This is a genomic window from Allobaculum fili (genome assembly GCF_020969955.1).
GTDB lineage: Bacteria > Bacillota_I > Bacilli_A > Erysipelotrichales > Erysipelotrichaceae > Allobaculum > Allobaculum fili.
This window is the reverse complement of sequence record NZ_JAHDSX010000019.1, coordinates 1-43,739: the sequence shown is the minus strand read 5'-3', so window position 1 is coordinate 43,739 and position 43,739 is coordinate 1. Positions and strand designations below refer to the sequence as shown.

Genomic DNA, 43,739 nt, shown 5'->3' with positions numbered 1-43,739 from the left:
CTTTGGAGAAATCGATACCGAGATCGATTGCAGGGATGATTGATTCCATGAAAAAGCCTCCTTGAATAAAGGAATTATCCCAAGGAGGCGGTCGAGAAAATACCCGTCTTTTATTTGACGCTTACCGGCTTTTTGGCCAAAACAAAAAGCAGTCCTCGCTTTGGCAGAAACCGAGACAAAGACTACTTTCTTTTGAATGGATACGGATTCGTATGCGCGTTACTTTTTCGAGACGATATGATCCTTGTCCTTGAAAATCGAATTGGCAGGGATCACATGACGGACACTCGAGAGCGGATAAATGTTCGTATGGCGGCCGATTACCGTTCCCGGATTGAGAACGGAATTGCAGCCGACTTCTACATCGTCGCCCAGCATGGCGCCAAATTTTTTCAGACCGGTTTCGATTTTTTCCTTGCCGTCGCTGACGACAACCAGCGACTTGTCGCTTTTTACATTGGACGTAATCGAGCCTGCGCCCATATGCGAGCGATAGCCGAGAATGGAATCGCCGACGTAGTTGTAATGCGGAACCTGAACGTGATCAAAAAGGATCACGTTTTTTAATTCGGTGGAGTTGCCGACCACGCAGTGCGCACCGACGAGCGCGTTGCCGCGAATGAAGGCTCCTGGACGCACTTCGGTATCCGGACCGATAATGCAGGGTGCTTTTAAAACCGCGGTCGGTGCGATCTCTGCACTTTTATGAACGAAAATACCTGGTTCCTTTTCTTCATACTCCGCCGGCAGATCGTGACACAGCGTCAGAATCAGTTCATTGATTTTTCCTAAAGCCTGCCAGGGGTATTCAAACTGATCCAGCCAGTTTTTGGCCAGGGAATGTTCATGGGTATACAGATCTTTGGTTTTATACATAAAGCGCCTCACACTTCTTTTTTAATGCTGATTACTGTCCGGCCGGTACCAGTTCCGGCTGAACTTCATTTCCCGCATCCTGTACGATGCCGTTTTCTGCCGCTTCGGGCTACGTTTCCGGCTGGGCTGCTGGATCCGATTCTGCATTGGGTTCGGAAGCCGGTGCCGGTTCATCGCTTCGTTCGATGCGGGACGTCTGCGGTTCGTGGCCGCTGAGAATGGACTGAATCGCCGTCTTCGCCTGATCCAGCGATTCCGGATCGGGAATTAACATGTACGCCGAATCGCGAAGAACGGCGGAATACTGGGTCTGGTATTCCCCGGAAACGGTCGAATACCAGCACGTGAACGGTTCCGGTTCAAGAACGTACTGCCATATGAGCGTGCAGAGCTGTTCGTAGTTGAACGATGTGATCATCGATCCGTCGAGAATACGAAGCAGGGACGGAATGTTCGTAAACGAAATCTGCTTTCTGGCCTGGGCAAGATCGCAGAACATGACAAACTGGTTCAGTTCCTGGTCGAAATCGTTTCCGGAGTAGTTGGACAGGGAGCCGAGAATCTGACGGATTTTCGGTCCGGATACGCCTTTATCCGGATTGACCGTAATCGCTGAAGCGATTTCGTATTCCCGTCCGCCCGACTGATACAGGCCGTCCATTTCATCAAACAGCGAAACGACCGCGGCCAGATCGACCTGAACGGTAAAATCAATCGACGTGCCGAATTCTTCTTCGAGCGCCTGCCGCTGCGCTTCGAGCGTGTAATTGGAAAGCAGACCGGCACGGTCGGCAGCGCCATCGGCCGGACAGCCCAGCGTGCCGTCGCATTTGGCCGGCAGAGCCAGCGCGCGCGGAATAACGGTGACGAGCACCTGATGCGCCGTCGGGTTGACGGTCAGCAGCATCGTCATTGTCGACGTGTACATCTGGGTATTCAGCCGCGTATCCGAAGCGGAAACCAGAACGGTATACGGCTGCGTGTTGAGATCGAGCGGCTGGTTTTCTTCGACCAGACCGGTCGACCAGCTGACGTTCAGCGCGCTTGTCAGATCGCCGTTGGACGTCTGTCCATTGGAAAATTCATGAATCAGCTTAATTTCCGTCGGCGTCAGAATGGCGGCACGTACTTTCTGGCCGCGAACGGCTTTGTTGAGCTGCTGGAGCGTGCTGTACGATTCGGTACGCACCGTCACGCCTTCTTCTTTCAGACGGTCCAGAACTTTTTCATTCGTTTCGTTGCCGCGACTGTCAAGAACGCCGACAATCTGGCCTTCCAGAGCGTCAATCGTCTGGAGCGGTACCGCGTTCGGTACGTATAATCCGGCGCTCAGCGTGTATTCCTGACCATAGTCGCTCAGCTGATCGATTTCTCTGGAAATCGAATGCACATAGCGCTGACCAAAAAAGCACGTTACGACAATGGCCACGCAAAGAAAGACGGCTGGAATGGACCACAGACGGTTTCGGGTTTCGAAAAACCAGAACCCCGCAACGGTCATAGCCGCCGCGGCCAGTCCGACAATCCAGGCGGCGGCCGAAAGACGCAGCAGACCGAGTTCCAGCATCGAATAGAGCAGCCAGAACACGGCAAGCAGGCAGATCAGCAGACACCAGAACCCCGGCTTTCGTACCAGTCTGGCAAAGCGGGAAGGCCCTTTTGGCGCTTTTGGCGTTTTTGCTTCTTTGGATACTTCGCTCTCTTTTTCCTCTTGCGCACTCGAATCGGAATTTGAATCCGCACTGGCGGCGGGTTCCGAACCGAACGGTGCAGTTTCTGTCTTCGGGCTTTCGCCGGCCTCTTCCTGGCGTTCGGCTTCTTCCATCAGACGTGTCAGCGGCTTTTCCCGTTCCAGACGATCAATCGCACCATCACTATGCGCCTCGGTTTCATTTTTATTTGTACTGGCATTCGCCGTTTTCGGTTTTACGATTTTTGGCGTGTTGGAGGCGCTGATTTTTGCTCGCCGTAAAGGCGGACTTCCAGCGGCCCGATCCCCTGTTGCGGCCGCCGAAGTCTCCGGCTGGCTGTTTTCAGGCGCCGCGGGCTTCTTTTCTGTATCCATTTCCTTTTCAGTCCCCTTTTCCATACAGCCGCTGGCTGTATTTTCACGAAAGCCGATATGGCTTTCTATCCCCATACGCATCCAGAAGATGCGGTTTTATTTTTTTCTTTTTGAGTATACGTCCTGCACCCTCCGGGAGATCTTTCATCTGCCTTTTCGAAGAGAAAGCGCAGGCTTAATGCAAAATGGCTTCCGGATCGCCTCCGATTTTTTTCAGGCGGGCGTGCAGGGAAAGCGTACGCGTCGTGCTCAGTTTATCAAACTGAATCACGATTTTTTGTGCCTGTCGATCCAGATCGAGAATGATGCCTTCTCCAAAGACAGGATGCGCGATGCGATCGCCGCTTTGCAGCTCGTTTTCGTTTTCCGACTCCCCTTTTAAAGAACGGGAGCGCAGCGAGATGAAGCGGGTCGCGGCCTGAATGAGATCTTCTGGAATCGGCGGCTGCCAGACGGCGTTTTCCAGCCCGATATCAAAGAGAAAGCGCGAAGGCATGCGATTCGATCCCGAATGCAGGATGCCCTGTGCATCGCTGAGATACAGCTCCTTTTTGGCGCGGGTCAGGGCGACAAACATCAGGCGCCGCTCTTCTTCCATCTGCGGGCGGGTTTTCGTCTGCCTCGACGGGAAAATGCCTTCATCGAGCGCCGGCAGAAAGACGGTGTCAAATTCCAGTCCCTTCGCCGTATGAATGGTCATCAGGCGTACCTGATCGCTGGTCGTCTGTCCATCAGCAGCGGAAAAGAGCGCGTTCTGGTTCAGCCACGATTCGAGCGTCGTATCTTCTCCCCACGACACTTCAAATTCGGCAGCCGCCTGCTTCAGTTCGGCAAGATTGTCGAGGCGATCCTGGGCGCCGCGCAGGCGCTGTTCCTTTTCGTAGCCGGAGCGGTCAAGCACTTCATCGAGCACCTGGCTGATCAGCCGGTCCTGCCATACCGTTTCTTCCACGACCGCGATATACTCAGCCGCTTTGGTCGACGCGAAATAGTCGCTTTCGCTGTTTTCGACGAGCGCCTGATAGAGCGAGATTTCCCTCTGTTCGGCATAGTCCTTTAAAAAGGCGATGCGGCCTTTTCCAATGTTGCGCGGCGGATCGTTGATCGTGCGCAAAAAGTCGAGATCGTCCCGGTACAGCAGCATGCGGCAGTACGAGAGCGTCGTCTTGATTTCCGCACGCGAGAAAAACGGCACGCCCGAATACACGGCGTACGGAATGTGCGCCGCAATGAGCGCGTCTTCAATCGGACGCGTTAAATAATGAGCGCGGTACAAAATGGCCATGTCACGATACGCCACGCCTTCCTCATGACGGGAAGCGATGCGCGAGGCGATCCATTTTGCTTCTTTTTCCGGCGTTTCAAAATGACCGGCTTCCACCGGTTTTCCATCCGGCAGAAAGGGTATCAGATCCTTGTCGATCCGGTTCGCGTTTTTGGAAATGAGCGAGTTGGCCGTCTTCAGAATCTGAGGCGTGGAGCGGTAGTTTTCGTTGAGCAGCACCGTCTGGCACGGATGAAAATGTTCATCAAAATCGAGCAGACGGCGTACGTTGGCGCCGCGCCACGTATAAATGGTCTGGTCGGGATCGCCGACCACAAACAGATTGTGATGAACTTTGGCCAGCGCATCGATCAGGCGGTACTGCAGACCGTCGATGTCCTGGAACTCGTCCACCATGATGTATTCAAACCGCTGCTGCCACTTGCGGGCGACATCGGGATTTTCGTCAAAGATTTTCAGCGTCAGCAAAATCAGATCGTTATAGTCGAGGCCGAAGTTTTTCTTCTGCGCGCTCAGATACCCGTAAAAAATCTGATCCTGCGGATCGATCGCGTTTTCGTATTTTTTCTGAATGGCTGCGGGCGAGAGCGCCACGAGATCTTCCCGGTAGTTCGGCTCGTCCTTGATCTTGCGGATTTCAATCATGTCCCGCGCCTTGGAAAACGTCATGTCGTGAAGCGTCAGTCCCTTTTCGTCGTACACCTGCCGCAGAAGCTGATCGATATCCGCGTTGTCGAGCACCACAAACGATTTCGGATAGCTGATGATGTGGCTTTCCTCGCGCAGGATCATCGAACAGAGCGAATGGAACGTACAGATCGTCCCGCACTGATCGTCTCCGGTGAGTGAGCGGATGCGCGATTTCATTTCGGCTGCCGCTTTGTTCGTGAACGTAATTGCCAGAATGCTTTCCGGAATCATGCCGATCTCGATCAGAAAGGCATACCGGGCGGCGAGTGTTCGCGTCTTTCCGGAACCGGCGCCCGCAACAACCCGGACGTAGCCTTCAATGGCTTCGACCGCTTCGGTCTGCGACGGATTTAAAATGAGATCATTTTCCATGCGGACCGTCCCCTTGGGCGTTTTCCTTACTCGCGGGATTTTCGGGCAGCGCCAGCGGAACATCCGGGTGGAGTGCGGCGAGCCAGTCGGCCGCTTCCTGCACGTGCGATTTGGGCAGAGCGAGATTGAGAGCCGAAGAAACGGCGCGGGCCTCGACGATATCGTGCACGCCGCCGTATTCGCCATCGAGCGTCCACGGGATGTTTTCCCCTTTCAACCGGAACCAGGGCGACTGCACCTGCATCATGAGCGGATTGTCAAAAGAAGAGCGCATGAGGCAGGAAATGATCTGGTTGAGCTCGCTGATATTCATCGGGCGCTTAATAAAGACACCCTCGAGCAGTCCGTCGTGCCAGTTATAAATGTTTCGGGTAAACAGATCCGATCCGGCGATATAGCGGGAATTGGAAACCATGCCATACAGAAAGTCGCCCTGCAGCGAACCGCCTTCCCATTCGATTTCCAGCGTTTCACAGTTGTTTTCCCAATGGGCAAAATCCACGCGGCCAAGGGCTTCCAGAACGTAGGCGATCGAACCGAGGCGGTTTTTGCGCTCCTGCGCCGTCAGATAGGAAACCGAGGTGCCCAGACCGAAGGCGGCCACATAGGAAAAATATTCCTCGTTAAACTGACCGACATCGATGGGCGCCCACCAGTCGCCGCCCGCAATTTCAGCGGCTTCGCTCAGCTTGAGCGGAATTTCATGCGAGTTGGCAAAGTCATTGACGGTGCCGGAAGGAATATAGCCCAGCAATGGCATGTTTTTTCCAGCCATCCAGCCGTTGAGCGCTTCGTGCAGCATCCCGTCGCCGCCGCAGATGACCAGACGGTCGCAGCCGCTCAGATCCAGATTTTTCAGCTTTTCGCTGGCATCTCCCGGTTTCTGTGTCGGATACACCGTAACCAGATAGCCCATTCCCGTCATCTGATTGACGAGATCGGAGAGGCTGTTCTGAATTCTTCGGTCTCCGGCCACAGGATTGTAAAGAAGGAGCATCTTTTTCATAGTCCAATCCCCCAGTTCTGTACATTGAAACAGACGTATCGCCTTATCCTGATACAGAACAGTATAACCAAATCCGCTGGCCCCGTCCGGCTTTTCCCGGAAACGCTCTGCGAGTGTCGTCTTTGTGCAGACCCGTATACAGACACAGTCGCAAACTCGGGCGAACGGATGAAATACCAAAAAATGAATTTCTTTGTCATAATGGCATAAGGGCTCTCACTGTCCTGGAAAGGAGGAAGTCCGTGACTGCTGTCATGGCGTTCATTACGCCTTTTCTGATTTCAGCCGCACTCATTCCCCTGATCAAGCGGCTGTCGTATCCATCAGATGCCTGGGCGAAAATCAATAACCGTACCATTCATCACGGCCGTATTTCCCGGATCGGCGGCATAGCCATTTATCTGGCTTTCTCCTGTGCGCTGCTGCTCAACGGGCAGGCGGACCGTTCCATACTCGGCATTTATCTCGCCAGCTCGATGATGTTTTTCATCGGTCTTGCTGACGATTTTGTGGATCTTCCGGCCAAGGTCAAATTCATTTTGCAGGTGCTGGCGTCGCTGATTCTGCTTCACTACGGCATACGCGTCGATACCCTGCGCATCTTTGGCTGGGCCATCCGCTCGGATCTGATCTGTTCGATCTTCACCATCCTCTGGGTGGTCGGCATCACGAATGCGATCAATCTGCTCGACGGTCTCGACGGACTTTGCGGCGGCATGATTCTCATTGTGCTGGCCGTCATCTGTTCGATTTCGTTTGTCGACAAGCGCAGCGATATGGTCATCCTCTCCTTGATGCTTTCCGGCGCGGTACTTGGCTTTCTGCTCTACAACGCGCATCCCGCTTCGATTTTCATGGGTGACTGCGGATCTCTGTTTCTGGGTTCCATCGTTTCTTCCTTTTCCCTTCTCGGATTCAAATCGTCGACAACCATTACCCTTGGCCTGCCGATTCTGCTTCTCGTTTTGCCGATTATCGATACGCTCTCCGCGATCCTGCGCCGCAAGATTCATAACATTCCGGTCGATCAGGCGGACCGATCCCATCTGCACCATCAGCTGCTCAAGCGGTTTGGCCAGACCAATTCGGTCATCATCATGTGCGGCATTACGTTCCTGTTTGGCATGAGCGCGTTCATTTACATTTACAGCCGAAAAGCCGGTGTCGTTCTGATCCTGCTTCTTCTGCTCGTCATTGAACTGTTCATCGAGCGCACCGGCATGATTTCCGAATCGTTCCATCCGCTCCATTCCCTGGGACGGTGGATCTGGAAACATTGCCGTTCCCTGTTCAAGTGCAAGCCAAAGCCAGAGCCAAACGCATAAGCGCAAAAACAGATCTATGTCTTCCTTCTGTTATCTGGATTTGCGTGCCCGCTTTATCTTTGATTTGTTTCGGATGCCTTCGGGCATCCGTTTTCTTTTGCCGGTTTTTAAACGCGAAGACCGGCCTTTTCCAATCGTCCAAAAGAAAAACGCCCTGCCGGATGACAGAGCGTAAATTTCGTAAATTCGAACAGGCAGGCTTTAGCCAGATTAAGCCAGATCCATAGTTTTCAGATAGCGGGCGAGCGCATCCTGCCATGCAGGGAGTGGTTCAAAGCCTTCTGCAGCGATGCGGGAAAGGTCCATGCGGGAGTTGGACGGACGTTTCGCCTTAGCCGGATACTGATCGGAGCCGACTGGAATGACTTTTACGTGACGTCCGGTCTGGGCGAAAATTTCCTTGGCAAAATCGTACCAGGAAATGTAGTCGCCGCTGTTGGCCACATGGTACGTGCCGTATTTGTCGGTCTGAATCATATCCAGGCTCAGACGGGCGAGATCCCATGTGTACGTCGGCAGACCGACCTGATCGTCAACGACGGTAAGGGTGTCGTGGGTTTCGGACAGCTGCATCATTTTCTTGATGAAGTTGATGCCGTTGGCGCCAAATACCCAGGAAATGCGCAGAACGAAGTTTTTCGGGTTCTGGAACACGTAGTCCTCGCCTTCCGATTTGGTCAGGCCATAAACGTTCAGCGGATTTTTTTCATCATCCACTTTCCACGGTTCCGCACCCTGGCCGTCAAAGACGTAGTCCGTCGAGAAATACATCAGCGGGATGTCGAGTTCGCGGCACACTTTGGCGATATAGCCGGTTCCGGTCGCGTTGATGGCTTCTACGGTTTCAAACAGTTCGGGTTCTTCGCCCTTGTCCACCTGGGTCCAGGCGGCGCAGTGAATGACGGCGTCGTAATCGCCGCGGGAAATGACTTCTTCAACCTGATTCTGCCTGGTGATGTCCATTTCCGCTACATCGACGCCGACGGCGTCAATGCCGCGCTCCTTGGCCTGCACCATGATGTCGTGTCCGAGCTGGCCTTTTGCGCCGGTAACAAGAATTTTCATTTTCAATCCTCCTCTGTGCTCAAAACGAAAAGAAGCCGGACGGACGAAGCTGTTTCGCCCCTCCGGCTGCGGGTTCATAAGCGTGTATGCCTCAATAGCGAGACGGTTTTACTGGTCGACTCTTCCTTTGTCGACGTACATTTTCTGGAAGTAGTTTTTGTATTCTCCGTTGAGAATGTTTTTCCACCAGTCCTGGTTGTCCAGATACCACTGGAACGTTTTCTGGATGCCGGTATCGAAGTTTTCTTCCGGTACCCAGCCCAGTTCTTTTTCGATTTTTGCAGGATCGATCGCATAGCGGCGGTCGTGACCTTTACGGTCCGCTACGTATGTGATCAGGGATTCCGGCTTGTCGAGTGCCTTGAGGATCGCCTTAACGACTTCGAGGTTGCTCTTTTCGTTGTGGCCGCCGATGTTGTAGACTTCGCCTTCCTTGCCTTTGCGCAGGATCAGGTCGATGGCCTTGCAGTGGTCGAGAACGTACAGCCAGTCGCGCACGTTGGCGCCGTCGCCGTAAACCGGCAGGCTTTCGTTATCGAGCGCGCGGGCGATCATCAGAGGGATGAGCTTTTCCGGGAACTGGTACGGTCCGTAGTTGTTCGAGCAGCGGGAAATCGTTGTCGGCAGGCCGTACGTGCGGTGGTACGCCTGAACGAACAGGTCCGCAGCGGCTTTGGACGAAGAATACGGCGAGCTCGTATGGAGCGGCGTGGATTCCGTGAAGAACAGATCCGGACGATCGAGCGGCAGGTCGCCGTACACTTCATCGGTCGATACCTGATGGAAACGTTTAACGCCGTATTCTTTTGCGGCATCGAGCAGAGTCGTTGTGCCAAGAACGTTGGATTTTACGAAGATTTCCGGATCTTCGATCGAGCGGTCGACGTGGCTTTCGGCGGCGAAGTTCACGACGATATCGGGACGTTCCTTTTCAAACAGATCGAAAATGAAGTCACGATCAGCGATGTCGCCTTTGACAAACTTGTAGTTCGGCTTGTTTTCTACGCTCTTGAGACTTTCCAGATTTCCGGCGTAAGTCAGCGCGTCCAGGTTGATGATTTCATCTTCCGGATACGTATTGACCATGTATTCAACAAAGTTGGAACCGATGAATCCGGCTCCTCCAGTAACGAGAATTTTCATGTATGGCTAGTTTCCTTTCATCATGTCATCGTAAACGAACAGGTTGTTGGCGTCTTCGAGAACCGGCGAAATGCGGTCCTTGTCGCTGAGCACGGGTTCGCGTCCATTAAGAAGCATGCCCCAGTCGACGGCGACGGTCGGGTCGTCATAGCGGATGCTGCCCTCCGATGCCTTGTCGTAGACATTGTCGACTTTATAGCGGAATTCCACATCCGGCGTCAGGGTCAGAAAGCCGTGCGCAAAGCCCTGCGGGATAAAGAACTGGCGATGGTTGTCCGCCGACAGTTCGCAGGAAACCCATTTGCCGAAGGTTGGAGAACCTTTGCGGATATCGACCGCAACGTCGATGACTTTCCCCTTCGTGCAGCTGACGAGCTTAGACTGCGCATACGGCGGGTTCTGCCAGTGCAGACCGCGCAGCGTGCCTTCGGCTGCGGAAAAGGACATGTTGTCCTGAACGAAGTCGACCGTAATGCCGAGCTTTTCGTATTTGGGTTTGGAATAGGTTTCCGTAAAGTAGCCGCGATGATCGCCGAAAACGTCGGTTTCCACGATCAGCACGCCTGGAATTTCCGTTTCAATCACTTTCATGCTTATTTCCTCTTGAATGTCGGCCGGCCTTTTGTCCGGCTTTGGATCTGTTTTTCTTCCGAGCAGACCGCTATTTCTGGTTTTTATCAATGTATTTGCGATCGAGCAGCTTTTTGAGATAGGCGCCGTACTGATTTTTCTTGTAAATCTCGTACGTTTTCTCGAGCTGTTCGCGATCGATCCAGCCCTGCCGGTAGGCGATTTCCTCCAGGCAGGCAATTTTGCGGTGCTGGTGTTCTTCAACGGTTTTCACGAAGTTGGTGGCATCCACCAGAGATTCATGCGTACCGGTGTCGAGCCAGGTGAAGCCGTCGCCAAGCAGGGTGACGTTCAGTTCGCCCTGATCGAGATAAATCTTGTTCAGATCGGTAATTTCCAGCTCGCCGCGGGCGGAAGGCTGAAGATGGGCGGCGTAATCCACGACTTTGTTGTCATAAAAATACAGACCGGTAACCGCATAGTTGGATTTCGGTTCGGCCGGTTTTTCTTCCAGGCTGACGGCTTTGCCGTTTTCGTCAAACTCGACAACGCCAAAGCGTTCCGGATCTTCTACATAATAGCCAAATACCGTAGCGCCTCTGTCTCTGCCGGCAGCTTCCACAAGCCGTTTGGTCAGACCGTGACCATGGAAAATATTATCGCCAAGAATCATGGCGACGGAATCGTTTTCGATAAAATCTTTGCCTAAAATAAATGCCTGCGCCAGTCCATCGGGCGAGGGCTGTACTTTGTACGTCAGCTCCAGACCGAACTGGCTGCCGTCGCCGAGCAGTTCCTCAAAGCGAGGCGTGTCTTCCGGGGTAGAAATAATCATGATCTCCCGGATGCCAGCTTCCATCAGAATGGACATTGGATAATAAATCATCGGCTTGTCAAAAACAGGAAGAAGCTGTTTGCTGGTTACTTTGGTTAATGGATAGAGTCTTGTTCCGGATCCGCCGGCAAGAATGATGCCTTTCATCTCTTCAGTTCTCCTTTTCCGTTCAGCTCCATCTTAGCCAAAAAAAGAAAAGATGGGAAATGATACGGCGCACGTCCCACAACATACGAAATGTAAGAGCATTCACGGATTTTTAATGGTTTTTTCTGGCGATTTTTCTCCCACATTTTTCCCAAATTCTGCTCATTCCGAATCTGTTCAGCTTTAGGCACGGCGCTTTTTTCTCGGAGGATACGCACTTCCGTAAAAAAGCCCGGATTGCCGGACCTCCGTGTTCTTCCTTATCTTGATTTTGCCTTTTGCTTAGGAACGGGATGGCGAAGCAGCGCGCCGATCAGCTGGAGGCGCCACTGAATCTGATTTTGCAGAGAACTCGATTTGAGCGAAGACGCGTTGTTTCCATGCCGTCGATAGTCCAGACAGTTTTTCGGGCTGAAAACCACCTTGCCCATGCGATAGGCCTGCAGGCCCAGAAACTGATCGTGCATGGGAATCTTTCCAAAGGGAAGGCTTGCGTCCACGACTTCCTTTCGCACTGCCATGCAGCAGCCGATCATCGAATTGCGAAGCAGATTGTTCCAGAATCCTTCCTTCGAGCCGTGGCTTTGATAAAAGGAAGGTTCAATCACGTGAAGATCAGCATCGCATATCGAGGCATCGTGAAGCATCGCCATGACGTTCTCTTCGCGAAAGCCGTGACGGTATAAGTCGAGCTTGCCCGGTTTCCAGACATCATCCTGATCGCAGAACACGATAATTTCCCGTCTTGCCTGACTGAGCGCAAATTCAAAGTTGCGCACGACGCCAAGACCCGGGCCGCTTAAAATACGGATCCGCAAATCCGGATGGGCTTTGGCAAAGCGTTCCGCGATTTCAAGATCTTCGCTTAAACCGCCATCGCAGCTGATGATCAGCTCATCGCCGACCCATAGCTGATCGGCAATGGAATCGAGCTGCGCGTTCAGCCAGGGTGCGCCTTTATAGGTAGCCAGAACGACCGAAATGGACAGTCTCGAACTCATGCGTCCGCCTTTCCGTCCGCTTTTCGGGCTGCCTTTTTCCGATCCGTTTCATTTTGCGGGCGGTTTCCTTTCGGATCGGTTTCTGCTTCTTTTTCTTCTTTTCTGGAGGATGGATCGATCGGATTGAACGCTCTGGCTTCCTGCTGCGCAGTAGCGGAAGAAGAGGAAGAAGAAAGAATGGATTTGATGTCCATGCCAAGCGTCAGGCGGAATCCGCTGCCCTGATGGGAAAGCAGAAGCGAGCTGAGTTCAAACAGGGAGCGGTGGCTGAGCGCCTGGGCTCTCTGCGCGTAAAACGAGCGGACTTCTTCCATCTTTTCGATCATCTGCAGCTCGGCCTGAAACTGAAGCGTCAGCGAGAGGAGCGCTTCTTTCTGGAGATAGTCCTGCCACGAAGCATGCAGACGGCTTTCGTAGTCGCTGCGGCGAGTGAGACCGAGCGTGTTGCCGGGGTACTGGCGATAGCCCATCAGTTCCTCGTCGAGATAGCCCAGACCGTTCTGAATGGCTGCGATCGCGCAGATCGCCCAGTCATGGGGCAGATTCATATCGACCGGCGTAGACAGGTACTCATCCTTCAGCCGCCTGGTCAGCGCGAGCGTACATCCTGGCGAGACGTTGTAGCCCATCAGATCTTCAAAGGTCAGCCACGAAAACTGGCCGCGCGGCAGCGGACGGCGAATGAGATTATGGTTGCTTCGCCGGCTGCTCGACTTGCCTTCGATTGGACGGTCCTGGGCATCAATCAGCGAAAAGGAAGAAGCGAGCGCCAGCAGTTCCACATGCTTATCAAACATCTTCATCATGTGTTCGACTTTTTCTGGTTTCCAGATGTCATCGTGATCGCTCAGAAAAATATATTCGCCCCGCGTGCGGCTCAGCGCATCACGAAAGGCGCGGACAAAGCCGGTGTTCTCGGTATGGACGTGCAGAAACCAGCGGCCGGCGAGATGGTATGTGGCGATATATTCGCGGATTTTTTCGACGGTGTGATCTCTGGAAGCATCATCAACGATGACGACTTCATCAAAAGGCATCGTCTGCAGACGGATCGACTCGAGCTGTTCGATCAGATACACTTCTGCGTTATATGTGGTCATCGCCAGAGACAGGCGAATGGGATTCGATGGGTTCATGAAGCCTCCTTGTACCAGACTGCAGCGCCAGTCTGCGCCGCAAAGGATAAAACAAAATGAAAAGAAGATCGACTGCGGATTTTCCTTTGAAAAATTCGATGCATAGCCGCGGGCCACACTTTGAATTTTTCTGGGGGGGGGATGGAAAATCCATTTCTGCCTGCTACAGAAACCGTCTGCGTATGTCTCATGCAGTCACGCCGCGATTTTATCCCGCAAGTACAGCCTGCCGAAAGGTTTATACATCCAGACGGGCAGAATGATCCATATTCCGTATTGTGATCTTTTGCGCGACAGATCGCAAAAAAAGCCGCCCGCCTGCGCGCATACTCCGCTTACAAACGCCCGGCTTTATTCCAATGGGCCATTCTGAATTCATTTCCTGCTGTGTTTTGTGAGATTCTGCTCGCTTTGCCACAGGATTTCAAAGCTTTTTTCAAACGCCGACAGAGACAGATCCGTTTCAAAAACCTGACGGGCCGCCTTTCGCATGGCCTCTAACTGATTTTGAGCGGCCTCCGCAATTTCCTTTGCGGTCTGTTCGAGACGGCTGCGGTCGATGTTGATCCCGCATCTGTACTCTTCGATCCAGTCGTGCACATCGCCTTCCAGACTGTTAATGACCGGAAGCCCGCCCTGTAAATAATCGAGCGTCTTCATGGAAAGGCCGGCCTGTACGTCCGGTTTCATAATGTTGATGCCAAACGCGCAGGCATCAAAAATCGACTGTTTCTGCTCTGGATCATAGACGGCTCCGTAATCGATGATTTCACAGTACGGGGAAAGCCGCTCGACCATTTCGTCGCGGCGCTGTCCCTGCGCAATCAGATGCAGGCGAACCGCCGTACGTGCATGAAGCGCCTGAAACAGAGTTTCCATCGTATCGAGGTCAATGATGTTGTTGACAAACCCCAGATAGCAGAGATTCAGATGCTCCGTATCTTCAAAAGCAGAATGCGCTGTAAAAGTTTCTTCCGTTCCGGCCGACCAGTACATCACCTGCGCGGGCAGACCGGTCTGCTCCTGAATTTTTTTCTGAAACAGAGCGCATTCGCTGGCCAGAAGATCCGCGTCTTTTAAATAGCCGTTTCGCATATGCTTCCAGATCCAGGCCGGCGGCGTTTTGCCAAACCAGGAGCCGACCGGCAGCGATTCAGGCCACAGATCGTTGATATCAAAAATCAGGCAGACGTCCGGATGCTTTCGCTTGTAGCGTCCAATTTCCATCGCCAGCGAATTGGCCGGAATCAGACAATGGATGCGATCCGGCTTCCAGTCTTCCAGCCACGTTTTGGCACGTCTGGCAAATTCCATATGTCCCAGCAGTCTTTGCCACGACAGGTTTTTCTGGTAGGGCCGATGGCGAAGCCTGACGATGCCTTCTTCATCTGACGAGAAGGGCGCCTTGGTTTTGTGCGAAAAATCCGGCGTAAGAATAACGGTCTCTTCGCCATGCTTCTGATACTGTCTGGCGAGAAGTCTGGCTCTTGGCAGGTACGTGTCGCTGATGCAGATCAGCGCGGTCTTGTTTGTCTTCATGAAACCTCCCGCTATCTGGATTTGAACATGAAGATCCCGACCAGCAGACTCAGCAGAAAGAACAGCAGGATCCAGCAGAAATATTTGAGCTTCGCAGCAGCTGTGCGCGATGTAATATCCAATTTCATAACATCCTCATTATATCGGGTTCAGTCCTTCCCTGCTCATTTCCTCTTTTTTCCCCTGTTTCCAGTCCTGCGGAAACAGAGCGGCAGGAGCGCGGAAAGGCAGAAGGGCCTCACGTCCAGGCGAACCGTTTTGCCGGTTCAGACAAAAGGCGAAAAGCTTCGATTTGCTTTTCGCCTGAACAAAATTCAAAGGAAAGGTTTGGCTATCCGCCGTAGATCGGATTGCCCCATTCGTCATAGCCGATGAACGGACTCGCCGAAGGATCGATGGGATTGCCCCAGGCATCGTACTGCACATTCGGATCGGTATAGCCGTAATCCTGCGCCGGCTGCTGATACGGATCGTAGCCAGGATCGACATAATCCTGACCATAGCCGTACGGATCGGTAACGAGCGGTTCGTTGTAGGCATTATCCTGTTCCGTCTGGGTCTGATCCTGTGTGAGATCGACCGACGGGGTAATGGCTTCGGGAGAAATTTCGATCGTTTCGCCTGCACGCACATCCGCGATAAGCGATTTCGCGTATTCCACCATGGACGGAACGGCGATGGAAGCGCTCGCCGTCGTATTGAGCGTCGCGCAGTATTCAAAAGACGATTCGCCCGCAATGGCATAGTTCTGAATGTTCCAGTCCGGACGTCTGGCAATTTCCAGCGTCACGAGGGATTTCAACTCCCGGGCGCTCATGTTCGTATCGATCGCCGTCGATACTGCTTTGGCCACCTTCGGGTAGTTGATGAACATCGATGGAGACATGCATTTGCGAATCAGCGCCTTCATGACCATCGCCTGATTTTTGACACGCTGGTTGTCGCCGTCGACATACGCATGACGTTCCCGGGCAAAGGCAAGCGCACGGTCGCCGTCGAGATGATTGACGCCCGCATGCACGCCTTCTTCTCCGTTGGCGTAAAAGCGTTCCACTTCCTGTCCTTCCGGTACATCAATATCCACGCCGCCGACCGCATCGATCAGATTGATCAGCGACGAGAAGTTCACACGTACATAGTAATTGATCGGCACGCCCAGGAAATCTTCAATCGTGCTTTCCGTCGTGCCCACGCCGTAAATGCCGGTATGGGTCAGCTTATCGGTCGAGCCGTCCACCGCTTCGCAGGCACGGGAATTCTTTTCGCAGGATACCGTCACATACGTGTCACGCGGAATGGAGATCATCAAAATCTGTGCGGTTCGCGGATTCACCGTCACTAACATGTTTACATCCGAACGGGAAACCGTATCGATCGTTCCGTAACTGTCGTTTCCGGAAATCAGGACCGTAAAGGGATCACTCATGATGTTGGCAACCGGATCGGACGGCGTGATAGACGACGCGTCGCGATCGGTATAGTAAATGTATTCGTCCGTGATGTTGGCAAACGTATTCAGCGCGCTGTACTGGTTTTCGTCATTAGCGGCCTCGTACAGCTCTTCATGATTGTTTTCCGGGAAGGCGATCGTGGTCACTTCATGATCGAAGAGCGCGTCGACCAGCGAGTAGATCGAATCGTACTGCACGGGGGTAAAGGAAGCGCCCTGTTTGCGCAGGCTTTCTAACGCGTCCTGCGTATGGGAATCGAGACCGTCTACATAGCCTACCGTACCGTCCTTAAGCTGATCGGGTTCCGTAATATGGTTGCCTTTGAGCGTATAAAAGGAAATGACGTTGGCTTTGCGATCCGTCAGCGAGGAAATTTCCGTAAACATATCTTCGGTCGCCCGCGCATAGACGCCACCCACGCCGCAGCCGACGCCAAGTACGATCACAAGAATAGCCATGATCGTCCTGGATACCGGCCGCCGTGTCTTGCCCAGCCAGATCCACACAAAAAGCAGAAGAAGCAGACTGAGAACGGCCACGAAAATGAAGAGATACATCAGCGGCAAAATGTCGAGACGGAAGAGCTCAAAAATGAAATAGCCGCCGGCACATAAGGCAGCCAGGCTGATCAGCCAGGCCAGAATGCCGGGACGGCGATTGCGTTTTTTCTTTTTCCGGACGGAACTGGGAACAGTCGGTGCCTTGCGGCGGCTGGCTTTCGAAGAGACGTTTACGTACTCGTAATCGTCATCGTACCAGTCTTCTGCTCCAGAAGAACGCCGGCCCTGGGGGTTCGATCTTCTGGTGCTTTTCGGTGCGGAATTACGGTAAGTACGCCGATTCTCCGGCCTTGATTGTCGTGGTGAAGACATAGTAAACCTCCAGAATTTTCGAACTCATCATAAAGAGAGGCGGCACCAAATGCAACAAAGGCAAGAATCCGCCCTTTTTCTGTCCATTTTCCGATCCATTGTCAGAAAGTGGAACAGATAGCTCGTCTATACTCTTTATTAAAACACTTTGTTGTTAATTTATCTGCTTTTTCGTTCAAAGCTCTCTTTCTGGACCGAGATTGAGGGGTTTGGATTTCACAAAATTGAACATAATTTTTTCGTCCGGCTGTCTGGCTGCATGCCCATTTTCCATCAAAAAAGCGAAAGGATTGTTCGGTCCTTTCGCTCTGTAATTTTCAAAATTAAATCGTTTCCAAATCTTTTATGGAATTAGCGATTCTGGAAGAAGAAATCCGGGATGTTTTCATCCTCGGACGCTTTGACTTCCGCGCTTACCGAAGCACGGCCAGCCGTTACCTGCGGCTGTGTGTACAGGGAAGAAACCTTAGCGGCAGGTTCTGCCTTTTTGGTTCCGCCCTTTACTGCGGCCTTGCGCGCTGCCGGTGCGTCGTCGTCTTCAAAGCCCGTTGCAATAACGGTAACGATGATCGCGTCGCCGAGCTGTTCGTTAATAGCGATACCGAAAATGGTGTCGATGTCGCCGCCGGCTGCATCCTGAATCACCGCAACCGCGTTCTGTGCATCATACAGGGAAACCTTGTCGCCGCCGGTGATGTTGATGATCGCCGATTTTGCGCCGGTAATATCCGATTCGAGCAGCGGGGACTGGATGGCTTTTTCTGCAGCGTTGAGCGCTTTGTCTTCGCCGTCTGCCATACCAATACCGATCAGAGCACGACCCTGGTTGGCCATTACGGAACGAACGTCCGCAAAGTCAAGGTTCACGAGGGCAGGTACCGCAATCAGATCCGAAATGGTCTGAACGCCCTGACGAAGTACGTTGTCTGCAGCCTGGAAGGCTTCTTCGATCGGCTTGCGGCCGATGACTTCAAGCAGATTGTCGTTGGAAACAACGATCAGGGAATCGACATATTTTTTCAGTTCCTCAATGCCCTGTTCCGCATTGTTGGAACGGCGTTTGCCTTCAAATGTAAACGGACGGGTAACGACCGCGATCGTCAGCGCGCCTTCTTCTTTCGCCAGCTTGGCTACGAGCGGTGCAGCACCGGTTCCGGTTCCGCCGCCCATTCCAGCGGTAATGAAAACCATGTCCGCGCCCTTAATGGCTTCGCGGATTTCGGATTCAGTTTCTTCTGCAGCTTTACGGCCGACTTCCGGGTTGCCTCCGGCACCAAGTCCCTTGGTCGAATCGTTGCCCAGTACGATTTTCTTTTCTACCGGGGAACTTTTCATAACCTGAACGTCCGTGTTGGCGATGTAGAAATCTACGCCCTGCAGTCCGTCCATAACCATGCGATTGACCGCATTGCTTCCGCCGCCGCCAACGCCAATGACTTTAATATTCGCTCTCTGATTCAGTTCTGGCATGTGAATACTCTCCTTTATTCCTTGTTTCGATGGTTCGATAATCCTATGTCCATAAAGACTTCAGACAAGCGCGATATGCGCCTGTATGGCCGCATTTTACGCTCATTTGTCCTGATATCCTATCGTACAGGTTTTCTGTCGGATATTTCCGTTTTTGGTTTTCTGTTTTCCAATCTTGCGTCAAATCCGAATCGTATGATTCGTTTTTCCGGCAAGGGTGAAGCCGCTAGTTTTTCGACGTAAGTATTACGCGCTTGAGCTTACGGGTAAATCCGCCTTCTTCATCTTTGACATAGCGGGTAATGGACTCGATGCTTTCTTCCAGTTCGTTGTTATTGACGGAAATTTTGTCGCGGCCCTGAATTTCATTGCCGTCTTCCCAGACGTACGCCATGCCCAGCGGCACGACAAAGCATCCGCTGCGGGCACCGATGCTCGAAACGGAATAAACGTCCGCAGACGCATTGAAATCCTTGAGCAGATCGCGCAGAACCGGAATGTTCGAGCCCTGACCGGTAATCAGATAGCGGGCTTTGGTCTGGCTTACAATCGCCTGACAGGCGGCATTGATTTCCGCGATCCAGCTGCGCATGCGGGGCAGAACGGCATCGGCCAGTTCTTTTCGAGTGATTTCCACACGGCGATTTTCCTGCTGTTCAATGTAGATCACACGGTCCTCATCGTCTTCCTTCGGAACGCTGAAGAGGTTTTCGAGCAGACGCCATGCGGCGCTGTCGGAAAGCTGATAGCGATCCTGAAGCTTTTCAATGAAGGACTGGTATCCCTGATCAATCACAGCACAGAAGGCGATTTTGTTCTGATTGAGCAGGGCCAGCGCGGTATGATCGGCCTCCAGGCTGATCAGAATGACCGGCGCGTCCGCGGACTGCAGAAGCGATCCGGTTTCCTTTGCGGCTGCGTACAGATCGACCGCAATGTCCATGACCTGAATGCCGGCATCTTCCACTGCCTTGACATAGGAGAACACCAGTTCCCGGTTTCCATACAGCAGATCGACGTCCATATCGAATTCCGCCGCATCGCAGCCAAACGGCATCTCATCAAGATGGGTGGCCCCGATGAAATACTGAATCCGGTTGACGTTGATCAGCACTTCGTCGTCAAAGCTTGCGGCATGCATCGCCGTCTTCAGCCCCTGCTGAAGATGGAAGCGGCGAACGGTATGCGTACCGTCGTCGATATCGATGTGCACTTTGGTATTGACGTTTTTGACGCCGCGGCTGGGAACCGCGAGCAGAACGCGTTCGATGCGGTAGCCAAGCGCATTTTCTGCCTGACTGAGGGCCTGTTTCACGGCGTTGGTTACTTCTTTTTCATCGGTAATCTTTCCGTTGGAGATACCGGAGTGTGCGCAGCGCTCCACGCGTAAAACATTGCTTCGGTTATTAAAGATTTCCACGACTGCAAGCCGTACTTCCCGGTCGGCAATTTCGATGGAAGCGTAGACACTTTTTTTCGCCATAAGATCTCCTTCACTCTGTTTTATATTATATGCTCAAGCATTTGGAAATTCATTTGTATTCCCTGCCCGCAAACCAGAAATCGCTTTATTTCAGACAGGACGCTCTTCTTTGGGAAGACGCGACCTTCAGTATAACATTTTGCCCGAATGTCTTTGAATTTTTCCTTTTTCACCGGCATTTTCTTTTTCCGCACGCCGGTGCTTTTTGGCGGTGCGCCAGGTTCAGTCCGATGGAAACGGCACCGATTTCAGACGGGCTGCCGGTTCCTTTTTCATTCTGTTTCTTTTCTGGCGAGGCAGTGACTCGTTTGCCCGCCCGGCTGTTCTCATTTCAGATCCCTCTTTGATCCGGAAAAGATGGAAAACGCGAACGGTTTTGCAGGGATTTTATCTTTTCCGGACAGGTGGGTCTTTCTGCTAATTTTCGGATTATCTTTTCATTTTCCAGAACTTCAAAAGGCAGAAGGAAAGCGGAACCCCCTTTTCTTCTGCCTTTTGTTTCCAATTCCTGTACTGCTCAATTCTTCAGACGCGTCTGGAAGTACGCATTTCCTGTCGAACTCAGTTTTGTGCGCTCTGTGCCATTTCCTTATAAATGAGGACGGCGTTTTCCGTGTCGGTAATGACCCCGTCAGCACCCCATGAGAGATAGCGGTGAATGGCATCGGGATCATCGACGGTCCAGAGCCAGACTTCCTTGCCTGCCGCATGGATCTGCTCGATCCGCTTTTGCGAAATGAGCTTTTCATCGAGCGCAAGCGAATCCAGCCAGTCGCAGCCTAGCGCCGGATCGATTTCCGTATATTTATTGACGAGCAGCTGAACAAACATGTTCGGCAGCTTTTCGTGGATGGCTTCGAGAATGCCGGTATAAAAGGACTGCACCTGCATCGTGTAAGCGTACTGGGGATACGCTTCGACGACATCCAGAAACGGCTGAGGATCGTTTCGATCGTCCTTGAATTCAATCAGGTAAATGAGCTGATCGCGATAGCGGCCGATTACTTCCGACAGGCGGTGCAGCTTTTCTCCGTTATGCAAAATGATCTGGTCGAGTTCTTCGCTCGTATGTTCGGTAATGTTCCAGTCCAGACCCGCCGGTCCTTTCAGCGAATCGTCGTGGCAGACATACAGCACACCGTCCGAACTGGTGCGTACATCCAGCTCGACCTGGGGGCAGCCGGAAAGCAGCGCCAGATCGAACGAAGCGAACGTATTGTCCAGATTGTCTTCGACAAAGCCGCGGTGCGCGAAGACGGGAATGCGCTGCAGATTGCGGCTCGTCTGGTTCATCAGACGGCTGCGGACCATTTCATCGATCTGCTCGGAAGAAAGCGAGGCGGAGCCGATCTGCGGTCCGGCCACGAGCGGATAAATTTTATACGCCCCAAAGGAGGCCGCCGCAAACGCCAGCAGGCCGATCAGCGTACGTCGCATAAAATGGTGCTTCTTCACAGGTTTTCCTGCGGACGTTCGCGCCGCCTGCTTCCCGGCTTTTCGCGCACTCGTCCGATTTGACGCTGAAGAAGCGGCAGAGTGAGCGCTCTGATCGGCGCGACTGGCCGGCTCTTTTTTCAAAGCCGTTTTCTTCATCGTCTGTTCTGTGTTTTTTCGGGTCCGTCGGCCGGTTTTGTCCGGTGTTCTGGAAAGAGAGGCCAGCGAATCGGCAGCGCTTGAGGAAAACAGCCTGTCGTTTCGTTCTTTTTCTTCCGGACTTTCCCATTGCCAGTCCTTCTCTTCGAGTCGGGAAGAAGCAGACGGATTTGGGTTTGTATCGTTATGGTTTGTATTCATGTCTCTCCTGTTTCCAGTTCTGGCCTTTTCATTTATAGCGGATGCTAAGAGCGTTCCGACCGTTGAAACCAGAAGCCGCATTGGGCAATCGGATCCTGTGCGCTTTCAAAAACGCCGCGAAATGGGCGGCACACAATACGGTATTGTAAAAGAAATCTTTCAGCTTTCAATTTTCTAAGCGGCGCAGCTTTTCCAAATTGCGCCGTATTTTTTCTTTGGGCTCGTCCTGTAAAAAAGGAAAAGGTTTTCATATCGTGCCGCGTCTAGTGCGTCAGCGTTGACAAAGCGCTGGCGTGCCCATCAATTTGGCTGAATTTAGTATGGCGTATTCGACCGGGAACAGCCGTATGTTAAAATATCGTCATGAAAAATAACACAGAAAAACCAAAAAGCCGCAAGGCGAATCGGGAGGCTGCCACTCGCGAAGCGTCCAGGCGCCCTTCCCCAAAGGAAGAGCGTCAGTTATTTGATGAAGATCTCGCGGATGAAGAGCTCTGGGATGACGAAAACTATGACGAAGAAGACGACTATGAAGTCGATCTTCCATCCCGGTCTTCCCGCTCGCGCAAAGCGCAGCCGGCACCGGCAAAGCCAAAGAAACGAAAGGGATCGCTTGTTCTTCCCGTTCTGATTCTGGTTCTGGCCGTGACGCTGACGTCTCTGCTTGCGGTCGTCTATCTCCATCACAAATCAGGCATGCCTTCTTCTTCGGCATACCAGACCGCCGAAACCGAGGCGATGAAGCAGTACGATGACTTTACCGCCCTGGTCAACAATGCCGTTAAGCCGGACGACTGGGACGAAGGCGCATTTAACACAATGAAGCAGGCCGCTCTCGACGCGTACGATCAATCCTTTCTGACAACGATCGAAGCCGCCAAAAACGGCGATGCAGCTGCACGGGATCAGCTGAATGCGACCAGTGAAATTACGGTTCCGGAGCAGCCGGAAAAAGTCCGTCTGTTCGAGCAGTTCTTTACCGATTCTTCGGCATGGCCTGGAGCCATCGTCAATCTGGCCGCCTCGGATCCATCCATGGTGGATTTCATTCTCGCTTATCCGAGTGCCAACAAGGACGGCAACCGGGACGCGCAGATTGCAACCGACGCGCTGCAGGATCTGAAAACTGCCAATCCGGACTGGGGCTATATGCAGTATGGAAACGGCCTGTTCGTACAGACCGGAGGCGCCCCGACCGCCATTTCCGAAGTGTTCTCCTGGCTTCTTCAGGATCCGACGTTCAACCCCGTTACGGTTGCGGATTTTGCCCGTCAATATGAATACGATCTAACGCCCGCTCGCGACGGCGATTCCATTTTCGCGGGAGCCGCTTTAAACTGGGGCATTCCGATGAATCCGCTGCCCGCTTACCAGACGCAGATCGGAGACGCGCTTGCCGCCGGCGATATTGTCATTCTCCAGCAGGGCGACAACGAAAATCCGCATTTCCTCGTAGCGACTGGCGTAGATGAAAACGGCATGTGGATCATTCAGGATCCGACATCTTCCGCCCCGGCATCGGCTGTCGATCCAGCATCCATCATCGATTCCATTACTGCTGCCTTTGCCTTCTGGCTCTAAACTCCATTGAAATGAAAATCTGTACCTTGAATTCTGCTCCGGCAGATCGGGTACAGATTTTTTTGTGCTTCGTCCGGGACTTTGGGTTTCCAGTTTTCACCGGACATGCAGAAAACGGACAGGGACGAACACCGCGAAAGGCCATGTTCGTCCCTGTATTCCTTTTTATGTTTATGAATTTCTTTTCAGCCGTTCTTTTTCCCGCTCTGTTTCAGATGTTTCTTTTTCAGCGGCTTGTCTGTGCCGGATCTTTCTTATCGATCCATGCCGCAGGGGAAGGCCGATTCCACCAGCTGCCGTTCGTGCGTAACTTCATCGTAAAAGCGATATCCGCCGGCAAAGTTGTAGCAGTCAAACCCGTTGGCTTCCAGAATCCGGCAGGCGATGTAGCTGCGCAGACCGCTCTGGCAGATGACGTAAACCGGTTTTCTGGGATCAAGTTCATTCAGGCACCCGCGCAGTTCATCGACAGGAATATTTAGAAAGCCTTCGATATGGCCCCACGCATATTCTCCATTCGTGCGCACATCGAGCCGGGTTACATCGGGATTGTGTTCGATCGCCTCCAGATCGTCGAGATGCCACTGCTTCAAAATGCCGTCCCGGATGTTTTCGATCATGAATCCCGCCATGTTTACAGGATCTTTTGCCGAGGAATACGGCGGAGCGTACGCCAGATCGAGATCCTTGAGATCGACCGCGTTCATTTTGCAGTGAAGGGCGGTCGCCAGCACATCGATGCGCTTGTCCACTCCTTCATAGCCGACGATCTGCGCGCCGAGAAGACGGTACGTTCCCTTTTCAAAGACGACTTTCATAGTCATGACTTTGCCGCCGGGATAATAGCCGGCATGGCTCATCGGAGAAAGAATGACGGAGTCGACATCGAGACCGGCTTTGCGGGCGGCCGTCTCACTTAGCCCGGTGACGGCGGCATCGAGGTCAAAGACTTTCAGAATGCTGCTGCCCTGCGAGCCTTTGTAATGGCTGTCCTTGCCGCAGATGTTATCGGCTGCAATGCGTCCCTGTTTATTCGCCGGGCCGGCCAGTGCGATCAGGGCCGGATCGCCGGTTACATAATGAGAAACCTGAACAGCATCGCCGACGGCGTAAATGTCCGGAACGGACGTTTCCATGCGCTCGTTGACGAGAATGCTGTCCTTGATGCCCAGCTTCAGACCGGCGTCCTTGGCCAGCTTTGAATCCGGCGCGACGCCGATAGCCAGAATGACCATGTCGGCGTGAAGAGGCGCCTGCTCCTTGAGCAGAACATCCACACCGTTTTCCTTTTTTCGAAATCCTTCTACCGTCTGGCCGAGAGCCAGCTTTACGCCATGCCGCCGCATTTCGCCCTGAATCAGCGCCGCCATGTCCGGATCAAACGGGTTCATGAGCTGTTTCGGTCGCTGCACGATGGTCACGTCGATGCCAAGTTCGCGCAGATTTTCCGCCAGCTCCATGCCGATAAAGCCGCCGCCGGCCAGAACGACCGATCTGGGATGATGCGTATCGATATAGTCCTTGACGCGAAGCGTATCTTCTACCGTACGCAGCGTGAACAGCTGATCGGCGTCCATGCCGGTTAAACGCGGAAGCACCGGTCTTGCGCCTGGGGAAAGCAGCAGCTTGTCATACGGTTCTTCAAACGTTTCCCCGGTTTCCAGATTCGTCACCGAGACAGTTTTACGATCGGGATGAATGGCGGTCACTTCATGACGGACTTTCATGTTTACGCGAAAGCGCGCGTCGAAGCTTTCCGGGGTCTGGAGCGTGAGATCGCGGCGGTCGGAAATAACGCCGCCAATGTAATACGGCAGGCCGCAGTTGGCATACGAAATATGATGCGAGCGTTCAAATACCGTAATCTGCGCCTGCTCATCCAGACGGCGGATGCGGGCAGCTGCTGTGGCGCCGCCGGCTACTCCGCCAACAATAACGACTTTCATAAAAACTCCTTTCCGGATTCCGGAATGCGGCCGCCTCACGGGCGTCCGGAACGTCTGGAATCCGCTCTGTTTGGGGAATTATAGCCGAACCGGCAGACAATCCTTTTCCATTCGGCGATCTTTTCATTCGATTCGTTTGATTTTATGGACTTTGCCTTGAAAAGCTCTGCAGGACTCAGAGCGTGCGGTCCGAACAGCCCAGCATGATCTGCACGATTTCCTGATCGGTCTGCCGCATGCCTTCCCGGCCAAGGCGTCCGATATTTCGGATCGTGTTTTCCACGCCTTTGGTGACAATGCCGTCGCCGCCTAAAAATTCCTGGCCGTTCAAGTACATGTGATAGCCCAGAATGCCCGCTTCCACGCTCGAAGCGATTTTCGCGGCACAGCTTGGCTTGGCGCCATCGCAGATGATGCCCGAAACGATCGCCAGCGAATTGACCAGCGTGTGTTCAATCGCCTTGCGATCCGCACCCTGTAAAAAGGCGATTCCGCATCCTGCCGCGCAGCCGGCTGTGACCGCTCCGCAGTAGGCGGACAGACGCCCGATTCCGGTCTTTTCGTGAATGGCGATGAGATTGGAAAGCACCAGAGCCCGGTACAGCTGCTCTTTGCTGGAGTTCAGCTCCTTTGCGTATTCAATGACCGGGATGGAAACCGTCATGCCCTGGTTTCCTGAACCGGAATTAATGATGACGGGCAGCTCGCAGCCGCTCATGCGCGCATCCGATCCGGCTGCCGCTTTGGCGATCGCCCGATTGCGTATGGTATTGCCATAGTATTTGAGCATCGTCGATCCGATATTAGCGCCATAGCTGCGGCGCAGCCCTTCTTCGGCAATCGCCGTATTGTACGCGATCTGACGGTCGAGAACGGCCCGGACATCTTCAATGTCGCAGTCGTTTGCAAATTCATAAATCTTTTCGACGGTCAGAAGATCCGGATCGATCTGTCCGCTTCTGAACGCCCCATCGTATGCGCAGGAGCTGTCGATCTGATCGGTTCGATCCAGAAGTATCTGGCCATTTTTCTCAATGAAGACAATTTGCGTGTGGGCGTTGGCAATCCGGACTGAAGACGTCTGCCGGCCGCTTTGAAGCGAGACGATCAGATCAAAAACGAGACCATGATCGATTGCTTCGACCGTGATGGGCGTCTGCTTCAAAAAGGCGTACATCTGTGCTTTCTGCTCCGGAGTGACCTGAGCGATGACTTCAAGCGCCTGATCCGCCTTTCCTGCCACAATTCCCGCGGCGGCTGCGGCCGCAATGCCTTTGCTTCCGTCCGTATTGGGAACGACGACGCTTTTTACGTTTTTGATAATATTGCTGCTGACGGACACATTTACGGACTCCGGCAGACATCCAAGCACGTCTCTGGCTTTAGCCGCGGCATAGGCAATCGCAATCGGCTCCGTGCATCCCATTGCGGGAATGAGTTCGTCCTTCAGTATTTGCGTATACGCCGCATAGAGCGGACTTTCCTTATTCATAAGTCTTTCCTTCCTTTCCCTGACCGTATTTCCTGTTTTCTTCTATCTCACACCGTTCTATCTCATGCCGTTTCCTGCTTTTGCCTGCCTTCTGTCACCAGGTCGTCGACGGCCTTTTTGAGCCGATGCATAGCCTGTTCGAGAATGGATCTTGGACAGGCGGCGTTCAGGCGCATATAGCCGGAGCTGCGGTCAAACGATCGCCCTTCGTTCAGCCCTCTCAATGAAAAAATCGCGCAGCGCATCATCGCTCAGATGCAGATCCCGGCAGTCCAGCCATATCAGATACGTTGCATTGGGATGATTTGGCCGGATTTGCGGAATCCATTTTTTGCAGAAGTCGCAGACGCAGTCAAAGTTTCCCTGCAAATAGAAGAGAAGCTGGTCCAGCCACTCTTCGCCATGCCGGTACGACGCTTCCATCGCCACGGAACTGAAGGCGTTGTTTCGATGAATGTCCATGGCGCCCCAGAAGCGGTCGAAACGCTCTTTTTTCTTCGCATCCGGAAAATCGTCGTACTGGCCTGCATTCCGGCGAGGTTGAACGTCTTGGAAATAGAGGTGCCGTGATGACATGCCGACCAATATCTTCCGACAGAGACGCGGTCGGGATATGTCGACACCCGTTAAAAATCAGATCCGAATGAATTTCATCCGAAACGATCAGCACATCGTTTTCGATGCAGATTTGCGCCATGCGTGTAAGTTCGTCCCGGCTCCATACCCGTCCGACGGAATTGTGCGGACTGCAAATCAGGAAAATTCTGCATGTTCTGGCCTTTCGGGCAAAATCATCAAAATCGATTTGCCAGCGCCCGTTCTGTTCCAGCAGCCGGTTTTCGACCACAATTCGACCGCTGTCCTCAACGATGTCGTAAAAGTCGGAATACACCGGCGTCTGAATGGGAATACGATCCTGCGGATCGGAAAAGATGTGCAAAATGGCGCTCATGGCCGGGACGACGCCAAGACTCCAGCTCATTAACTTCGTATCCGGCTTCCACTGGTTTCGCCGCAGCTGCCAGTCCTGGACCGCCTGAAAATAGCTGTCGGGTCTTGATGTATAGCCCCAAATGCCTTCTTTTGCCTTGGCGACACAGGCGTCAATGATCGGCTGTGCCGTTTTGAAATCCATATCCGCCACCCAGAGCGGAAGGACATCCGCCCGACCGAATTTCTGCAGGCGTTCGTCGTATTTGGCACAACGGTATCCGGTTCGATCGATAACTTCATCAAAACTGTATTTCATCCTCAGCCCCCTTTCATTGCGGGCATCGTAAAATCGTGCGAGGCGTGTCTCGCAAAATATACTTCTATCTGATTTAAATGATACACTAGCTTTTCGATGGACTGACCGCCCTTTTTCGAAAATGGCCGACCAGATTTTCTTCATTTGTCCTCCGGTTCTGGCCTTGTCTTCTGCGCCTGCAATCATGGAGAAAAGTGCCGGTTTTCCGGTGATCCAGCGGCAGAAAGCTGCTGCGTCAAAACCGAAAGCAGCAGCGCAGCAGCCGTGCAGAAGCCCAAAAGAGCGCAAAAAAGACCCGGCTTTTCTGGCTGGGTCTTTGGCAGTTTCTATTTGGAATTGTCGTCTCCGGCAGCATTTGGCGTCTGCTGGGGCTGGGCGGATGGATCCGGAGTCTGCGTTCCCTTAGTCAGGAAGTAGACTTTGTTTCCGCAGTCGTCCGCGCCTTCAAGATAGAAGAAATAGTTGTTTGGAGAAAGCTGATTCCATGCGGTACCGGCTGCGTACAGATCGGAGAAGCTGTAGTAGACTTCCGCGCTTTCTGCACCGGCAGGCAGCGTGGAAATCGAGCAGGCCGTCGGAACGCTCGGTTTGTCGGGCTTCTGATCATCGACCGGTTCTTCCGGATCAGGAATCACCGGCGTCTGGGAGCCATTGCTGGTGTCGTCCCCATCTGGAGACGGAACCACTTCGTCATCGAACTGATCGGACGCAGTAATGTGGGTATTGTCGGCAACGACGTTGATCGTAATTTCGATCGAGTTCGTGTTGCCGGCCGCGTCGGTCGCCACGATCGTTACCGGATACGTGCCTTCCTTGTTCAGGTTATAAAAACCGTCAAGGCGGATTTCCACATCCGATTTATCGTCGGTCCGATAAATTTTCGAGAAATCGAAGTCGGTTTTGCCGACCGGAATCGTAACGACTGCGGAAGGCGAAATGAACTCCGGCATCACGGTATCTTCCACGCGCAGCGTTACCGGATAGTCCTTGCCGTCGTATTTGAGCGTCAGCTTGTACGTACCGATATCGAGGTACTTCTTATCTTTGGATGTGACGGTTTCCTTGAAGCCGTTATAGGTATATTTGTCGGAATCCGTCTTCAGATCGGAATCGACGGTAATTTCGTTCAGAATGCTCTCATCCGGCTCGTTTAACAGATACTCGGAAGGAGCCAGGGATACTGTTTCACCAAGCTCTACGGTTTTGTCGCTGACCACTTTCAGATCCTGTCCGGATCCGCCAGAACATCCTGTCAGCACGAACAGGGACAGCGCAATCACCGGCTTGAGAAGCCGTTTCAATCGTTTCATAATCAACCTCATTTCAAGACAGGAATATACACGTCATCCTGCCTGGATTGTAAATAAAGTCTCTAACCTTTTCTCATCGTGTAATTTTCTTCCGCTTTTCTCAAGCCTGCTGACCTGTTTCAAGTCGAAAGTGTTGACCCTCAAAGAATCAGAGAACAAACTAAGGAAAAAACGGAATTTAACGCTTATGAACATTTATGCAGATTTATTTCTAACCTTTTCCAAAATCGGCCTGTTCACGTTTGGCGGCGGACTGGCCATGCTTCCCATGCTGGAAAAAGAAGTCGTCAACAAGAAGCACTGGGCAACGTATGACGAACTGATGGACTATTACGCCATCGGTCAGTGTACACCAGGAATCATCGCCGTCAATACCGCCACGTTTGTCGGATACTCCCAGAAAAAGACCCCCGGCGCCATCATGGCGACAGCCGGCATCGTCTTTCCTTCGCTGGTCATCATCATGCTGATCGCGTCGCTGATGACCTCGTTTGCGGATCAGCCGATCGTTCAGCACGCCCTGGCGGGCATCCGTATTGCGGTATGCGTTCTGATTATGCAGGCCGTTTTGAAGATGTTCAAAGCCGGCGTCAAAGACTGGTACGCTCTGGCTCTGTTTGTCCTGTTTCTGGGACTTTCCTACTTCAATCTGCTTTCCGCGACGATCATCGTCATCCTGGCAGCCGCCGCAGGCATTCTGGGAAAGAAAGCGCCTGTAAAGTGGCCGGCGTTAGCTAAAGCCAAAGCGTCGTCTGCGACGAATCAGCCAAAACAAGATACGACAGAAACGCCGTCTGCGCAATCAAAATCCGACGCGAACGTGCCCGCAAAGGCGAGCGCCAAGCTGGAAGAGAGCGTAAAGCCAGAGGAGGACCGTCATGCTTAGTCTGTACTGGACCCTTTTCCTTGAATTTTTCAAAACCGGTCTGTTTTCGGTCGGCGGCGGTCTGGCCACCATCCCGTTTCTTTATGAGATGATGGAGCGCTATCACTGGTTTACCGAACAGGATCTGCTCAACATGATCGCCATTTCCGAATCCACTCCGGGACCGATCGGCATTAACATGGCAACCTACGTCGGCTATCACGCCACCGGCAATAACATTCTCGGCGGAATTCTGACAACGGCTGCTCTGGTCATGCCAAGCGTCATCATCATCTGCGTGATCGCACGGGTTCTGCAGTCGGCCAAGGACAACCCCTACGTACAGGACGCGTTTTACGGACTGCGCCCCGCTTCCTGCGCGCTGATCGTATCGGCGGCCATCGGCGTAGTGGTCAGCGTACTCTTCCCTTCGGGATTCGTACTGAATCAGAGCTTCTGGATCAATCTGGGCCTCATCGTGCTTTTTGGCATCGTGGCCTTCTCCTTTAAAAAGCTCCACCCGATCGCGCTGATTGTCATCTGCGCGATTACGGGTATCGTACTTCAGCTCTGATTATGGCGAAAACTCTTAAAGTTTTCGGAACCAATTTGAAAAGAATAACGAAACAAACGGCGCTGTGCTCCTTTTGAGAAATCACAGCGCTGTTTCTGTGTTCTTTCCAGTCCCTCTGGATTCAGTTCAGCCTTGTCTGCTCTGACACAGAAGGACAGGCAGATGTCTGACTTTTCTTTTGCACACGCTTTTCCGTGTCTTCAGCTCAGCTTTCCGTTTTCAAGAGCCAGTTCCTGCGCCTGAAACAGCTGGAGCACTTCACCAAGCGGAAGGTGCAGCGAACGCAGAAAATCCGGCTGCACATTGGCGCCGTGAATCGAGCCGTCTTCAAACTGACAGAGGGCGAAAATGAGATTGCTCTGGTTGACGCCATAGTAAACGGTACACATTTCCTGCGCCGAGCTCTGCTCTATGCGCTGGCACAGAAGATCAAGCAGGTCTGCAGAAGGCGTATACAGAATCGGATAGCTGTTCAGTACGGAAAGCACCGTATTCCACTGTTCGTCTCTGGCTTCTTCCTTCTCTGCCATTTTTAAAAGCGTTGAGCGATCGATTCCGGTCTGCTTGCTCAGATCTTCGAGCGTAAAGCCATTCTGGGCCAGTTTCTGCTCGAGCCACGTTTGTTCATTCATAAAGGATCCTCCGCCGATTTCTCCGCGTCTCTGCATCGGTTTCTGGTTTTCACCTGGGCGATGGGTATGGACTGCGGAACACTTTATCGGTCTGTTTTTTTTCAGAATCGAACAGCCCCGCTCTTTTTTTCACGCGAGGTGCCCGTCTGTCTTTCTTTCGCAAAAACCGTCCTAAATCAAAAAAAGCCATGGAAGCATCCAGAGCGGATTTTTCCATGGCGATTGGTTTTATTCTGCAGCGATCAGGTGATCGGCGAGTTCTTCCATTGGGGCGATGTCTTTTTCCTTGAGCGACGTTGTAATCGTTACGACCGGTTCGACATACTGGATATCCTTGCAGCCTTCGAGGATGGATTTCATCGTCTTGGCAGCGCTTGGTGCCCAGGATCCGTTCTGGATCATGGCAATCGTGCGGTTCTGGAAGTTCTTGTGGGCAAGAATGGACAGCACGCGTTCCATCGCCGGGAATACGCCGGCATCATAGGAGCAGGCGATCAGCACGATTTTTTTGCAGCGGTAGCACTGGGCAACGGCTTCGTGCGTATCCTGACGGGTTACGTCCATGAGGCGGACTTTCTGTCCTTTCGCTTCGAGAATTTCCTTCATGCGGTCTGCAACGACATTCGTGTGACCGTGGATGGAAGCGACGAGGATCAGGATTTCATCCGTTTCCGGCGTGTAGCTCGACCACTTGTCGTACAGACTGATGTAGCGGCCAAGGTCTTCTTTCAGAACTGGTCCGTGGAGCGGGGCGATGATGGCGATATCGAGGCCGGCTGCCTTTTTGAGCAGAGCCTGTACCTGTTTTCCGTATTTGCCTACGATGTTGATGAAATAGCGGCGGGCTTCATCATCCCACGGTTCATCTGTTCCGCTGGCTCCGAATTTTCCAAAGCCGTCTGCGGAGAACAGGATTTTGTCCTTGTCATCGTATGTCACCATGACTTCAGGCCAGTGTACCATCGGAGCCATGACAAAAGTCAGCTTGCGCGTACCCAGATCGAGCATGTCGCCTTCTTTTACGGAAAGACGATGATCTTCCGGAATTGGAGTGACTTCAAAATTGGGAATCATGGACCAGGCTTTCGCGCTGGCAACGACAGTGGCTTCCGGATGCGCTTTGAGAATGGCATCCAGGCTTCCGGAGTGATCCGGTTCCAGATGCTGCACTACCAGATAATCGAGCGGTTCGCCGGCAAGCGCTTCTTCTACATTGGCCAGCCACTCATTTGTACGACGGCGGTCAACGGTGTCCATCAGCACATTTTTTCCATCCTTAATCAGATAGGAGTTGTAGCTTACACCGTTAGGAACTTTGTACTGCGATTCAAACAGATCAATGTCGCGATCCTGACAGCCCACAAAATAGACTGTGTCGGTAACTTTTTCCATATGTATTCCTTTCTGGTCTTCCCTTTTCAAAAACGAAGACCTGCTTTCTTTTTTCTGTTCCTGGATCGTTCATTCACGAAAGTCTGCAGGCAGGCTAACGGATGGGATCCTGCCGGGTCTTGCCCGACGAACACGTCTGGCGGCGTTTGAACCGGCATTTTGGAACAGGAATCTATCTTCATCAATTTTACTTCATTCATACATATACTGCCCAGAAATCAGGCGATCTCTCCTGCTTTTGCGCGGTATGGGCTTTCACGCCTTCGTGGGCGGCTCGATTTCTTTCGAAGGATCGTACCGGGAAATCTGACGGCTGAGGTGGTCGATCTGATCGTCATCGAGATCTTCGAGATGTTCGAGCTGATCCAGCATGCGCGCAATGGATTCGCCCTGTCCAAGCCGGACTGTTTCAAACAGCCAGCTCGCTCCTACGCCGCAAAGAAATCCCATTGTCAGAATGCCGTTCAGGCCGAGTACTACCGAAATGAGGCGGGAGACCAGCGTCGTCGCTTTCAGATCGCCAAAGCCGATGGTCGTCACTAACATGAATCCGTACCAGATCGCATCCCACCACGAATGCAGATCTGGATCGGTAAGCCACAAAAGAAGCGTGGCAACGAGAAAGAACCCGACAAACGCCGTCAGATAGCGACGGGTATGCGTCTGCTTGAGAATCAGAGAAAAAAGACTGATCACCTTCATGCCGCGTTCTCCTTACGAATCTGCGCGGACAGCTCTTTTCTCTGCGCCGGGCTCATCTGCGAAAGGTTTTGGAGAGCTTCGCCATGTTTCTGCATAACCGCCTTTCTTTTGCGGGTCAGTTTTTCAAAGTACGACGAGGCGATCAGGCCGGGAATATAAGCGGCCACGACAGCTCCGTAAATGCCGAGAAGTATCGTGAGAATGCGGGCCAGCGGCGTGGTGACCGTATAATCGCCAAGCCCGATCGTTGTCGCGACGCTAAAGCCCATCCACAGCGCATCGCCATAGCTGGAAATCGACGGGTCGTTCCAGAGAATGAGCGCGCAATCGACAAAGTAAAAAATCAGAAACGAATACAGCAGCTTGTCGCCGCCGGTCTTTTTCATCATGCGATGATAATTGCGAACCGTATTCATTGTTTTGCCCCTTTCCAAACCGGTATATGAAAGAATAGCCCGATACGCTGCAGACGTATATTTACCTGCATTGTACCGGGCTGTGTGTCTGGACGGATCGGGTGTGCCTGTCCGCTTACAGCTTCCGATCGAAAAATCGGATAAGCGGTAAGCGATAAGAGATACGGCATTTCGCCTCATTTAAGAAAGGAGCATTCCGAAGCGGTCAGAGGTTACTTTTTCGAAGCGTCCGAATCCGCGTCCGGATTTACTGTCTGGGAACTGGCAGCATCCTGCGAAAGAGAGGTACCTTCCTGGGTATCGATCGTGCGGATTTTCCAGTTTCCCTCGGCATCGATGCTCACGTCGATCGTATAGTAGACCGGTTCGGCATCCAGCTTCATAATCGCGTTTTTCAGATCTTCCAGGTAGAAGTTGACGAAATCGCCGTACACAGTGCTCTTAAAATTTTCTGTCGATCCGAAAATGGCCATGGCGGAATTGACGGGGTGACTCATCGCGTAGCGGCCCAGCGAAGAATAGAGCACAGAAGAAGCCAGCGAGCTGTCGATCTGATCGAACGGAACGCAGACACCCTGAATTTCGATTTCCAGTCCGTCTGGCTTGTATTCAATCGTCCTGACGGTGCAGTCCTTCATGGTTTTGACAAACACCTGCGTCAGAAGGCGGGCACTCGCTTCCTGCGTTTTGGCGGGATCGCCATATTCGTTCAATTCACTGACCAGAGTCTGGTAAAAACGGGTCAGCGTCTGGGGCGCGCTCAGAGTGACCTCTCCTTTTTCACTCGGTTCATCGGATGGATTCACAAACGAAGCGGTAAGAGAGGAAACCTGCCGCTGCAGGCCAAACAGAGCGGCGCCACTCAGTCCTGTGAAAATACACAGGATCACCAGGAGCGTAATCACAATCGCTTTAAAATGGTTTTTCATGTCCTTATTATACGCATGCATGAATTTCTCACGAGAGCGGGTATGTAAATTCCGTCGATCTAAGTTTTTTTAGTGCACAAAAAAACGGGACCGAAGTCCCGAAAATTTCAAATGGAGCAGGTGATGAGAATCGAACTCACGTAGTCAGCTTGGAAGGCTGAAGTTCTACCATTGAACTACACCTGCAAGTGGTGGAGAGAGGCAGATTCGAACTGCCGAACCCTAAGGAACTGAGTTACAGTCAGCCGCGTTTAGCCACTTCGCTATCTCTCCATTCACAATGGTGGAGGCTAACGGGCTCGAACCGCTGACCCTCTGCTTGTAAGGCAGACGCTCTCCCAACTGAGCTAAGCCTCCATTGTGTACTAGTTTTTGATTTGTGCTGTCGTTTGACTGCCTGATTAATATATCAGGTTTTCCAAATCGGTGCAACTCAATTTTTTAATTTTTTGAGCCGCTCGATCGGGTCATCCGACGGTCTTTTCCGGCAGCCGTCTGGCTGTCCTGAAGAAGACAATCGGGATTATACAGGGTATTTCCTAAAAAACGCAAGCCCTAAGATTTCACGAATTTTCCAGGTCGCATTCATCGCTGCGTGCCGGTTTCAGCGATCCATTTTCAAAATGGTATAGTGAATACGCTTATTCGACGATCGCGCCTTTTGCACGGTCTTCGAATCTTCTTTTATGACTAGAAAGAGAGGTCTGCTCTTGAATATACGAACCCTGACGTACGAGCAGTATGCGAAGTTTCTGAACGACTCGCATATGGCTTACAGCTTCCTGCAGAGCGGCGACTTTGCCCGCGCGCACGAAGCGCATGAAACTGTCCGCTACTACGCCGGCGAAGAAGACGGAAAAATCCTGTATGCGATTTACGCCATCTTCCGTCCTGCCTTCCGCCTGTTTACTTACGCGTCTTCCCCGCGCGAATGGGTCAGTGCCTCCCCGGAACTCGCCCAGGATCCCGTGAAACTCGAACAGTTTGTTTCCGGCATGCGACAGACGCTCAAAAAAGAAGGGGCACTGCTGTGGCTGCTTGAAAGCAGCGTAGAATACCAGCCGCACGATAAAAACGGCGATGTCGTTGAAGGTCTCTTCTGCAACGAAAGCTACCGCGACCTTCTGGCTGGCCTCGGCTTTGAAAAGACAAAGCTCTGGCGCGGCTACGATGAACGGTTCCAGTCCCGCTGGGTGTCCTGGATCGACTTGCAGAAAAATCTTCCCGAAATTTCCAGAGGCTTTCCAATCGCACTCGACCGGCCGCATGAAATGTATACCTGGCCTGAGCTGATGAAGGAAATGGCCGGCAACACCCGCCGTTCCTTTCAGAAAGCGGACCTTCCCTACCTCGAATACACCATTACCCGCGGGGATGAAAATTCCGATCTTTCCGAATTTGACACGCTTCTCGAACAGAGCGCCCAGAAGCATAACTTCAATTCCGGTTCGACGGCCGGCCGGCAGGAACTGCTCGAATCGTTTGGGCCGCACGGCTATGTCTGCATTTCCGCTTTAAACGTTCCGGCTTACCGTACGTATTTAGAGGAAAAGGAAAAGGAATTTTCCGAAAAGGAAAAAGAAGCGCAGGCCGTCTGCGAGGCAATGCCCAATTCGAAAAAGAAGCGCAATCAGCTGCTGGAAATTCAGGAGCAGAAAGCCCATAACGAAAAGGAGATGGAAGCTCTTGTAGAACTCAGAAAAGCCGAGCCGGCCGATCGGATTCCGCTGGCCGGCGGCATCTTCTTTGAAACGCCTTCGGAAATGGTTTATCTCTACGGCGGCAGCCGCCCGGATCTCGCCCGTTTCATGGGGCCGTATGTAACCCAGAAAGCGATGATCCGCCTGGCTCTGGAACACAACCTGCGCCGCTACAACTTCTGGGGCATTTCCGGCTTTTTCAAACCGGATGAAGAAGGCTACGGCGTCTTCTACTTCAAGAAAAATCTTGGCGCGACCGCCGGGGAGTACTGCGGTGAGTTTACGATGGTACTCCATCCCCTGCTTGGAAAAACATTCCGAAACAAAATTCGCAGCGGTATGCTCGAAAAATAAAGTTATTCGATCCATACGGCGGGCAGAGAAATCTGTCCGCTTTTTTGCGTTTTTCCGCCTGCGTTTTCCCTTTTCTTCTCTTTTCTGTTCTTATCCGTTTTTTTCTGTTCTTATCCGTTTTCGGTTCCTGCTCCTGTTGCGTTGCCGCCGTTGGCCCCGGCGTTTTATGGAACGTCTTAAAAATTGCCGTAAGGCGGCAAGATAAAGAGGTAAACGATTACAGTCCGCGACAGGAAAGAAATGATCCTCTCTCCTTTTGAGAACAGCGAAAACACGATGAGAAAAGCAACGCAATCCATGGGTGCTTATTGAACTTACGTCCGTCTTTTTATAAGATCAGGTATATGCGATCCGATAAACCTGTAAGAAAAAAATCGACACGATCCGCCTCCAGGCCGGGCTCGAATGTCGTTCCTAAAAGAAAGAAGCGAAAGCGCCGCTACGATCCGCCCCGGCTTGCCATCGTCCTTGTAGCCGTATGCATCGCCGTTGGCCTCGTGGGCTACGGCGGCTATGCCGGCATGCGCGCTGTCGCCGGGTTGTTCTCGCCAAAACCAGCGGAGAACGCAGGCGCCTCCCTGTCTTCCGCTTCGTCTTCCGCTTCTTCCAAGGCCAGCTCGTCCAGTCAGGCTTCACAGGCTGGCGTTAACGGAATTACGGCTAAGGAGCTTGAAAAACTGAATGCAGTGAAATCGGAAATTGAACGTTCGACCAGCGGTGCCGAACTCGCGGATCTGAAAGCGCAGATTCTCGACTATCTGAATTCGCATAACATTGACCAGTCCAAATTTTCCTGGTCGGTCATGGATCTGACGACGGATGCCTACATTGAATCGGACAATGCAAAAACCAATTTCACCGCCGCCTCCACATACAAGCTTCCCCTTTGCATGTATTACTACGAAGAAATCGAAGCCGGACGGATCAATCCGAACGACTCGCTCGAATACTCCGAAGAAATGCGGGAAGAAGAAGATAAGGAAAACCTGAACCAGCCGATTCACCGCAAGTTCAAAGTCGGCGATAAAATTCAGATCGACGAACTTCTCGAAGCCGCACTGCTGTATTCCGACAACATTGCCGGCCACATGCTTTACGAAAACCTTGGCGGCTATGAGAAATTCAAGGAACTCGTTTCCAAGTATTCCCCGTCTCCGCAGGCACCGGAGTTTTACAACGAACGTTACAACGTACTGAATGCCGACTACACGATGCATCTTCTGTACAAGCTGTACAAAACGCCAGGTACGTTCAACGATCTGAAGTACTGGCTGCAAAACGCGTCGCTCAATACGTTCCTCAACCGCGATCTGAGCGGTCATTACATCCAGAAAATTGGAAACATCAACGCCGTTCGAAACACGCTGGCCATTTCCAACGGACCGGCTCCGTTCTCCATTTCCATCTTCTCGTCTATCGGCAAGAAGGAAGGTCTGAACGCGATTGCGGATCTTGGCGTTCTCGTCAACAACTACTTCGTCAACAAGTACAATTCCGGCTACTACGCCAATCAGGATGCCGCCTACATCAATATGCTCAACAGCCAGATGTCCGCACCGGTCGATGTCATCTACTACCGTCCGGGTCCAGAAGGACAGACTCTCCCGGATCTGACTTCTGAAGAGCAGAGCATGGCCGAAGAGGCTGCCGAAGAAGACTAAAATCGAATTTTGCGAAAGAACGCTCCCCGATCGGGCGTTCTTTTTGTTTGTCGAAGCGTTCCGGATTGCTTATGCTTTCTCTTGATGAAACCCGATCTTACCAGCAAGCCCCCAGTTTGCGCGGCTGAAATTGCGAAAAACATGAAAGCTCTCCATTACGACAGAGCCAGAAGCGAGGTCAAAACGTGCCTTCGTCTTTCTTTCTCGCCCTGGCTGCAGCTGACGTATGGACAGTGTCTGGCCGGCCTTCAGCAGTATAAAAAAGCTGAAGACGCTTTTATGGCAGCTCTAGAATGTGCACCGACGCCTCTGTTTGAAGCGCATGTCTGTCTGCGTCTCTGTCGTCTGTATACGCAGACCGGACATCTCAAAAAAGCCAGCCAGTTTCGGGAGCAGGCCAAAGCTGATCTGGAACGCGTTCAGGGCAAGACCAATCCAGCCGCCCTGCGCCCGCTGCTGGCCTTTTACGATCTGGCCAGCGCATGGCTGCTGTATGAGCAGGGCAAAACGAGCGACGCGCTTCAGACAATACAGAGCTTTATTGCCGGGGCAAAATACATATCCTCCCTGCAAAATGCGCTTTGCGAGGCGTGGACGCTGCAGGCCGATCTGCTTTCGGTTCTGTATTCCTATCCAGAAGCCATTGCCGCCTACCAGAAAGCGCTGGAGTGTACCGACAGCACTCCAGAAAACTGGCGCCCTTTGCGCAAGGCTCTGATTCTGAACAATCTGGCGGACGTCTATGAAGGCGCCGAAGATTTTGAAAACGCCAACCGCATTTACCTGGACGCCATGGATCAGCTCGATCGCCTCAAGGATGAGCACATTGTCGATCTTTCGGCCTGCCATCTGGAAATTCTGCTTTCCTTTGCCAACTGTCTGATCCAGCAGGAAGAAATGGACGACAGCATTCAGCAGCTCGCTCATCATCCGCTGCTCAATAAAAAAGACCGCAAAACGGAACGCACCTCTGACCATGCTTCTAGCCATACAGCCGTTTCCCTTCGCGATACGCTCGTTGACGCGCTCCTCGACCAAGCCATCGAAATTTCCGAACGCGTCGAATGGCCGGCCCGGCTCTACTGGAAAAGCCGCATTCACTACATCGAAGGCCTGTCCGCTCTGTATCAGGCGGAAAGCCGTCCTGAAAATCCGTTCCCTGCGTTTTTGCAGGCGTGGATCGATCAGAAGGAGTTCCTTCTGCATTCTCCGGTCTCTTCCCGGGAATACCTCGGACGGGTCGCCTATTATGCGGCGTATTCCTTCGATCCAAAAACTGTCGAAGCATGGCGTGATCGCAGTCCGTTTGCGAACGTGACGCAAAAGGAACTGTATCTTTGCGCTTTAGATGAATTTGAAAAATGCGCCTTCAAGGATCCCGCCTTTTTCGGCTTTACGATGGCCTCGATCCAGAACGAACTGGGAACCATCGCCTTAAAAGACGGACAGAAAGAAGACGCGAAAACCGAATACGAAAAAGCCGAGCAGGGCTTTGAAAACGCGTGGAAGCAGGACAGAGACGATCTATTGGCTCTCAGCTCCCTTTGTACCGCCGAACTCAACCTTCTTGGCGCGCTGGACGAATCCGATCTCGACCATGCCGGAAAAGACGTTTTAAAGCGGCTGCTCGATCATCTTGACGCGCTCGATTCCCTGAGCGACCATGCCCCGCTCATTGAAGAGGCTCTGGGCCATCTCATTGAAAACGATCGATACTTTCCCCGGTATACGCGTCCAGTTGAGCGCTTCTGCCGCCGTCTGCAGCACAAAACCGGCGAACACGATCAGTAAACTCCCTTTAACCGATTAAACCGAAAAGCCATGCAGCAGGAAGCCGAAGCCGTTCCTTTGCATGGCTTTTTGAATCTATCGTTTTTTCTGTCCGCCCGATCCAGCGGTTCGATTGCTGCTCTGAGCGGTTTCCTTTTCTGGTCGATCCGGGTTTCTGGTACTTATCCATGAAGACATCCATGGAGGCATTGTCTGATTCATGCGCAAAACCTTTTGCGCTGTCGGGAACTATACTGAAGCCATGACAACTAGACCTGTATATACTCCAAAACTGACACGCCCTTTCTATCAGCAGGAAGACGTTGAATTTGACTGGCACAGCGGGACTTCTCCCGCACAGAAGCAGAAAAATTCCGCTCTGCTCCAGGAAACATGGAAGAAAAAGCATCCTGGCAAAACGATTCTGGAAGTGAGCACAAAATCGACCGAAGAAATGGGGCGGCGTCTCTCCCCGTTTAACATGACGCTGCGCCTGCCTTCTTTGCGCAAGGCGTTTCCGGTGGAAAATGTGTATCAGGCGTCCAAGGCATTTCGCCATGGCGGTCCCTATGTGGATTTGCTTGGCGTAACCCCCGTGGAAGCCAAGCGCGATCCGCGCCTGCGCGATTCCGGCGAGCTGGTGTTCTTTGAACTGGAAAAGAAGAAATATCCGACAGAGCCCGTTTTTCTGTTTTATAACTGGCTATATCTGATCACCCTTCTTGAAAATCCGAAAGAAGCCGCAGCCGTACGAGACTGCGACGCCTACTGCGATATCGAATTCAACCCCGACAGGCAGATCAACTGTCAGGCACGCGCGTGCGCGATTTACCATTCCCTGTTCCAGCTCAACCTGCTGGACGAAGCGAAAGATTTTGAAGGCTTCAAAAAGATCATGATGGCCAATGATATTACCGAAATTAAGGAACAGTCTGGACGCAAGGAAGACGCGCAGACTCTAAACGATCTTCGTTCCAATCAGCGCCGAACGTCCTTTGCGGTCGGTACATGGATTCGTCATCCGACCATCGGTGCCGGGGAAGTCATCCGCCGTACGCCGGACAGCTATGTAATTCGTTTTCACGTCTCTGGCCCCAAAGCGCTGACCCGGGATTTTGTCGAACTCAACTGCAAAAAAATCGGCTGAATTTCATACGCCGTGTTTCAAAAGATGGTGAATTGAAATAGTGAACGCAGCTATTGAACGGATAAAAACGGGCGTTTCGTTTACTTTTTCAAAAATCTGTTTTCCCTCTCAATTTCCTTTATCTAATCCAGGAAACTGAGGGGATTTTGCTTTTCCCAGGGCTGCGTTTCGCCTTTTCCTTGCTTCCACGCTAAGATTTTTGAGTTGAAGGACTAAATGCAGCTGCCAAATATGTGAATCCAGGTGGGTTCGTTTTCCTTCTTAACTCTCGTTATTGTTTAGCGAGTTAACAGATCTGGCTTCAAGTGGACAGAAGCCGGATCTGTTTTTTTGATTCCTGGCTTTTCCAGAATTTCAGAAGATTTTTCCAGAAAGCAGAAATAATCGTACGGTGTATGACCGTGCAGACTTTTTAATCCATCTGAGTTGACAGGCGAGATGGCGATGTTCAGCTGCTCCTGACTGGTCAGTCCCAGCTTGGCTAAATCAAAAATATGCGTGCCTCGGTTCTTCGGAAAAATTCTCCATAAAAGGAGATGTTTGTTCTCATTCGTTTAGTTCCTATTCCAGAAACTGCTTTGCTGTGAGTACCTGTTTGGGGAAATTAACGTTTACAGCGCACATAGGCCTCCGCATCTGCAGCAAGCAGCCAGAACGAGATATACATGCCCTTGACTTCGTCAATATGGTTCTGATCCTTAAAAACGCTGTTTGCTGTCATAACGCTTCATAAGCGCAGCTTTAACCGTCTTTTTATCCAGCTGACAAGGAATGACTTAGTCCGGGTGCAGCACACCTGCTAACTGACGACCCATAATCACCATAAGTTGGCCGTAGAAAGGGCAGGCCGTCACGGCGGCGGTCTTTTCGCCCACGATCGTCCAGCCGCAGGACTTGCACATAGAACTGCGCAAATTCTCCGATTCTCCCTGCTGCCGCTCACCGACCGCCGTTGTTTCCCACTGCATATCGTCGGGCTGCTCGATTTTCAGAGCCTCTCAATAGCCTTGCAGAGTCTCCAGGACAGACTCGGGGCGACAATACAGACAAGTCATCTTTTGCGCAGTGCTGTCAAACTCGATGGCTCCGCCGCAGCATGCGCATTTCTATTCCTGTAAAAGGTTCATGTGTCATTTCTCCATATCGGCACAGCACAGCTGCTTTGCAGTACGACCGAAAGGAATATACCCAGACGGATCTGAATAAAAACAGGGCTGCCGCATTAAAGCAGAGCCCTGTTCATAGATGTTTTCATGTGCCTGTGAACGGCAAATATAATGCAATATGATTTATTTCGTCCACTGGAGAGTGCCGAGAATACTCTGTACTTCATCACTTCCAAAATCACACTCGTAGCCTTTTACAATAAACACTTTTTCGCCAATCTGTGCGCTGGCTGCATTTTCGGCCACATACCAGGTGCCGTTCGTCAGCTCTTTTTCTCCATCGTAGGTTCCATAGGGATCGCCGGATTCCAGAAGCTCCTTCGCACTGTCCAGATCCTTCGTATACTCTTCTACCTGCAGATAGGGATCGCCATATTCAAATTCCTCGGCATGGCAGATGAAGTCCGCCATGTCATTCCCGTTCATGTCGGTGCCGGTCACCAGGCTCCAGCCGGAAGGAAGTTCTGCCGTTACCTTGTCGCCGGAAACCGCTGTCGTTTTCGCTGCACTTCCGCCGTTGTTTCCGCCGGAGCATGCAGCAAGGACCAGCATCATTGTGAGAGACAGAAGAGTCGTTAAAATCTTTTTCATAATAATTTTCCCAATGTCATTAAGTTAAGATTTCTCAGACCACATCAGCGTTAAGCAGTGATGTGGTCTTTTTTCTACTCTTCAAGTCAAATCTCGAATGATTCGAGTTTTTTCACTTTTTTCTAAAAATCTATTGA

General features: G+C 52.2%; 35 protein-coding genes and 3 tRNA genes. 8 read left to right on the top strand and 30 right to left on the bottom strand.

The window, feature by feature from the left end; translation table 11 throughout:
* Positions 1-219: 219 nt before the first annotated feature.
* From Afil_RS05925 to Afil_RS05910, 4 genes are all read right to left on the bottom strand, one after another.
* A complete protein-coding gene (locus tag Afil_RS05925; RefSeq protein WP_230267648.1) occupies positions 220-876 on the bottom strand; it encodes an acyltransferase in 657 nt (218 codons plus the stop codon).
* 109 nt (positions 877-985) lie between these two features.
* Positions 986-2,965, bottom strand: a complete 1,980-nt coding sequence (locus Afil_RS05920; protein WP_230267647.1) for a hypothetical protein — start codon at positions 2,963-2,965, stop codon at positions 986-988.
* Between the two features lie 151 nt (positions 2,966-3,116).
* Entirely contained in the window at positions 3,117-5,288 is a 2,172-nt protein-coding gene (locus tag Afil_RS05915) for an ATP-dependent helicase (RefSeq protein WP_230267646.1), read from the bottom strand.
* Positions 5,278-6,294, bottom strand: coding sequence for a diacylglycerol/lipid kinase family protein (locus Afil_RS05910; protein WP_230267645.1), 1,017 nt, complete (start codon positions 6,292-6,294; stop codon positions 5,278-5,280). Before Afil_RS05910 ends, Afil_RS05915 begins: the two co-directional genes overlap by 11 nt.
* A gap of 242 nt (positions 6,295-6,536) precedes the next feature.
* Here Afil_RS05910 and Afil_RS05905 point away from each other — a divergent pair, with 242 nt between their 5' ends.
* The gene (locus Afil_RS05905; RefSeq protein WP_230267644.1) at positions 6,537-7,619 is read left to right on the top strand and encodes an MraY family glycosyltransferase; all 1,083 of its coding nucleotides are present in this window, start codon (positions 6,537-6,539) and stop codon (positions 7,617-7,619) included.
* A gap of 210 nt (positions 7,620-7,829) precedes the next feature.
* Here Afil_RS05905 and rfbD read toward each other — a convergent pair whose 3' ends face one another.
* The 12 genes from rfbD to Afil_RS05845 form a co-directional block, all read right to left on the bottom strand.
* A complete protein-coding gene (gene rfbD / locus Afil_RS05900; protein WP_230267643.1) occupies positions 7,830-8,684 on the bottom strand; it encodes a dTDP-4-dehydrorhamnose reductase in 855 nt (284 codons plus the stop codon).
* 108 nt (positions 8,685-8,792) lie between these two features.
* The gene (gene rfbB, locus Afil_RS05895; protein WP_230267642.1) at positions 8,793-9,827 is read right to left on the bottom strand and encodes a dTDP-glucose 4,6-dehydratase; all 1,035 of its coding nucleotides are present in this window, start codon (positions 9,825-9,827) and stop codon (positions 8,793-8,795) included.
* A 6-nt stretch (positions 9,828-9,833) separates the two neighbouring features.
* Positions 9,834-10,418 (bottom strand): dTDP-4-dehydrorhamnose 3,5-epimerase, encoded by a 585-nt coding sequence (rfbC, locus tag Afil_RS05890; protein ID WP_230267641.1) that lies wholly within the window; start codon positions 10,416-10,418, stop codon positions 9,834-9,836.
* A gap of 70 nt (positions 10,419-10,488) precedes the next feature.
* The gene (gene rfbA, locus Afil_RS05885; protein ID WP_230267640.1) at positions 10,489-11,379 is read right to left on the bottom strand and encodes a glucose-1-phosphate thymidylyltransferase RfbA; all 891 of its coding nucleotides are present in this window, start codon (positions 11,377-11,379) and stop codon (positions 10,489-10,491) included.
* A gap of 260 nt (positions 11,380-11,639) precedes the next feature.
* On the bottom strand, positions 11,640-12,380 hold the full coding sequence (locus Afil_RS05880) for a glycosyltransferase (RefSeq protein WP_230267639.1): 741 nt from the start codon (positions 12,378-12,380) through the stop codon (positions 11,640-11,642).
* Positions 12,377-13,516: a glycosyltransferase gene (locus tag Afil_RS05875; RefSeq protein WP_230267638.1), complete on the bottom strand. Its 1,140-nt coding sequence runs from the start codon at positions 13,514-13,516 to the stop codon at positions 12,377-12,379. Before Afil_RS05875 ends, Afil_RS05880 begins: the two co-directional genes overlap by 4 nt.
* Positions 13,517-13,891: 375 nt before the next feature.
* Positions 13,892-15,055, bottom strand: a complete 1,164-nt coding sequence (locus tag Afil_RS05870; protein ID WP_230267637.1) for a glycosyltransferase — start codon at positions 15,053-15,055, stop codon at positions 13,892-13,894.
* A 331-nt stretch (positions 15,056-15,386) separates the two neighbouring features.
* Positions 15,387-17,378: an LCP family protein gene (locus tag Afil_RS05865; RefSeq protein ID WP_230267636.1), complete on the bottom strand. Its 1,992-nt coding sequence runs from the start codon at positions 17,376-17,378 to the stop codon at positions 15,387-15,389.
* Between the two features lie 351 nt (positions 17,379-17,729).
* Entirely contained in the window at positions 17,730-18,848 is a 1,119-nt protein-coding gene (gene ftsZ, locus Afil_RS05860) for a cell division protein FtsZ (RefSeq protein WP_230267635.1), read from the bottom strand.
* Positions 18,849-19,074: 226 nt separating this feature from the next.
* On the bottom strand, positions 19,075-20,331 hold the full coding sequence (locus Afil_RS05855; protein ID WP_230267634.1) for a cell division protein FtsA: 1,257 nt from the start codon (positions 20,329-20,331) through the stop codon (positions 19,075-19,077).
* A 561-nt stretch (positions 20,332-20,892) separates the two neighbouring features.
* Positions 20,893-22,125, bottom strand: a complete 1,233-nt coding sequence (locus tag Afil_RS05850; protein ID WP_230267633.1) for a glycerophosphodiester phosphodiesterase — start codon at positions 22,123-22,125, stop codon at positions 20,893-20,895.
* 44 nt (positions 22,126-22,169) lie between these two features.
* Positions 22,170-22,376 carry a hypothetical protein gene (locus tag Afil_RS05845; protein ID WP_230267632.1) on the bottom strand — a complete coding sequence of 69 codons (207 nt, stop codon included), beginning with the start codon at positions 22,374-22,376 and terminating at the stop codon, positions 22,170-22,172.
* A 112-nt stretch (positions 22,377-22,488) separates the two neighbouring features.
* Between Afil_RS05845 and Afil_RS05840 the strand changes: the two genes are divergently transcribed.
* Positions 22,489-23,706 carry a hypothetical protein gene (locus Afil_RS05840; protein WP_230267631.1) on the top strand — a complete coding sequence of 406 codons (1,218 nt, stop codon included), beginning with the start codon at positions 22,489-22,491 and terminating at the stop codon, positions 23,704-23,706.
* Positions 23,707-23,960: 254 nt separating this feature from the next.
* Here Afil_RS05840 and Afil_RS05835 read toward each other — a convergent pair whose 3' ends face one another.
* The 4 genes from Afil_RS05835 to Afil_RS05820 form a co-directional block, all read right to left on the bottom strand.
* Positions 23,961-25,652, bottom strand: coding sequence for an FAD-dependent oxidoreductase (locus Afil_RS05835; protein ID WP_230267630.1), 1,692 nt, complete (start codon positions 25,650-25,652; stop codon positions 23,961-23,963).
* A gap of 175 nt (positions 25,653-25,827) precedes the next feature.
* On the bottom strand, positions 25,828-27,144 hold the full coding sequence (locus Afil_RS05830; RefSeq protein ID WP_230267629.1) for an L-cysteine desulfidase family protein: 1,317 nt from the start codon (positions 27,142-27,144) through the stop codon (positions 25,828-25,830).
* 352 nt (positions 27,145-27,496) lie between these two features.
* A complete protein-coding gene (locus Afil_RS05825) occupies positions 27,497-28,393 on the bottom strand; it encodes a MalY/PatB family protein (protein ID WP_230267628.1) in 897 nt (298 codons plus the stop codon).
* 326 nt (positions 28,394-28,719) lie between these two features.
* Complete coding sequence (locus Afil_RS05820; protein WP_230267627.1) at positions 28,720-29,703, bottom strand: hypothetical protein; 984 nt, start codon at positions 29,701-29,703, stop codon at positions 28,720-28,722.
* A 187-nt stretch (positions 29,704-29,890) separates the two neighbouring features.
* Here Afil_RS05820 and Afil_RS05815 point away from each other — a divergent pair, with 187 nt between their 5' ends.
* Together Afil_RS05815 and Afil_RS05810 are read left to right on the top strand one after the other, a co-directional pair.
* Positions 29,891-30,589 carry a chromate transporter gene (locus tag Afil_RS05815; protein ID WP_230267626.1) on the top strand — a complete coding sequence of 233 codons (699 nt, stop codon included), beginning with the start codon at positions 29,891-29,893 and terminating at the stop codon, positions 30,587-30,589.
* Positions 30,582-31,142 carry a chromate transporter gene (locus Afil_RS05810; protein ID WP_230267625.1) on the top strand — a complete coding sequence of 187 codons (561 nt, stop codon included), beginning with the start codon at positions 30,582-30,584 and terminating at the stop codon, positions 31,140-31,142. Before Afil_RS05815 ends, Afil_RS05810 begins: the two co-directional genes overlap by 8 nt.
* A gap of 200 nt (positions 31,143-31,342) precedes the next feature.
* Here Afil_RS05810 and Afil_RS05805 read toward each other — a convergent pair whose 3' ends face one another.
* The 8 genes from Afil_RS05805 to Afil_RS05770 form a co-directional block, all read right to left on the bottom strand.
* Positions 31,343-31,774, bottom strand: coding sequence for a hypothetical protein (locus tag Afil_RS05805; RefSeq protein ID WP_230267624.1), 432 nt, complete (start codon positions 31,772-31,774; stop codon positions 31,343-31,345).
* 228 nt (positions 31,775-32,002) lie between these two features.
* On the bottom strand, positions 32,003-33,166 hold the full coding sequence (locus Afil_RS05800) for an FprA family A-type flavoprotein (RefSeq protein WP_230267623.1): 1,164 nt from the start codon (positions 33,164-33,166) through the stop codon (positions 32,003-32,005).
* Positions 33,167-33,421: 255 nt separating this feature from the next.
* Complete coding sequence (locus tag Afil_RS05795; RefSeq protein WP_230267622.1) at positions 33,422-33,868, bottom strand: potassium channel family protein; 447 nt, start codon at positions 33,866-33,868, stop codon at positions 33,422-33,424.
* Positions 33,865-34,284: a potassium channel family protein gene (locus Afil_RS05790; RefSeq protein WP_230267621.1), complete on the bottom strand. Its 420-nt coding sequence runs from the start codon at positions 34,282-34,284 to the stop codon at positions 33,865-33,867. Before Afil_RS05790 ends, Afil_RS05795 begins: the two co-directional genes overlap by 4 nt.
* A 212-nt stretch (positions 34,285-34,496) precedes the next feature.
* A complete protein-coding gene (locus Afil_RS05785) occupies positions 34,497-35,234 on the bottom strand; it encodes a hypothetical protein (RefSeq protein WP_230267620.1) in 738 nt (245 codons plus the stop codon).
* 91 nt (positions 35,235-35,325) lie between these two features.
* Positions 35,326-35,399 (bottom strand) — tRNA-Gly (locus Afil_RS05780).
* Between the two features lie 3 nt (positions 35,400-35,402).
* Positions 35,403-35,486, bottom strand: a tRNA-Tyr gene (locus Afil_RS05775).
* Between the two features lie 8 nt (positions 35,487-35,494).
* Positions 35,495-35,570, bottom strand: a tRNA-Val gene (locus Afil_RS05770).
* A 353-nt stretch (positions 35,571-35,923) separates the two neighbouring features.
* Here Afil_RS05770 and Afil_RS05765 point away from each other — a divergent pair.
* The 4 genes from Afil_RS05765 (at position 35,924) to Afil_RS05750 (ending at position 41,845) form a co-directional block, all read left to right on the top strand.
* The gene (locus tag Afil_RS05765; RefSeq protein WP_230267619.1) at positions 35,924-37,267 is read left to right on the top strand and encodes a peptidoglycan bridge formation glycyltransferase FemA/FemB family protein; all 1,344 of its coding nucleotides are present in this window, start codon (positions 35,924-35,926) and stop codon (positions 37,265-37,267) included.
* A 344-nt stretch (positions 37,268-37,611) separates the two neighbouring features.
* Positions 37,612-38,928 (top strand): serine hydrolase, encoded by a 1,317-nt coding sequence (locus tag Afil_RS05760; RefSeq protein WP_230267618.1) that lies wholly within the window; start codon positions 37,612-37,614, stop codon positions 38,926-38,928.
* A 141-nt stretch (positions 38,929-39,069) separates the two neighbouring features.
* The gene (locus tag Afil_RS05755) at positions 39,070-40,719 is read left to right on the top strand and encodes a tetratricopeptide repeat protein (RefSeq protein WP_230267617.1); all 1,650 of its coding nucleotides are present in this window, start codon (positions 39,070-39,072) and stop codon (positions 40,717-40,719) included.
* Between the two features lie 241 nt (positions 40,720-40,960).
* A complete protein-coding gene (locus tag Afil_RS05750; protein WP_230267616.1) occupies positions 40,961-41,845 on the top strand; it encodes a DarT1-associated NADAR antitoxin family protein in 885 nt (294 codons plus the stop codon).
* 776 nt (positions 41,846-42,621) lie between these two features.
* Here Afil_RS05750 and Afil_RS05745 read toward each other — a convergent pair.
* Positions 42,622-42,813, bottom strand: coding sequence for a hypothetical protein (locus tag Afil_RS05745; RefSeq protein WP_230267615.1), 192 nt, complete (start codon positions 42,811-42,813; stop codon positions 42,622-42,624).
* Between the two features lie 321 nt (positions 42,814-43,134).
* Entirely contained in the window at positions 43,135-43,602 is a 468-nt protein-coding gene (locus tag Afil_RS05740) for a hypothetical protein (protein WP_230267614.1), read from the bottom strand.
* Positions 43,603-43,739: the final 137 nt, after the last annotated feature.

Bases quoted from the DNA above. Each gene is read 5' to 3' on its own strand.
- Afil_RS05790 (WP_230267621.1), bottom strand. From the start codon at position 34,284: ATGAATACGGTTCGCAATTATCATCGCATGATGAAAAAGACCGGCGGC.
- Afil_RS05875 (WP_230267638.1), bottom strand. From the start codon at position 13,516: ATGAACCCATCGAATCCCATTCGCCTGTCTCTGGCGATGACCACATAT.
- Afil_RS05910 (WP_230267645.1), bottom strand. From the start codon at position 6,294: ATGAAAAAGATGCTCCTTCTTTACAATCCTGTGGCCGGAGACCGAAGA.
- Afil_RS05825 (WP_230267628.1), bottom strand. From the start codon at position 28,393: ATGAAATACAGTTTTGATGAAGTTATCGATCGAACCGGATACCGTTGT.
- Afil_RS05815 (WP_230267626.1), top strand. From the start codon at position 29,891: ATGAACATTTATGCAGATTTATTTCTAACCTTTTCCAAAATCGGCCTG.
- Afil_RS05740 (WP_230267614.1), bottom strand. From the start codon at position 43,602: ATGAAAAAGATTTTAACGACTCTTCTGTCTCTCACAATGATGCTGGTC.
- Afil_RS05785 (WP_230267620.1), bottom strand. From the start codon at position 35,234: ATGCATGCGTATAATAAGGACATGAAAAACCATTTTAAAGCGATTGTG.
- Afil_RS05915 (WP_230267646.1), bottom strand. From the start codon at position 5,288: ATGGAAAATGATCTCATTTTAAATCCGTCGCAGACCGAAGCGGTCGAA.
- Afil_RS05850 (WP_230267633.1), bottom strand. From the start codon at position 22,125: ATGAATACAAACCATAACGATACAAACCCAAATCCGTCTGCTTCTTCC.
- Afil_RS05750 (WP_230267616.1), top strand. From the start codon at position 40,961: ATGACAACTAGACCTGTATATACTCCAAAACTGACACGCCCTTTCTAT.
- Afil_RS05745 (WP_230267615.1), bottom strand. From the start codon at position 42,813: ATGCAGTGGGAAACAACGGCGGTCGGTGAGCGGCAGCAGGGAGAATCG.
- Afil_RS05810 (WP_230267625.1), top strand. From the start codon at position 30,582: ATGCTTAGTCTGTACTGGACCCTTTTCCTTGAATTTTTCAAAACCGGT.
- rfbA (WP_230267640.1), bottom strand. From the start codon at position 11,379: ATGAAAGGCATCATTCTTGCCGGCGGATCCGGAACAAGACTCTATCCA.
- Afil_RS05805 (WP_230267624.1), bottom strand. From the start codon at position 31,774: ATGAATGAACAAACGTGGCTCGAGCAGAAACTGGCCCAGAATGGCTTT.
- rfbD (WP_230267643.1), bottom strand. From the start codon at position 8,684: ATGAAAATTCTTGTTACCGGCGCAAAAGGCCAGCTCGGACACGACATC.
- Afil_RS05855 (WP_230267634.1), bottom strand. From the start codon at position 20,331: ATGGCGAAAAAAAGTGTCTACGCTTCCATCGAAATTGCCGACCGGGAA.
- Afil_RS05755 (WP_230267617.1), top strand. From the start codon at position 39,070: ATGAAAGCTCTCCATTACGACAGAGCCAGAAGCGAGGTCAAAACGTGC.
- Afil_RS05795 (WP_230267622.1), bottom strand. From the start codon at position 33,868: ATGAAGGTGATCAGTCTTTTTTCTCTGATTCTCAAGCAGACGCATACC.
- rfbB (WP_230267642.1), bottom strand. From the start codon at position 9,827: ATGAAAATTCTCGTTACTGGAGGAGCCGGATTCATCGGTTCCAACTTT.
- Afil_RS05830 (WP_230267629.1), bottom strand. From the start codon at position 27,144: ATGAATAAGGAAAGTCCGCTCTATGCGGCGTATACGCAAATACTGAAG.
- Afil_RS05870 (WP_230267637.1), bottom strand. From the start codon at position 15,055: ATGAAGACAAACAAGACCGCGCTGATCTGCATCAGCGACACGTACCTG.
- Afil_RS05865 (WP_230267636.1), bottom strand. From the start codon at position 17,378: ATGTCTTCACCACGACAATCAAGGCCGGAGAATCGGCGTACTTACCGT.
- Afil_RS05820 (WP_230267627.1), bottom strand. From the start codon at position 29,703: ATGAAACGATTGAAACGGCTTCTCAAGCCGGTGATTGCGCTGTCCCTG.
- Afil_RS05880 (WP_230267639.1), bottom strand. From the start codon at position 12,380: ATGAGTTCGAGACTGTCCATTTCGGTCGTTCTGGCTACCTATAAAGGC.
- Afil_RS05840 (WP_230267631.1), top strand. From the start codon at position 22,489: ATGAAAAATAACACAGAAAAACCAAAAAGCCGCAAGGCGAATCGGGAG.
- Afil_RS05760 (WP_230267618.1), top strand. From the start codon at position 37,612: ATGCGATCCGATAAACCTGTAAGAAAAAAATCGACACGATCCGCCTCC.
- Afil_RS05845 (WP_230267632.1), bottom strand. From the start codon at position 22,376: ATGAAAACCTTTTCCTTTTTTACAGGACGAGCCCAAAGAAAAAATACG.
- Afil_RS05800 (WP_230267623.1), bottom strand. From the start codon at position 33,166: ATGGAAAAAGTTACCGACACAGTCTATTTTGTGGGCTGTCAGGATCGC.
- Afil_RS05920 (WP_230267647.1), bottom strand. From the start codon at position 2,965: ATGGAAAAGGGGACTGAAAAGGAAATGGATACAGAAAAGAAGCCCGCG.
- Afil_RS05925 (WP_230267648.1), bottom strand. From the start codon at position 876: ATGTATAAAACCAAAGATCTGTATACCCATGAACATTCCCTGGCCAAA.
- ftsZ (WP_230267635.1), bottom strand. From the start codon at position 18,848: ATGCCAGAACTGAATCAGAGAGCGAATATTAAAGTCATTGGCGTTGGC.
- Afil_RS05835 (WP_230267630.1), bottom strand. From the start codon at position 25,652: ATGAAAGTCGTTATTGTTGGCGGAGTAGCCGGCGGCGCCACAGCAGCT.
- rfbC (WP_230267641.1), bottom strand. From the start codon at position 10,418: ATGAAAGTGATTGAAACGGAAATTCCAGGCGTGCTGATCGTGGAAACC.